Origin of the sequence: Cellulomonas cellasea (genome assembly GCF_030372105.1) — a bacterium.
Taxonomy (GTDB): Bacteria; Actinomycetota; Actinomycetes; order Actinomycetales; family Cellulomonadaceae; genus Cellulomonas_A; species Cellulomonas_A cellasea_A.
Genome location: NZ_JAUDBQ010000016.1, coordinates 1 through 56223, shown reverse-complemented (window position 1 = coordinate 56223; position 56223 = coordinate 1). Strand labels below are relative to the sequence as shown.

Annotated in this window: 57 protein-coding genes and 1 pseudogene; 20 read left to right on the top strand and 38 right to left on the bottom strand. The window is 72.9% G+C overall.

Annotation, left to right across the window (positions count from 1 at the left end; genetic code table 11):
- Positions 1-104: 104 nt before the first annotated feature.
- On the top strand, positions 105-1133 hold the full coding sequence (locus QUV83_RS14645) for a hypothetical protein (protein ID WP_289565597.1): 1029 nt from the start codon (positions 105-107) through the stop codon (positions 1131-1133).
- Positions 1134-1142: 9 nt separating this feature from the next.
- Here the strand turns inward: QUV83_RS14645 and QUV83_RS14640 are convergent, their stop codons facing one another.
- Complete coding sequence (locus QUV83_RS14640; RefSeq protein ID WP_289565595.1) at positions 1143-2348, bottom strand: Fic family protein; 1206 nt, start codon at positions 2346-2348, stop codon at positions 1143-1145.
- A 92-nt stretch (positions 2349-2440) separates the two neighbouring features.
- Between QUV83_RS14640 and QUV83_RS14635 the strand changes: the two genes are divergently transcribed.
- Positions 2441-3394 carry an alpha/beta fold hydrolase gene (locus QUV83_RS14635; RefSeq protein WP_289565593.1) on the top strand — a complete coding sequence of 318 codons (954 nt, stop codon included), beginning with the start codon at positions 2441-2443 and terminating at the stop codon, positions 3392-3394.
- A 158-nt stretch (positions 3395-3552) separates the two neighbouring features.
- Here QUV83_RS14635 and QUV83_RS14630 read toward each other — a convergent pair whose 3' ends face one another.
- Positions 3553-3858, bottom strand: a complete 306-nt coding sequence (locus QUV83_RS14630; protein ID WP_289565591.1) for a helix-turn-helix transcriptional regulator — start codon at positions 3856-3858, stop codon at positions 3553-3555.
- A gap of 72 nt (positions 3859-3930) precedes the next feature.
- Between QUV83_RS14630 and map the strand changes: the two genes are divergently transcribed.
- Complete coding sequence (gene map / locus QUV83_RS14625; RefSeq protein WP_289565589.1) at positions 3931-4713, top strand: type I methionyl aminopeptidase; 783 nt, start codon at positions 3931-3933, stop codon at positions 4711-4713.
- A gap of 16 nt (positions 4714-4729) precedes the next feature.
- Here the strand turns inward: map and QUV83_RS14620 are convergent.
- From QUV83_RS14620 to QUV83_RS14580, 9 genes and pseudogenes are all read right to left on the bottom strand, one after another.
- Positions 4730-5085, bottom strand: a pseudogene (locus tag QUV83_RS14620) (HIT family protein).
- A gap of 65 nt (positions 5086-5150) precedes the next feature.
- Positions 5151-5621: a GNAT family N-acetyltransferase gene (locus tag QUV83_RS14615; protein WP_289565587.1), complete on the bottom strand. Its 471-nt coding sequence runs from the start codon at positions 5619-5621 to the stop codon at positions 5151-5153.
- A 34-nt stretch (positions 5622-5655) separates the two neighbouring features.
- Positions 5656-6513: a TrmH family RNA methyltransferase gene (locus QUV83_RS14610; protein WP_436231930.1), complete on the bottom strand. Its 858-nt coding sequence runs from the start codon at positions 6511-6513 to the stop codon at positions 5656-5658.
- A 70-nt stretch (positions 6514-6583) separates the two neighbouring features.
- Positions 6584-8584: an ABC transporter ATP-binding protein gene (locus tag QUV83_RS14605; RefSeq protein ID WP_436231929.1), complete on the bottom strand. Its 2001-nt coding sequence runs from the start codon at positions 8582-8584 to the stop codon at positions 6584-6586.
- Positions 8581-10320 carry an ABC transporter ATP-binding protein gene (locus QUV83_RS14600; RefSeq protein WP_289565584.1) on the bottom strand — a complete coding sequence of 580 codons (1740 nt, stop codon included), beginning with the start codon at positions 10318-10320 and terminating at the stop codon, positions 8581-8583. Before QUV83_RS14600 ends, QUV83_RS14605 begins: the two co-directional genes overlap by 4 nt.
- On the bottom strand, positions 10320-10997 hold the full coding sequence (locus tag QUV83_RS14595) for a TetR/AcrR family transcriptional regulator (protein ID WP_289565582.1): 678 nt from the start codon (positions 10995-10997) through the stop codon (positions 10320-10322). Before QUV83_RS14595 ends, QUV83_RS14600 begins: the two co-directional genes overlap by 1 nt.
- Positions 10998-11054: 57 nt before the next feature.
- Positions 11055-12302: an SPFH domain-containing protein gene (locus tag QUV83_RS14590; protein WP_289565580.1), complete on the bottom strand. Its 1248-nt coding sequence runs from the start codon at positions 12300-12302 to the stop codon at positions 11055-11057.
- A gap of 55 nt (positions 12303-12357) precedes the next feature.
- Positions 12358-12810: an NfeD family protein gene (locus QUV83_RS14585; protein ID WP_289565578.1), complete on the bottom strand. Its 453-nt coding sequence runs from the start codon at positions 12808-12810 to the stop codon at positions 12358-12360.
- Positions 12811-12850: 40 nt separating this feature from the next.
- Positions 12851-13522, bottom strand: coding sequence for a TetR/AcrR family transcriptional regulator (locus QUV83_RS14580; RefSeq protein WP_289565576.1), 672 nt, complete (start codon positions 13520-13522; stop codon positions 12851-12853).
- A 98-nt stretch (positions 13523-13620) separates the two neighbouring features.
- Here QUV83_RS14580 and QUV83_RS14575 point away from each other — a divergent pair, with 98 nt between their 5' ends.
- A complete protein-coding gene (locus QUV83_RS14575; RefSeq protein ID WP_289565574.1) occupies positions 13621-14475 on the top strand; it encodes an alpha/beta hydrolase in 855 nt (284 codons plus the stop codon).
- Positions 14476-14515: 40 nt separating this feature from the next.
- Here the strand turns inward: QUV83_RS14575 and QUV83_RS14570 are convergent, their stop codons facing one another.
- Positions 14516-15301 carry an ABC transporter ATP-binding protein gene (locus QUV83_RS14570; protein ID WP_289565572.1) on the bottom strand — a complete coding sequence of 262 codons (786 nt, stop codon included), beginning with the start codon at positions 15299-15301 and terminating at the stop codon, positions 14516-14518.
- A gap of 64 nt (positions 15302-15365) precedes the next feature.
- On the opposite strand from QUV83_RS14570, the gene QUV83_RS14565 reads away from it, so the two are divergent.
- Positions 15366-16154, top strand: a complete 789-nt coding sequence (locus QUV83_RS14565; RefSeq protein WP_289565569.1) for a hypothetical protein — start codon at positions 15366-15368, stop codon at positions 16152-16154.
- Between the two features lie 15 nt (positions 16155-16169).
- Here QUV83_RS14565 and glgA read toward each other — a convergent pair whose 3' ends face one another.
- Positions 16170-17417, bottom strand: coding sequence for a glycogen synthase (glgA, locus tag QUV83_RS14560; RefSeq protein WP_289565567.1), 1248 nt, complete (start codon positions 17415-17417; stop codon positions 16170-16172).
- A 111-nt stretch (positions 17418-17528) separates the two neighbouring features.
- Here glgA and QUV83_RS14555 point away from each other — a divergent pair, with 111 nt between their 5' ends.
- Both QUV83_RS14555 and serB read left to right on the top strand, forming a co-directional pair.
- Positions 17529-18770, top strand: coding sequence for a glucose-1-phosphate adenylyltransferase (locus QUV83_RS14555; RefSeq protein ID WP_289565565.1), 1242 nt, complete (start codon positions 17529-17531; stop codon positions 18768-18770).
- 43 nt (positions 18771-18813) lie between these two features.
- Positions 18814-19497, top strand: coding sequence for a phosphoserine phosphatase SerB (serB, locus tag QUV83_RS14550; protein WP_436231928.1), 684 nt, complete (start codon positions 18814-18816; stop codon positions 19495-19497).
- Between the two features lie 7 nt (positions 19498-19504).
- On the opposite strand, the gene QUV83_RS14545 is transcribed toward serB, so the two are convergent.
- Genes QUV83_RS14545 through fabG form a run of 3 tightly spaced genes read right to left on the bottom strand, consistent with a single transcriptional unit; the run spans position 19505 to position 21584 of the window.
- Positions 19505-20023: a SixA phosphatase family protein gene (locus QUV83_RS14545; protein ID WP_289565563.1), complete on the bottom strand. Its 519-nt coding sequence runs from the start codon at positions 20021-20023 to the stop codon at positions 19505-19507.
- 3 nt (positions 20024-20026) lie between these two features.
- Positions 20027-20794 carry an enoyl-ACP reductase FabI gene (fabI, locus tag QUV83_RS14540; protein ID WP_289565561.1) on the bottom strand — a complete coding sequence of 256 codons (768 nt, stop codon included), beginning with the start codon at positions 20792-20794 and terminating at the stop codon, positions 20027-20029.
- A gap of 58 nt (positions 20795-20852) precedes the next feature.
- Positions 20853-21584, bottom strand: coding sequence for a 3-oxoacyl-ACP reductase FabG (gene fabG / locus QUV83_RS14535; protein WP_289565560.1), 732 nt, complete (start codon positions 21582-21584; stop codon positions 20853-20855).
- Positions 21585-21725: 141 nt separating this feature from the next.
- Here fabG and QUV83_RS14530 point away from each other — a divergent pair, with 141 nt between their 5' ends.
- Genes QUV83_RS14530 through QUV83_RS14520 form a run of 3 tightly spaced genes read left to right on the top strand, consistent with a single transcriptional unit; the run spans position 21726 to position 23175 of the window.
- Positions 21726-22061 carry a DUF3099 domain-containing protein gene (locus tag QUV83_RS14530; RefSeq protein ID WP_289565558.1) on the top strand — a complete coding sequence of 112 codons (336 nt, stop codon included), beginning with the start codon at positions 21726-21728 and terminating at the stop codon, positions 22059-22061.
- Positions 22058-22300, top strand: coding sequence for a hypothetical protein (locus QUV83_RS14525; protein WP_289565556.1), 243 nt, complete (start codon positions 22058-22060; stop codon positions 22298-22300). Before QUV83_RS14530 ends, QUV83_RS14525 begins: the two co-directional genes overlap by 4 nt.
- Before the next feature lie 8 nt (positions 22301-22308).
- The gene (locus QUV83_RS14520; RefSeq protein WP_289565555.1) at positions 22309-23175 is read left to right on the top strand and encodes an SURF1 family cytochrome oxidase biogenesis protein; all 867 of its coding nucleotides are present in this window, start codon (positions 22309-22311) and stop codon (positions 23173-23175) included.
- Between the two features lie 42 nt (positions 23176-23217).
- Here the strand turns inward: QUV83_RS14520 and abc-f are convergent, their stop codons facing one another.
- Positions 23218-24816, bottom strand: coding sequence for a ribosomal protection-like ABC-F family protein (gene abc-f, locus QUV83_RS14515; RefSeq protein WP_289565553.1), 1599 nt, complete (start codon positions 24814-24816; stop codon positions 23218-23220).
- Between the two features lie 168 nt (positions 24817-24984).
- On the opposite strand from abc-f, the gene QUV83_RS14510 reads away from it, so the two are divergent.
- From QUV83_RS14510 to QUV83_RS14490, 5 genes are all read left to right on the top strand, one after another.
- On the top strand, positions 24985-25632 hold the full coding sequence (locus QUV83_RS14510; protein WP_289565551.1) for a biotin transporter BioY: 648 nt from the start codon (positions 24985-24987) through the stop codon (positions 25630-25632).
- A 17-nt stretch (positions 25633-25649) separates the two neighbouring features.
- Positions 25650-26375, top strand: coding sequence for an energy-coupling factor ABC transporter ATP-binding protein (locus QUV83_RS14505; RefSeq protein WP_289565549.1), 726 nt, complete (start codon positions 25650-25652; stop codon positions 26373-26375).
- A complete protein-coding gene (locus tag QUV83_RS14500; protein ID WP_289565547.1) occupies positions 26372-27010 on the top strand; it encodes an energy-coupling factor transporter transmembrane component T family protein in 639 nt (212 codons plus the stop codon). The genes QUV83_RS14505 and QUV83_RS14500 overlap by 4 nt, the downstream gene beginning before the upstream one ends.
- 50 nt (positions 27011-27060) lie before the next feature.
- Entirely contained in the window at positions 27061-27936 is an 876-nt protein-coding gene (ypfJ, locus tag QUV83_RS14495) for a KPN_02809 family neutral zinc metallopeptidase (RefSeq protein ID WP_289565546.1), read from the top strand.
- 175 nt (positions 27937-28111) lie between these two features.
- Positions 28112-28408 carry a hypothetical protein gene (locus QUV83_RS14490; protein ID WP_289565544.1) on the top strand — a complete coding sequence of 99 codons (297 nt, stop codon included), beginning with the start codon at positions 28112-28114 and terminating at the stop codon, positions 28406-28408.
- A gap of 125 nt (positions 28409-28533) precedes the next feature.
- Here QUV83_RS14490 and QUV83_RS14485 read toward each other — a convergent pair whose 3' ends face one another.
- From QUV83_RS14485 to QUV83_RS14450, 8 genes are read right to left on the bottom strand one after another with little or no spacing between them, the layout of a single operon-like run.
- Complete coding sequence (locus tag QUV83_RS14485; RefSeq protein ID WP_289565542.1) at positions 28534-28866, bottom strand: metal-sulfur cluster assembly factor; 333 nt, start codon at positions 28864-28866, stop codon at positions 28534-28536.
- Positions 28863-29351: a Fe-S cluster assembly sulfur transfer protein SufU gene (gene sufU / locus QUV83_RS14480; RefSeq protein WP_289565540.1), complete on the bottom strand. Its 489-nt coding sequence runs from the start codon at positions 29349-29351 to the stop codon at positions 28863-28865. The genes QUV83_RS14485 and sufU overlap by 4 nt, the downstream gene beginning before the upstream one ends.
- A gap of 10 nt (positions 29352-29361) precedes the next feature.
- On the bottom strand, positions 29362-30684 hold the full coding sequence (locus QUV83_RS14475; RefSeq protein ID WP_289565539.1) for a cysteine desulfurase: 1323 nt from the start codon (positions 30682-30684) through the stop codon (positions 29362-29364).
- Between the two features lie 45 nt (positions 30685-30729).
- Positions 30730-31497 (bottom strand): Fe-S cluster assembly ATPase SufC, encoded by a 768-nt coding sequence (sufC, locus tag QUV83_RS14470; RefSeq protein ID WP_289565538.1) that lies wholly within the window; start codon positions 31495-31497, stop codon positions 30730-30732.
- Between the two features lie 20 nt (positions 31498-31517).
- Positions 31518-31850: a non-heme iron oxygenase ferredoxin subunit gene (locus tag QUV83_RS14465; RefSeq protein WP_289565536.1), complete on the bottom strand. Its 333-nt coding sequence runs from the start codon at positions 31848-31850 to the stop codon at positions 31518-31520.
- Positions 31847-33136 carry a Fe-S cluster assembly protein SufD gene (gene sufD / locus QUV83_RS14460; protein ID WP_289565535.1) on the bottom strand — a complete coding sequence of 430 codons (1290 nt, stop codon included), beginning with the start codon at positions 33134-33136 and terminating at the stop codon, positions 31847-31849. Before sufD ends, QUV83_RS14465 begins: the two co-directional genes overlap by 4 nt.
- On the bottom strand, positions 33136-34578 hold the full coding sequence (sufB, locus tag QUV83_RS14455) for a Fe-S cluster assembly protein SufB (protein WP_289565533.1): 1443 nt from the start codon (positions 34576-34578) through the stop codon (positions 33136-33138). The genes sufD and sufB overlap by 1 nt, the downstream gene beginning before the upstream one ends.
- A 1-nt stretch (position 34579) precedes the next feature.
- On the bottom strand, positions 34580-35338 hold the full coding sequence (locus QUV83_RS14450; protein ID WP_289565531.1) for a helix-turn-helix transcriptional regulator: 759 nt from the start codon (positions 35336-35338) through the stop codon (positions 34580-34582).
- A gap of 166 nt (positions 35339-35504) precedes the next feature.
- On the opposite strand from QUV83_RS14450, the gene QUV83_RS14445 reads away from it, so the two are divergent.
- The 5 genes from QUV83_RS14445 (at position 35505) to QUV83_RS14425 (ending at position 40166) form a co-directional block, all read left to right on the top strand.
- Positions 35505-36464: an ABC transporter ATP-binding protein gene (locus tag QUV83_RS14445; RefSeq protein WP_289565529.1), complete on the top strand. Its 960-nt coding sequence runs from the start codon at positions 35505-35507 to the stop codon at positions 36462-36464.
- Positions 36461-37237 (top strand): ABC transporter permease, encoded by a 777-nt coding sequence (locus tag QUV83_RS14440; RefSeq protein ID WP_289565528.1) that lies wholly within the window; start codon positions 36461-36463, stop codon positions 37235-37237. The genes QUV83_RS14445 and QUV83_RS14440 overlap by 4 nt, the downstream gene beginning before the upstream one ends.
- Before the next feature lie 113 nt (positions 37238-37350).
- Entirely contained in the window at positions 37351-38325 is a 975-nt protein-coding gene (locus tag QUV83_RS14435) for an ATP-binding cassette domain-containing protein (RefSeq protein ID WP_289565526.1), read from the top strand.
- A complete protein-coding gene (locus tag QUV83_RS14430) occupies positions 38322-39125 on the top strand; it encodes an ABC transporter permease (RefSeq protein ID WP_289565524.1) in 804 nt (267 codons plus the stop codon). Before QUV83_RS14435 ends, QUV83_RS14430 begins: the two co-directional genes overlap by 4 nt.
- Before the next feature lie 63 nt (positions 39126-39188).
- Positions 39189-40166, top strand: a complete 978-nt coding sequence (locus tag QUV83_RS14425) for a COX15/CtaA family protein (RefSeq protein WP_289565522.1) — start codon at positions 39189-39191, stop codon at positions 40164-40166.
- Between the two features lie 100 nt (positions 40167-40266).
- Here QUV83_RS14425 and QUV83_RS14420 read toward each other — a convergent pair whose 3' ends face one another.
- From QUV83_RS14420 to QUV83_RS14360, 13 genes are all read right to left on the bottom strand, one after another.
- Positions 40267-40923, bottom strand: coding sequence for an NUDIX domain-containing protein (locus QUV83_RS14420; protein ID WP_436231927.1), 657 nt, complete (start codon positions 40921-40923; stop codon positions 40267-40269).
- 1 nt (position 40924) lies between these two features.
- Positions 40925-42610, bottom strand: coding sequence for a CTP synthase (locus QUV83_RS14415; protein WP_289565520.1), 1686 nt, complete (start codon positions 42608-42610; stop codon positions 40925-40927).
- A 103-nt stretch (positions 42611-42713) separates the two neighbouring features.
- Positions 42714-43844: a glycosyltransferase family 4 protein gene (locus QUV83_RS14410; protein ID WP_289565518.1), complete on the bottom strand. Its 1131-nt coding sequence runs from the start codon at positions 43842-43844 to the stop codon at positions 42714-42716.
- Complete coding sequence (gene murJ, locus QUV83_RS14405; RefSeq protein WP_289565516.1) at positions 43841-45499, bottom strand: murein biosynthesis integral membrane protein MurJ; 1659 nt, start codon at positions 45497-45499, stop codon at positions 43841-43843. Before murJ ends, QUV83_RS14410 begins: the two co-directional genes overlap by 4 nt.
- Positions 45496-46392 carry a hypothetical protein gene (locus tag QUV83_RS14400; RefSeq protein ID WP_289565515.1) on the bottom strand — a complete coding sequence of 299 codons (897 nt, stop codon included), beginning with the start codon at positions 46390-46392 and terminating at the stop codon, positions 45496-45498. Before QUV83_RS14400 ends, murJ begins: the two co-directional genes overlap by 4 nt.
- Positions 46389-47420, bottom strand: a complete 1032-nt coding sequence (locus QUV83_RS14395) for a copper transporter (RefSeq protein WP_289565514.1) — start codon at positions 47418-47420, stop codon at positions 46389-46391. Before QUV83_RS14395 ends, QUV83_RS14400 begins: the two co-directional genes overlap by 4 nt.
- Positions 47421-47472: 52 nt before the next feature.
- Positions 47473-48660 carry a putative cytokinetic ring protein SteA gene (gene steA, locus QUV83_RS14390; protein ID WP_289565512.1) on the bottom strand — a complete coding sequence of 396 codons (1188 nt, stop codon included), beginning with the start codon at positions 48658-48660 and terminating at the stop codon, positions 47473-47475.
- A gap of 6 nt (positions 48661-48666) precedes the next feature.
- Positions 48667-50409, bottom strand: coding sequence for a DNA repair protein RecN (recN, locus tag QUV83_RS14385; protein ID WP_289565511.1), 1743 nt, complete (start codon positions 50407-50409; stop codon positions 48667-48669).
- 3 nt (positions 50410-50412) lie between these two features.
- Positions 50413-51306 (bottom strand): NAD kinase, encoded by an 894-nt coding sequence (locus tag QUV83_RS14380; protein WP_289565510.1) that lies wholly within the window; start codon positions 51304-51306, stop codon positions 50413-50415.
- On the bottom strand, positions 51303-52133 hold the full coding sequence (locus QUV83_RS14375) for a TlyA family RNA methyltransferase (RefSeq protein WP_289565508.1): 831 nt from the start codon (positions 52131-52133) through the stop codon (positions 51303-51305). Before QUV83_RS14375 ends, QUV83_RS14380 begins: the two co-directional genes overlap by 4 nt.
- Before the next feature lie 7 nt (positions 52134-52140).
- Positions 52141-52479 (bottom strand): hypothetical protein, encoded by a 339-nt coding sequence (locus tag QUV83_RS14370; RefSeq protein ID WP_289565506.1) that lies wholly within the window; start codon positions 52477-52479, stop codon positions 52141-52143.
- Between the two features lies 1 nt (position 52480).
- Positions 52481-53545: an HAD-IIA family hydrolase gene (locus tag QUV83_RS14365; RefSeq protein ID WP_289565505.1), complete on the bottom strand. Its 1065-nt coding sequence runs from the start codon at positions 53543-53545 to the stop codon at positions 52481-52483.
- Positions 53542-54393: a hypothetical protein gene (locus tag QUV83_RS14360; RefSeq protein ID WP_289565503.1), complete on the bottom strand. Its 852-nt coding sequence runs from the start codon at positions 54391-54393 to the stop codon at positions 53542-53544. Before QUV83_RS14360 ends, QUV83_RS14365 begins: the two co-directional genes overlap by 4 nt.
- Between the last annotated feature and the right edge of the window lie 1830 nt (positions 54394-56223).

The window sequence follows — 56223 nt, the reverse complement described above, 5'->3', positions numbered from 1 at the left end:
CGGCGAAACGCCTGCTGCGTGCGCCCCGCGAGCGGGTCCGTGCCACGATGCAAGGGCGACGGCGCGACGCGTCGGACGCGGCATCGCCGACGACGGAGGCAGTCATGACCGCTCTGCTCCTGGTGCATGGGCGTGGCCAGCAGATGCCCTTGGGCATGGGCCGGTCGCCGGAGGACGTCGCGCGGCACGTCGCCGCCCTGACCCGCCTGTGGCTGGCCGGGCTCGCGAAGGGCGCGGTCCTCGCAGCCGAGGGGCCGCCGACGTTGGAGGCCGTCCACCTCCCCTTCTACGGGAACGACCTCGCAGCCCGCGTGGCCGATCTCGACGCCGCGGGCGGCCCGCCGCCGGACCTCGCGAGCGGCCAGGACGTGGACGCGCTGATCCAGCACATGTTGATCGACGCCGCCGAGGGCGCCGGGTACCGCGCCGAGGACCGGCTGCCGCAGACCGGCGCGGACGGGCGCGCGGCCGTGGCCGAGATCCAGGAGATCCGGCGCACGGAGCAGCTCGTCCACCCGGAGGTCGAGTGGTCCGACTTCCTGCGGCTGCAGGTCGCCCGCTCGGCGCTCCAGTTCCTCGCCGTGAAGACCGGGCTGGCCGCGTGGGTCATCGAGCAGTTCTACCGGGACGTGGCCTACTACCTGACCGATGTGGGGCTGCGCACCCTGGTGCAGGGCGTGGTGCACAGGTCGGTGGCGTCGGCGGTCGACGACGGGCACACCGACCTGGTCGTGATCGGCCACAGCCTGGGCAGCGTGGTCGCCTACGACGCCTGCCAGAGCCTGCCGCCCGGGGTCGTGATCCGGCTGCTCGCCACCACAGGGTCGCCGCTGGGCCTGCGCGTGGTGCGCCGCCACCTGAGCGGGCCGGGCGCCGGCACCGAGCACCGCCCCGTGCCCGAGGCCATCCAACCGTGGGAGCCCGCCGCGCCTGGCTGGGTCAACGCCTACGACGTCCGTGACGTCATCGCCCTGGTCCACCCGCTGGGGCCGCTCTTCACCGGTGGCGAGGCGATCCGGGACGAGCGGACGAACAACCCGTCCTCCCCACATGCCGTCGAGGACTACTTGGCCGACCCGGAGGTCGCCGGCCCCATCGTCCGCGCGCTCACCGGCGCCAGCCGCCCCTCGTGACGCGAGGCGCTATCCGTTCGCCCGACGACCAGCCCGCCGCGCGAAGGCGTCCATCGCGTCCGTGACCGCGGTGATCTGCCAGATGCGGTCACGCTTCGCGGTGCTCGCCAGGGCCACGACACCCGCCTCTGCCAGGAGGTCCAGAGCGTTGCGGGCAGTGCGTGTGGTGACGCCGAGCTCGCGGGCCACTCGTTCGGCGTTGACCACCGGTTGGCGCATCAGCAGGTCGATCAGCGGCCAGGCGGCGGAGTCGGCTCGGGCCACGAGGCTTGCGCGGGCCGTCTCACGGATCGCGGCCATCTCGGAGGCGAGTTGCCGCCCGTTCGACACGGCGGCGAACGCGGCGCGCGCCGTCTCGGCGACGATCGCGTCGTGGTGGCCCTCCCGGTAGGCGGTGAGCGCCTGGAAGTACCGGGCCGTGTCACGCAGCAGCCCCGAGGAGACCGGCACGGTGGAGTGCCGAGTCAAGCCACGCCCGCGCAGCAGGGTGTGCATGATCGCGCGGCCGGTGCGGCCGTTGCCGTCGAGGAACGGGTGGATCGTCTCGAACTGCGCATGGACGAGTGCCGCGTGGGCGAGCACCGGGATGTCGTCCCGGGCGGAGAAATCGACGAGGTCGTCGATAAGCGCTGACACGCGATCAGCGTGCGGCGGGACGAACTCGGCGCCGTGCGGGCTCGCGTCCGAGCCCCCCACCCACACCTGCTCGCTCCGCAGCCCGCCGACGATCTCGGGGTCGGAGTGCTCGAGCAGCCTCTGGTGCGTCTCGATGATCGAGCGCCGCGTGATGCCGGTCCCCACGTCCAGGGCGCGCTGCATCGCGCGGACATTGGCAACGACGAGCTCGGCGTTCTGCCGCGACCCCAGGTCTAACTCGGCGATGGCCAGGTTGCGGGCGTTGGACGTCAGCCGCTCGATCTGGGAGCTGGACGCCGACTCGCTGCGCAGCAGGATGGCGGGCATGGGGACGGGCATGGCCGCCATCTCGGCGTCGAACCGCACCACTTCGGCGCTCGCCGAGGCCACGATCGCGGCCGTCTCGGGCTCCAGCCGCACCTCGAGGGGCGCGATGAACGCCGGAACGCTCGCGTCGTAGGGCCGAGCGATCCGGATGCGCTCCCAGACGTCGAGACGCCCGGGGTCGATGCGCGAGGTCCACTCGCGACGCTCGACTCCGAGTGGCGGCCACCCAGGGGTGACGAGCTCTCGACTCATAAGCTTCCCCATCTCGCGCTCTTACGGAAGGCTAGCACCGCATCCTTCCGCAAGGGCGTCGCCAACGGAAAGCTGGAGCACGCTGAGAGGACTTGGCCGACGGACGCAGCGGGCCCATCGTCCACGCGCTCACTGGCGGACGCCGCCACACCGGAGACGAGGCGACATCCGCGAAAGACGATCAGATTCGAGCGGTCGTGCGCACCGCCAACGTGAAAGGCTGCGGCGTGCGCGTCGATGACCTTCGATTGCCCTTCGCCGTCTCCACTCTCGGAGAAGCCCTCGGAGAGCCGGCGATCGTCCTGCCCGGCGGCCCCTGCCGCGGCCCTGAGTACTTGGGCGAGTTCGCCGGCCTGGGAAGCGATCACGCACTGGCAGTCCTCCACCCCCGAGGAACGCCAAGGAGCGGGGGCATCTCGCGCGGATGGTGGACCGACGCAGCGGACGTCATCACGCTGGCCGATGCACTCGGCCTCGACACCATTGACCTGGTGGCTCACTCTGCCGGAACTCGGCTCGCCCTAGCCGCCGCAGCGCAGTTCCCCGACCGAGTGCGATCCATGGCGCTCGTCACACCACCGGCGACTTGGTTGACCGGCACACCCTCCGATATCGAGTCGATCGCCGCCGAACACGCCGAGCGCGAAGCACTCGATGCTCTCATCGCGATGTCGACCGACGAGCCCAGCACAGAATCCGACTTCCGAGAGTCCTTCCGCCGGCAGGCTCCGGCCAGCTACGCACACTGGACCCCTACGGAACAGGCGCATGCGGACGTCGGGGCCGTCAGCCTGGCAGCGGCCTCCGCGTGGTTCACCGACATCCCCGACGACGCCGTCGAACGCATCCGCACGATGCGCTCGCCTCGAAGCCTCGTCATCGGCGGCGACCAAGACCTCCTCACCGGCGTGCAGCCGGTCAGGGACTACGCAGCGCTTCTCAGCGCTGACCTGGCCTTGATCGCAGACTGCGGCCACTACCCGTGGATTGAGCAACCGGCGCCCTTCCGGCACTACCTCACCACGTGGCTCAGCACTCGGCCCTGACCGAAGCGCGCCACCTCGGCGCTCGCCACCATCGCGGGCGTCGACTGCTGTTCGTCGGGGCATCTCGCGTCCTATCGAAGGCAGGCACGACATCCCTCCGCATTTCCAGAGAGGACGTTGATCGACTTCTACCCAGCACCCTTGAGGGGAGACGTCCCCTAGTCGCGACGACTAGCCAGTCGCGCGAAGGCGGCGGCAGTCGCCGGCTCGACCCCTGGCACCGGCTGGTTGATCTCGGCCCACACGTCGTCGAGGGAGAGGCCGAGGACAGCAGCGATTGCCGCGATGGTCGGGAAGGCGGGCGTCGCGACGCGGCCCGACTCGATCTTCCGCAGGGTCTCTGGCGACACCCTCGCGTCGAGGGCGACCTCGAGCATCGAGCGCTGGCCCCGGGCGCGACGCAGCAGGGCTCCTAGGCGCTGTCCGCGCTCGACCTCGGCGGGAGTGAGGGGCAGTCTGACCATGTGGCCGATACTAATACCGGGATACTATGGCCGGTATAGTTATTGGCTTCTGTCGTCGAGAGGGCTCCCCCCATGATCGAGATCCTGAACTCCACCGAGCTGGCCCGAGCCAGGCAGACGGGCGCCCTCGTCGGCGGCATCTTGCAGTCGCTCAGGAGCCGCGCCACAGTCGGCACGAACCTGCTCGACATCGACCGCTGGACCCAGCAGATGATCCTCCAGGCCGGCGCGCAGTCCTGCTACGTCGACTACGAGCCCTCCTTCGGGCGCGGGCCCTTCGGCCACTACATCTGCACCTCCGTCAACGACGCTGTGCTCCACGGGCTGCCCCACGACTACGCGCTGGCCGACGGCGACCTGCTGACCCTCGACCTGGCCGTGTCCCTCGACGGGATCGCGGCCGACTCCGCCATCAGCTTCGTCGTGGGCGCGTCACAGCCCCCGGACAGCCTCGCGATGATCCGCGCCACCGAGAACGCGCTGGCCGCCGGGATCGCCGCCGCCCGGCCGGGCGCCCGCATCGGCGACCTCTCCCACGCAATCGGCACGGTCCTCAGCGAGGCCGGCTACCCCATCAACACCGAGTTCGGCGGGCACGGCATCGGATCGACGATGCACCAGGACCCGCACATCACGAACACCGGACGCCCCGGACGCGGGTACACGCTGCGCCCCGGGCTGCTGCTCGCCCTCGAGCCCTGGGTCATGGCAGACACCGCAGAACTCGTCACCGACGCCGACGGGTGGACGCTCCGCAGCGCCACAGGCTGCCGCACCGCCCACAGCGAGCACACCATCGCCATCACCGACAACGGCGCCGAGATCCTCACCCTGCCGACGCAGACGCCCGTGTGAGGACTCGCGGCCTGCGTTATCTGGTCTCGGACGGAGGAGCGACATCCTCGTTGGTTGACGCGATGGCGGCTTTGATCGCTTGCGCGTCGCTGTCACGCAGCGACTTCTCGCGTTCGTGAGTCTCGACCTTGAAAGGCTCCCCCAGGCCGTCTCCTGGGTAGCGAGGGATCACGTGCAAGTGGAAATGGAAGACCGTCTGGAAGGCGGCTTCGCCGTCGCCATGTCGTGGCCAACCGACCACACGTGAGCGCTCGTGACGCCATCAAGGTCTTCGAGGCCGACGGCGTGCCTCCGTGGCGCCACGAGTAGGTGCCCGTGCGTGACGGGGTTCAGGTCCATCCACACGGCAACGGTCTCGTCCTCAAACACCATGCTGGCTTCCGCATGGCCCGCCACGATGGCGCAGAAGACGCACTCCTTGGCCACCAGCTCCTCGGTCATGGGCGGTGATGTCCGATGCGTGCCGGCTCGTCGAGGTAGCGCCGGAATCCCTGCGCCAGCGGCCGGTACTCGGACGCGGCGTAGAAGTCGTGCGCTTCCTCGCTGTCCGCCGCCAAGAGTTGGATCTTGTAGCAACGGGTCGACTCAGCGAGCGACAGCGCCGCGTCCATCAACAGCCGCCCGATCCCACGCCGACGGTGCTGCCGCGCGACGATGACGTTCTCCACGAACATGATGGACCGCCCACCACGGGTGAGGTTCGGCAGGACCACGCAGTCGATGCTGCCTGCCAGTGCGTCGCCGACGACGGCGACCAGGATCGTCCGGCCCCGCTGGCTGCGGACCGCCGCCCACACCTCCTGCGCGCGAGCGTCAGGCAATGCCGAGTCGTCAGGGTTCAGCTCGCCATAGAGCCCCAGCAGGCCCTGCAGGTCCGCGTCGTCGGCGGGCCGGATGATGGCCGTCACGTCCGCGAGCCTAGGCCGCTCGAGGTCTGCCGTGTCAGGACGTGGCGCGAGTGGCCCAGAACGCGACCGCCGCCGCCGCGGCCACGTTGAGCGAGTCAACTCCCCCCGCCATCGGGATGCGCACCGTCAGGTCGGCCGCCGCGACCGTCGTCGCCTTCAGCCCGTGCCCCTCGGCGCCGAGGATCAGCGCGAGCCGCTCCGGCAGGTCGCGCTCGAGCGCGTCGAGGCTGATCGAGTCGTCGGAGAGCGCGAGGGCCGCCGTGACGAAACCGGCGTCGCGCAGGGTCTCCATCCCGGCGGGCCACTCGTCGATGCGGGTCCACGGCACCTGGAACACCGTGCCCATCGACACGCGCACCGAGCGCCGGTAGAGCGGGTCGGCGCAGCGCGGCGTGACCAGCACCGCGTCGACGCCCAGCGCCGCCGCCGAGCGGAACGCGGCGCCGACGTTGGTGTGGTCCACGATGTCCTCGAGCACGGCCACCCGTCGAGCCCCGTTGCCGCCGCGCGCCCCGCGCAGCACGTCCTCCACGGACGGCAGCACCGGCCGGTGCATCGCCGCGAGCGCCCCGCGGTGGACGTGGAAGCCGGTGATGGCCTCGAGCACGTCGGGCTCGGCGACGTAGACGGGCACGCGCGTGCCGTCGTCGGGCAGGCTCGCGAGCATCTCCTCCAGGTCGGGCAGCCAGCGTGGTGACACCAGCACCGACCGTGGCCGGTGCCCGGCGTCGATCGCGCGGCGCAGCACCGTGGAGCTCTCCGCGATGTACAGGCCCTTCGCGGGCTCGTGCTTGGAGCGCAGCGCGACGTCGGTCAGCGAGACGTAGTCGGCGAGGCGCTCGTCGGCGGGGTCGGTGAGGGGGATGATCTCGGGCGCTGGCACGTCGTCCATCATCCCGCGCCCGGCGCCCCGGCCCGGACCACCGTCCGGACCGGGGCGCGTCGAACGCCCGTCGAGCGCCCTAGTCGAGCGCCGTGGCCGCCTCCGCGAACTGCGACGCGTACAGCCGCGCATAGGCGCCGTCGGCCGCGAGCAGCTCCTCATGGGTGCCCTGCTCGACGATCGACCCGTGCTCCATGACGAGGATGACGTCCGCGTCGCGGATCGTGGACAGCCGGTGCGCGATGACGAAGGACGTCCGCCCGGCGCGCAGCGCGTTCATCGCCTGCTGCACGAGCACCTCGGTGCGGGTGTCCACCGAGGACGTCGCCTCGTCGAGCACCAGGATCGCGGGGTCGGCGACGAACGCGCGGGCGATCGTGAGCAGCTGCTTCTCCCCCGCGCTGACGTTCGACCCCTCGTCGTCGATCACCGTGTCGTAGCCCTCGGCGAGGGTCCGCACGAAGTGGTCGACGTGCGTGGTCCGCGCCGCCTCGATGAGGTGCTCGCGGGTGATCTCGTCGGCGGCGTAGGCGATGTTCTCGGCGATGGAGCCGCTGATCAGCCACGTGTCCTGCAGCACCATGCCGATCTGCGAGCGCAGGTCGTCCCTGGTCATGGCGGCGGTGTCCACGCCGTCGAGGGTGATGCGCCCGGAGTCGACCTCGTAGAACCGCATGAGCAGGTTCACCAGCGTGGTCTTGCCGGCGCCGGTGGGTCCGACGATGGCGACTGTCTGCCCGGGCTCGGCCACGAAGGACAGGTGCTCGATGAGCGGGTTCTCCGGGTCGTAGCTGAACGACACGTCCTCGAAGGCCACGCGGCCCAGCACCGGGGTGGGCACAGGCGCCGCGGGGTCCGGGTCGGGGCTCTGCTCCTCGGCGTCCAGCAGGTCGAAGACCCGCTCGGCGGACGCGACGCCGGACTGGAGGAGGTTCATCATCGACGCGATCTGCGTGAGCGGCTGGGTGAACTGGCGCGAGTACTGGATGAACGCCTGCACGTCGCCCAGCGACATGGTCCCCGACGCGACCCGCAGGCCGCCGATCACCGCGATGATCACGTAGTTGAGGTTCGACAGGAAGCCCAGCGCCGGCTGGATGATCCCCGAGATGAACTGGGCGCGGAACGACGCGTCGTACAGCTTGCCGTTCTCGTCGTGGAACGTGGAGATCGCCTCGCGCTGGTGGCCGAACACCTTGACCAGCGCGTGGCCGGTGTACATCTCCTCGATGTGCGAGTTCAGCGTCCCGGTGCGCTGCCACTGCGCGACGAACTGCGGCTGGGACCGCTTGGCGATGGCGGCGGTCACCACCACGGACAGCGGCACGGTCACCAGGGCCACGAGGGCCAGCAGCGGCGAGATCCAGAACATCATCGCGAGCACGCCGATGACGGTGAGCACTGAGGTGATCACCTGCGACAGGGTCTGCTGCAGCGTCTGGGCGATGTTGTCGATGTCGTTGGTGACACGGCTGAGCACCTCGCCGCGGGGCTGCTTGTCGAAGTACGAGAGCGGCAGCCGCTGGAGCTTGCCCTCGACGGACTTGCGCATCCGGAAGACGGTGCGCTGCACGATGCCCGCGGTGAGCCGGCCCTGCAGCCACCCGAACACGAACGACCCGACGTAGATGGCCAGGACGAGCAGCAGCACGTCGCGCAGGCGTGTGAAGTCGACGCCCTGCCCCGGCACCACGTCCGCGCCCGACAACAGGTCCGCGAAGCTGTCCTCGCCCCTGGCGCGCAGCCCGGCGATGGCCTCGCTCTTGCTGATCCCCTCGGGGAGCTGGCGGCCGATGACGCCCTCGAAGATGATGTTCGTCGCCTGGCCGAGGATCTTCGGCCCGGTGACGACGAGCGCCACCGACACGATCGCGAGCGCCACGGTGAGGGTCATCTTCAGCCGCTCGGGCCGCAGGTAGCCGAGCAGCCTGCCGCCGGAGCCGCGGAAGTCCATCGACTTCTCTGTGGGCATGCCGAGCCCGCCCATCGGGCCGTGGCCCCCGCCGTGCGGAGGACGGCGCCCACCCGTCGCGGGCTTCTCCCCGACCGGCGTTGCGCCGGGTCGCTGGTTCGCGCTCACGCGGCGGCCTCCTCTTCGCTGATCTGCGAGAAGACGATCTCGCGGTAGGTCTCGGACGTCTCGAGCAGGCTCTCGTGGGTGCCGCGGGCCACGATGGCCCCGCCCTCGAGGACGACGATCTCGTCGGCGTGCCGGATGGTCGCGACGCGTTGGGCCACGATCAGCACGGTGGACCCGCGGGTCTCGGGGACCAGAGCGGCGCGCAGCGCGGCGTCGGTGGCGAAGTCGAGCGCGGAGAACGAGTCGTCGAACAGGTAGATCTGGGGCCGTCGCACGATCGCCCGGGCGATGGCCAGGCGCTGGCGCTGGCCCCCGGAGAAGTTGGAGCCGCCCTGCGCGACGGGCGCGTCGAGGCCGCCCGGCGTCGCCTCGACGAAGTCGCGGGCCTGCGCCACCTCCAGCGCGTGCCACACCTCCTCGTCGGTGGCGTCCGGCTTGCCGTACCGGATGTTCGTGGCGATGGTGCCGGTGAACAGGTAGGGCTTCTGCGGCACCAGCCCGATGGCCGACCACAGGTCGTCCGGGTCGAGCTCGCGCACGTCCACGCCGCCCACCAGCACCGAGCCGCCGGTGGCGTCGAACAGGCGGGGCACCAGGCCCAACAGCGTCGTCTTGCCGGCGCCCGTCGAGCCGATGATCGCCGTGGTCTGGCCGGGCTGGGCGTCGAGGTCGATGCCGTGCAGCACGGGGTGCTCGGCGCCCGGGTAGCGGAACTCCACGCCGCGCATCTGCAGGCGTCCGCGCTCGGCGGGGTCCAGGGGCACCGGACGGGCGGGCGGCTGCACGGAGGTCTGCGCCTTCATCACCTCGCCGACGCGCTCCGCGGAGACCACGGCCCGCGGGACCATGATGAACATCATCGTGGACATCATCACGGACATGAGGATGTAGGCGATGTAGCTGAGGTACGCGACGAGCGACCCGACCTGCATCTGCCCGGAGTCGATGCGGCCCGCGCCGAACCACAGCACCGCCACGCTCGTCGCGTTCATGATCAGCATGACGAGCGGGAACATCAGCGCCATGATCTTGCCGACCCGCAGCGAGGTGTCGAACAGCGCGCTGTTGGCGTCCTCGAAGCGGCGGGACTCCTGGCGCTCGCGCACGAACGCGCGGATCACCCGGATGCCGGTGATCTGCTCGCGCAGCACCCGGTTGATGGTGTCGATGCGCTTCTGCATGACGCGGAACTGCGGGACCATCCGCGCCACGACGAACCCGATCACGACGCCCAGCACGGGCACCGCCACGAGCAGCACGGCGGACAGCCCGACGTCCTCCTGCAGGGCCATGATCACGCCGCCGACCAGCATGATCGGCGCCATCACCATGACGGTGAACGTCAGCAGCACCACCATCTGGATCTGCTGCACGTCGTTGGTGGTGCGGGTGATGAGCGTGGGGGCGCCGAACTGGCCGACCTCACGCGCGGAGAACGTCTGCACATGCGTGAACAGGCCCTCGCGGACGTCACGGCCGAACGCCATGGCGGTGCGGGCGCCGAAGTACACAGCCGCGATGGCGCACACGACCTGGAGCAGGCTGACGGCGAGCATGATGCCGCCCTCGCGCATGATGTAGCCGGTGTCCCCGCGTGCGATGCCGTCGTCGATGATGTGCGCGTTGAGGCTGGGCAGGTACAAGGTCGCGATGGTCTGCACGAGCTGCAGCGTCATCGCCGCGGCGACCGACCGGCGGTACGGCCTGAGGTACTCCTTCAGGAGTTGCGTGAGCATCAGCCCTCCTCCCCGTGGTTGGCGGATGTGCGGCCGTCGGACGCGTGGTGGGCGAGGCCGTCCAGGGCGACTGCGACGAGGTCCTCGGCGGACAGGTTCAGCCCGCTCCCCCAGGCTCCGGGGCGCCGCGTCGACAGCACGAGCCCCATGAGGATGCGCGCGCTGTCCAGGGGCGCCAGGCGCAGCTCGGCGGCATGCGCCGCGAGGAGCTCGGCGACGGCGTCGACCACGGGCTCCACGGACGCGTGGTGGCGGTGGGCGCGATGCCCCTGCGGCTTGACCCCGTGGCCGGGGTCAGGGCGGTGCTCGCCGTCGGGCGCGTGGTGGGCCACGAAGAGCAGGTCGACGACTTGGCCGGCGCGGTCCTGCATGAGCCGCACCGCCTCGGTGAGGGCGGGCCGCAGGGCCTGCGACGTGGGGATCGCCTCGATCTGCGCGACCAGGTCCACCGGGTCCAGGGCCCGCTCGACGGCGGCGCGCACGAGGGTCTCCTTGTCGGGGAAGACGCGGAACAGCGTCCCCTCGGCGACGCCGGCGGCGGTGGCGAGCTCGCGCGTGGTCACGCCGCCGCCGCGCTCGCGCAGCAGCGGGACGACGGCCTCGAGGATCGCGGCGCGCCGGTCGTCGGGCGCCATCGCGGGGGCCCGACGGGAGCGTGGGTGGGCGTCAAAGGGCATGGGGTCCATCGTAAGTGAGTGAGAACTCACTCACAAGTTGATTTCATACGCCCTCGGTCAGGGGCGCCCCGCGGCGGGGCCCGATCCCGGCTCGTCGGAGTCTGGCGGGACGATGGGGTCGACGTCCTCTGGCGGCTCGCTCGGCACGATCGGCGCGCCGCGCTCAGGCTCCGGTGGCGGCGGGACGTCCTCGCGCTGCGGGACCACGGGCCGCTGCCCCAGCTCCGCGCCGGGGTCGAACGGCAGCCCGCTGAGCGTGCCCGCGCTCGTCGCGTCCTCGGTGGCGGCCTGCGAGTCCCGCCGGGCCTCCGCGAGCGCCTCGGCGGGATCCTTGAGCGCCACCGAGGGCAGCCCCGACCCGAGGGGCGAGGGCTCGGGCTCGCGAGGGGCGCCCCCGGGCGGCGGGGCTCCCATGCCGGCGAAGCCCTGCACGAACTGCCCGAGCGCCCCGGTCAGCTCCGAGGGGATCACCCACACCTTGTTGGCCGGGCTGGCGGCCACCTTCGGCAGGGTCTGCAGGTACTGGTAGGCCAGCAGCTTCGGGTCGGCGTCGCCGCGGTGCACCGCGTCGAAGACCTGCAGGATCGCCCGCGCCTCGCCCTCGGCGTTGAGGATCGCGGCCTGCGCCGAGCCCTCCGCCCGCAGGATCGCCGCCTGCTTCTCGCCCTCGGCCGTGAGGATCTGGCTCTGCTTGACGCCCTCGGCCGTGAGGATTGCCGCACGTCGGTCGCGCTCGGCGCGCATCTGCTGCTCCATCGACCCTTGCACCGAGGCGGGCGGGTCGATGGCCTTGAGCTCGACCCGGTTGACGCGGATGCCCCAGCGCCCCGTGGCCTCGTCCAGCACCCCGCGCAGCTGGCCGTTGATCTGGTCGCGGCTCGTGAGGGTCTGCTCGAGGTCCATCGACCCGATCACGTTGCGGAGCGTGGTGACGGTGAGCTGCTCGATGCCGGTGATGTAGTTGGCGATCTCGTACACCGCTGACTTCGGGTCGGTCACCTGGAAGTAGATGACCGTGTCGATGCTCACCACGAGGTTGTCCGAGGTGATCACCGGCTGCGGCGGGAAGGAGACGACCTGCTCGCGCAGGTCGACGGCGGCGCGCACCCGGTCCACGAACGGGATGAGCAGGTGCAGCCCCGCGTCGAGGGTGCGCGAGTACCGGCCCAGCCGCTCGACCACCACCGCGACGGCCTGCGGCACGATCCGCACCGCCCGCGCGAGGGCCACCACCACGAAGATGACGACCAACGCCAGCACGATCAGCCCGAGCACCTGCCCGGGGTCGAGGTTCTCGTCGAACACGATGCGTCCTCCTCGTCAGGCCGCGCGGCGCGCCAAGCGGCCCGTCGCGCCTCGCTCACCCGTGCGGGGCGTCCTGCTGCGCGACCACCACGGCAGTCGCGCCCTCGATCCGGCTGACCCGCACCTCGGCGCCCGCCGGGAAGACGGCGCCCTCCTGGCCGGCGCGCGCCGACCAGACCTCGCCCGCGAGCTTCACCCGGCCTCCGGCCTCCGTGGTGGGGGTGACCACCACGGCGGTGCGCCCGACGAGCGCGGCCGCGTTCGTCTCCACCAGCGTCGTCCGGGCCCGCAGGTGCCGCAACAGCCAGGGCCGCAGCGCGAAGAGCAGCACGACGGCCGTCCCCGCGGCCACGACGATCTGCACGGGGACCGAGGCGCCGAGCGCGTTCGCCACCGCCCCGGCGATGGCCCCGCCGGCCAGCATCAGGAAGATCAGGTCGAGGGAGATCATCTCGGCGATGCCGAGCAGCAGGGCGCCGCCCACCCACCACAGCCATCCGGCGTTCATCGGGGCCTCCCTGCTCGTCCCGGGGCCGTCAGCCCTCGGGCTACCGCTGTGCCGCGCCCTCCCGTGCGAGCCACGGGTGCCGCTCGGGCCGGGCGGCGACCCGGCTGAGCCGGTCCTCCACCGCGGCGAGGGCCCGGCCGTACACCGAGTCGTCCCCGTGCAGCAACGAGAGCGTGTTGGCCATCTCGAGCATCGAGGTGAGCTCGAACTCGAGCTGGTCGACGTCTGTCCCCTCGACGATATCCCCGGCGTCCAGCGCCCTGGCGGCGATGCCCCGGACGTGACGCGACCAGGCGGCGTAGGAGTCGACCACTGCGGCGTGCACCGGGCCGGTGCGGGAGTCGAACTCGGCGGTCACCGCGGAGAAGAAGCACCCGCCGTCGAAGACCCTGCTGCGGGAGTAGTCGAGCCACAACGCGCACAGCGTGCGCAGCCGGTCCAGCCCGTCGGGCACCTCGCGCGCGGGGCCCACGACGTGGTCGACGAACACCGCGCGCGCGGCCTCGACGGTGGCGAGCTGCAGTGCCTGCTTGGAGCCGAAGAGCGTGAAGATCCCGCTCTTGCTGACGCCGACGTCGTTCGCCAGCCGTCCGAGCGAGAGCTCGGCCAGGCCGTCCACCGAGGCGATCTGCACCGCGCGGGCGAGCACTGCGGCACGGGTGCGGTTGCCCCGCTCGACCCGTCCGTCAAGGCGCTCTGCGCTGTCGGTCATGCGGGGACGCTATCCGGCGGCCGGGACCTGTGCAATGCTCTGAACGCACGTCCGTGCGTATTGTCGCGTGACGCTTGACACCGCCGAGGAGAACGACCATGGACCTGCGTGTCACCGCGCGCCACGCCCTGCGAGTGACCCACCGCCTGGCCCCGCCCCTCGCCAGCGCCGGGGCCGCGGCCCTGTTCCTCAGCCCCGTGCCCCGTGCGCGGGTCTGGTCCATCGAGCGCGAGGCCCTGGCCAGCGCCGACGTCCGCGACGTGGCGGTGCGGGGCGCCACGGGGCGGGGCGCCACCGTGCGCGCCTACCACTGGGGCGACGGCGCCCGCCCCGTGCTCCTGGTGCACGGCTGGCAGGCCCGCGCCTCCCGATGGGCGCCCCTCGCGGCCGCGCTCGCCGCGCGGGGCCTGTCCCCCATCGCCTTCGACGCCCCCGGCCACGGCGACTCGCCCGGCCGCACCACCGACGTGCCCCAGGTCGCCGCCGTGATCGATCAGATCGTCCAGGACACCGGCCCGCTGACCGCCCTCGTCGCGCACTCCTTCGGGGCGCTCGGCGCCACGCTGGCCCTACGCCAGGGCGTGCCCGCGGAGCGCTTCGCCGCCCTGGCCCCCGTGAGCGACCCGGAGCACCTGCTCCAGACCTTCTCGCGGCAGCTCGACCTGCACCCGCGGCTCACCTCGGCCGTCCGCAGCCGGGTCGAGCGCCACCTGCGCAAGGAGGACCACACCTGGCGCAGCCTCACGGTGGACCGGGGCCCGCACGACCCTCAGATCCCCGTGCTCGTGGTCCACGACGACGAGGACCCTGTGGTGCCGATCGCGCACGGCCAGCGCATGCTCGCCGCCCACGCGGACGCCGGCGAGCTGCTCGTGACCCGAGGCCTCGACCACCAGCGCATGCTCACCGCGCCCGAGGTCGTCCAGGCCGTCGCCGACTTCGCGGCCGCCTGACGCGAGGCTCAGGCCCGGCGAGGCTCAGGACGGGCGAGGCTCAGGACGCGGCGCGGGCCGCCCAGCGGTCGCCGTGGCGGTCCACCACCAGCTCGAGGCCGAACGCCGAGGAGAGGTTCTCCGCGGTGAGCGTCTCCTCCATCGGGCCCGCCGAGTGCACCTTGCCATCGCGCAGCAGCAGCAGGTGCGTGAAGCCCGGCGGGATCTCCTCGACGTGGTGCGTGACCAGCACCATCACCGGCGAGCGGCGGTCGCGCGCGAGCTCGGCCAGCGCGGAGACCAGTTCCTCGCGGCCGCCCAGGTCCAGTCCGGCGGCGGGCTCGTCGAGCAGCAGCAGCTCCGGGTCGGTCATCAGCGATCGGGCGATCTGGGCGCGCTTGCGCTCCCCCTCGCTGAGCGTCCCGAACCGGCGGCTGGCCAGGTGGTCCACCCCGAACGCCGCCATCAGGTCCTGGGCGCGCCCCTCGTCGAGGGACTCGTAGGCCTCGCGCCACCGCCCGGTCACGCCGTACGCGGCGGTGAGGACGACGTCGCGCACCAGCTCGCCCGCGGGGATGCGGTCCGCGAGCGCGGCGCTGGACAGCCCGATGCGCGGGCGCAGCTCGAAGACGTCGACCCGCCCGAGGCGGGAGCCCAGCAGGTCCGCCGTGCCCGACGACGGGTGCATCCGCCCCGCGGCAATCTGCAGCAGCGTCGTCTTGCCGGCGCCGTTGCGCCCGAGCACCACCCAGCGCTCGCCGTCGCGCACCGTCCACGACACCCCGTCGAGGATCGTCGTGGTCCCACGGCGGATGGACACGTCCTGCAGGTCGAGCACGTCACTCATGGGCACAAACCCTAGTCGGGCGCGGTTCGGTCGGGGGACGCGCCGCGCGTCGTAGGTTGGTGCGATGGATCACTCCGCACTGGCCCTGCCGCGATCGGTCGTCCTCGCGCTCTGGCTGCAGGAGGTGGGCGCGGGCGCCGCGCCCGTCCGCCGGCTCCTCGAGGCGGTGGAGGGCGACGACGAGCCGCATGCCGTGCGGACCGCCGACGACGCCGCCGAGCTCGGCGGGACGCTGTCCGAGCTGGTCGCCGCCTGGGCGTCGGGCCCGCGGGCCGTCGCGGCAGTGCTTCCCGCCCCCGGCGACCCCACAGGCGTGCCGGCCGTGGTGTCCAGCGCCGCGACGCATGCCGGCGAGTGCGTGCTGGTGCACACCGACCAGGGCGCGTGGGCGGCGGTGCCGGAGGTCGAGGCGTTCGGGTCGGTGTACGAGCAGGGCCACCTGGTGACGTGGGACGTCCAGCGGGTGCCGGACTGGCGCACGACCTTCCACGGGCAGGTCGGCTCGCTCTCGGACTCGGAGTCCGAGCTGCGCCGGGCCCTCACGCAGGCGACCGAGGCCCTGGCCTCGCTCGACGTCGCCCGATGGCGCCCCGACGCGGCGGACGCGATCGCCGCGCTGCGCACTGGCGTCGACCCGGGCTGGGCGCTGCCCAGCAGCATCGACGGGCGACGCGTGCGGGTGCTCGGCAGCGCCGCGCGGCTGCGGGCCATCGTGGAGCTCGCCACCGCTGACGACGGCGGCGCGGTGAACCTGTGGCAGGCGGACCAGCGGTCCACAGCCCTGCGCGAGGTGGACCGAGCGGCCCGCCGCGCGATGTCGGCGGCCACCCAGCAGCAGCCCACGCACCCCTAACCTGCGGCGGGCGGCTCAGCCCGGCAGCACCGAGCGGTAGACCTCGAGCGTGCTCTCGGCCACCGCCTCCCAGGAGAAGTGCTCCTCCACGCGCCGGCGCGCCGCGACGCCCATCTCGGCGGCGCGCGCCGGGTCGCCCACCATGTTCACGAGCGCCGCGGCGAGGTCGGCGACGAACTTCTGGGGGTCGACGGGCGTGCCGGTGCCGTCCTGCAGCTGCTCGATCGGCACCAGCACCCCGGTCACGCCGTCGTCGACCACCTCGGGGATGCCACCCGTGGCACTGCCCACCACGGGCAGGCCGACAGCCATGGCCTCCAGGTTGACGATGCCGAGGGGCTCGTACACCGACGGGCATGCGAAGACCGTGCCGCTGGCGAGCACGGCGATCAAGTCGGGGCGCGGCAGCATCTGCTCGATCCACACCACGCCGTCGCGGCGCGTGCGCAGGTCCGCCACCAGGCCGCTGACCTCCGCGGCGATCTCCGGGGTGTCCGGGGCCCCCGCGCACAGCACGAGCTGGACCTCGGGCGGCAGCGCCTCGGCGGCGCGCAGCAGGTACGGCAGGCCCTTCTGCCGGGTGATCCGGCCGACGAACACCACAGACGGCCGCTCGGGGTCGATGCCGAGCCCCCGCACCACCTCGTCGGCCCGGGCCAGCTCGGCGGCGTCGGTGGGCCGCTGCCAGCCGTCCAGGTCGATGCCGTTGTGCACCACGTGCACCCGCGCGGGGTCCACCTGCGGGTAGCTGCGCAGGATGTCCTGGCGCATCCCGGCGCTGACGGCGATGACCGCGTCGGCGGACTCGAACGCGGTGCGCTCGGCCCAGCTCGACAACGCGTACCCGCCGCCGAGCTGCTCGGCCTTCCAGGGCCGCAGCGGCTCGAGGGAGTGCGCGGTCACCACATGCGGGATGCCGTACTGCAGCGCGGCGAGGCGGCCGGCGAGGTTCGCGTACCAGGTGTGGGAGTGGACCAGCTCGGCGGGCCCGTCGACGTCGTGCTCGGCGACCCGGTCGCCGGGGCGGCCCACGGCGTCGGCGATCCGCAGGTCGACGCCGAACGTGGCCAGTGCCGGGTTCGCGTCGGCCAGCTCCGCGGGGACCGCGTGCCCCACGACGCCCGGCTCATGCCGCCCGCCGTCGAAGCACTGCACGCGCACGTCGATGCTGCGCCGCAAGACCGCCGCCAACTCCGCGACGTGCACCCCTGCGCCGCCGTACACATGCGGCGGGTACTCACGCGTCAACAGGTCGATCCGCACGTCTGTCCCTCCCCGTGGGCAGTGGATCCGCCCAGCCGTTTAGCGCGACACGCTAGCGCCTCAATCGCCGCCGCCTCGCCCCGGACGGGTCGGTGGCCCTAGGGTCATGCCATGGCAGCGCCGCGCGTCCTTGCGATCGTCCTTGCAGGTGGAGAGGGCAAGAGACTCATGCCCTTGACGGCAGCCCGGGCCAAGCCCGCGGTGCCGTTCGGTGGGATCTACCGCCTCGTCGACTTCGCCTTGTCGAACCTCGTGAACTCCCACTACCTGCACATCATCGTGCTCACGCAGTACAAGTCCCACAGCCTCGACCGGCACGTCACCAAGACGTGGCGCATGTCGTCGCTGCTCGGCAACTACGTGGCGCCGGTGCCCGCGCAGCAGCGGGTGGGCAAGCACTGGTACCTGGGCAGCGCCGACGCGATCTACCAGTGCCTGAACATCATCGACGACGAGCGGCCCGACATCGTCGTGGTCGTGGGCGCGGACCACGTGTACCGCATGGACTTCTCCCAGATGGTCGACCAGCACATCGCCTCGGGCGCCGAGCTGACCGTCGCGGGCATCCGCCAGCCCATCGAGATGTCCGACCAGTTCGGCGTCATCGAGACGTCCGCGGACGACCCGACCCGCATCACCGCGTTCCGTGAGAAGCCCGTCGACCCGCAGGGCCTGGCGGACTCCCCGAACGAGATCCTCGCGTCGATGGGCAACTACGTCGTCAACGCCGACGCCCTGGTGCGCGCGGTGACTGCCGACGCCGAGAACCCCACCTCGCGCCACGACATGGGCGGCGACCTCGTCCCCGCGTTCGTGGAGCGCGGCACCGCCGCGGTGTACGACTTCATCCGCAACGACGTGCCCGGCTCCACGCCGCGCGACCGCGACTACTGGCGCGACGTCGGGACGCTCGACTCGTACTACGACGCGAACCAGGACCTCATCTCCATCGAGCCCGTGTTCAACCTCTACAACTACGAGTGGCCGCTGCACACCGGCTACACCGGCCTGCCGCCCGCCAAGTTCGTGCACGCGGGCGCCGGCCGCCTCGGCCACGCCGCCGATTCGATCGTCTCCCCCGGCGTGCTGGTCTCCGGCGCGACGGTCTCCGGCTCGGTGCTGTCCCCCGGCGTGTACCTGCACTCGTGGGCCCAGGTCACCGACTCCGTGCTGATGGACGGCGTGACCGTCGACAGGTACGCGCAGGTGCACCGCGCCATCCTCGACAAGAACGTGGTGGTGCCCGAGCGGGCACGGGTGGGACTGGACCGCGAGCACGACCTCGCGCGCGGCTTCACCGTCACCGAGACGGGCATCACCGTGGTCCCGAAGGGCACAGTCATCAAGGCGTGAGCACCGCAGGTGGGCTCGGAGCCCCGCGCACTACCCTGCCCAGGTGAGCACGCTGCCTGACGCCCTGAGCACCCCCGCGACCTCCGCCGCCCCCCGACTCGTGGTGATGGACGTCGACTCGACGCTCATCACGGCGGAGGTGATCGAGCTCCTCGCGGCGCGGGCGGGCTCGCTCGACGCGGTGGCGGACATCACCGACCGGGCGATGCGCGGGGAGATCGACTTCGCGGCCTCCCTGCACCAGCGGGTCGCCACCCTGGCCGGACTGAGCACCTCGGTGTTCGGCGACGTGCTGGCGGAGGTCGAGCTCACCCCCGGCGCCGTCGAGCTCGTCGCCGAGCTCGACGCGCGCGGCTGGCCGGTGGCGCTCGTCTCCGGCGGCTTCGTCGAGGTGGTGGAGCCGCTGGCGGCGAGCCTGGGCATCACCCGGTTCCGCGCGAACGGCCTCGAGGCCCACGACGGGGTGCTCACCGGCCAGGTGCGCGGCCCCGTGATCGACCGGGCCGCGAAGGCGATCGCGCTGCGCGAGTTCGCCGCCGAGGCGGGCATCCCCTTGGAGCAGACCATCGCGATCGGCGACGGGGCCAACGACCTGGACATGCTGGACCAGGCCGGGTTCGGCATCGCGTTCAACGCGAAGCCGCTGGTGTGCGGCCAGGCCGACGCCGTGGTGCGCGGCCGTCTCGACGACGTGCTGGCCCTCGCGCCGTTCACCCTGGCCGGCTGAGGCCCGATCAGCCGGGGGCGACCATCCGCACCAGGCGGGCGCCGTCCGGCTCCAGCTCCGACCATCGGGCGTCCGTCTCGAGCACCGTGTAGGTGGCGGTGGGCACGCCCAGGCGCACCCGGTCGAGCACCGCCTCGTCGGAGCCTGGCCCGGCGAGCGTGGCGGCGGCCTGCGACATCACCGGCTCATGCCCCACGACCAGCAGGGTCGCCACGTCGTCGCCCACCGCGCGCACGATCTCCAGCACACGGCGCGTGTCGGCGAGGTAGAGGTCCTCGTTGAGGTCGACGGACCCCGGCTCGCCGGGGAGCGTGGCGCGCGCCAGGTCCCAGGTCTGCCGGGTGCGGACGGCGGCCGAGCACACGACATGGTCGGGCAGGAGCCCGTCGCGTCCCAGGCTCGCCCCGACGCCGGCCGCCTGCGCGCGCCCCTTGAGCGCGAGCGGCCGCAGCCAGTCCTCGAGCTGGCCGTGCTCCGCCTTGGCATGACGGAGCAGCACGAGACGTCGGGGCGCGGTGGAGGTCACCCCCTAGAGTCCCATCGCGTGGACGCCGCCGTCGACGTGGACGATCTCGCCCGTCGTCGCCGGGAACCAGTCGGAGAGCAGCGCGGCGACGGCACGCGCCGTGGGCTCGGGGTCGGTGACGTCCCAGCCGAGGGGCGCGCGGTCGGGCCAGCCGCCCTCCATGGCCTCGAAGCCGGGGATCGACTTGGCGGCCGTGGTGCGGATCGGGCCAGCGGACACGAGGTTCACGCGGACGCCCTCGGGGCCCAGGTCACGGGCGAGGTAGCGGGCGGTGGACTCGAAGGCGGCCTTCGCGACGCCCATCCAGTCGTACACGGGCCACGCGTAGCGCGCGTCGAACGTGAGGCCGACGATCGACGAGCCGCTGCCCAGCAGGGGCTGCGCCGCCACGGCGAGCGACTTGAGCGAGTACGCGGAGACCCGCAGCGCGGTGGCCACGTCGTCCCACTCGCCGGCGAGGAAGTTGCCGCCCATCACCGACTGCGGCGCGAAGCCGATCGAGTGGACCACGCCGTCGAGCCCGTCGACGTGCTCGCGCACGCGGTCCGCGAGCGCGGCCAGGTCATCCTCGTCGGTGACGTCGAGCTGCACCACCGGCGCGGGCTGCGGCAGCCGCCGCGCGATGGCCTGCGTGAGCCGGAACTGCCGGCCGAAGGAGGTCAGGACCACCTGCGCGCCCTGCTCCTGGGCGAGGCGCGCGACGTGGAACGCGATCGAGCCGTCGGTGAGGACGCCGGTGACGAGGAGCTTCTTGCCGTCGAGCAGACCCATGGGTGCTGTTCCGTTCCGCTAGTCGTGAAGTGCTGGAGGGGTCGAGCGGTGGCGGGGGTCAGTGCCCCATGCCGAGGCCGCCGTCGACGGGGATGACCGCGCCGGAGATGTACCCGGCGTCGGGCGAGGCGAGGAACTGCACGACCCCGGCGACCTCGTCGGGCTGGGCGAACCGGCCCATCGGGATCGCGGCGCGGTACGCCTCCTGCCGCTCGGCCGGGAGCTCGGCCGTCATGGTGGTGTCGATGAAGCCGGGGGCGACCACGTTCGCGGTGATGCCCCGCCCGCCGAGCTCGCGGGTGATCGAGCGCGCCATGCCCACCAGCCCGGCCTTGGACGCGGCGTAGTTGACCTGGCCGGCGCCGCCGTAGAGGCCGACCACCGACGAGATGAGCACGATGCGCCCCCGGCGCAGGCGGATCATGCCCTTGGAGGCGCGGCGCACGCAGCGGAAGGCGCCCGTGAGGTTGACGTCCAGGACGCCCTCGAAGTCCTCGTCGGTCATCCGCAGCAGGAGCTGGTCGCGCGTCACCCCGGCGTTGGCGACGAGCACCTCGACGGGGCCGTGCGCGGCCTCCACCTCCGTGAAGGCGGCGTCGACGGCCGCGGTGTCGCGCATGTCGCCGACGGCGCCGAGCACGCCGTCGGGCAGGTCGCCGCCGCGGTAGATCGTCGCGACCTTGTCGCCGTTCGCCACGAACCGCTCCGCGATCGCGCGACCGATGCCGCGGTTCGCGCCGGTCACCAGGACGCTGCGAGGTGTGGGTGGGTTCACTGTGGTCTCAGGCACGGCAACCGACGTTAGCCGACATGTGCCCCGGCCAGGGGCGACGCGGTCGCACATGTTGCCGTCGAGGCGTTGTCCGGTCCGCACAACGCCAGCGCCGAGGCGGCGGGTCCGACGCCCCCTGCGCGGACTTAGGATCGGATGATGAGCAAGAAGCGGGAGGACGACGAGGAGGTCCACCGGATCACCTCGGCGCCCGAGGCGCTCGCCGCGGACCAGGCCCGCCGCGCCAAGCGGTACCTGGCCCAGATGGGCGTGCGCGTCGTCTGCTTCATCGCGGCAGTGCTGACATGGCACCGGATCCCCATCGCGTTCTCGATCCTCATGATCGTCGCGGCGGTCGTCCTGCCATACATCGCGGTGCTGTTCGCGAACGCCGGCCGGGCACGCCGCGAGCCCGACGACCCGCTCATGGACCCACGCACCCTCGGACCAGGCCACCGGCCCGGCGCCGACCAGCTCGGAGGCAACCACCGATGAACCTGCTGTCCCCCACCCCCGACGCGGTCGACGAGCTCGTGTGCTCCGCGCGCGGCTGCCGGTCCGAGGCGGCCTGGGGCCTGCTGTGGAACAACCCGAAGCTGCACACCCCCGAGCGCCGCAAGGTGTGGCTGGCCTGCGACGACCACCGCGAGCACCTCGAGCAGTACCTGGGCACGCGGTCCTTCCTGCGCGACGTCGTCCCCGTCTCCGAGCTGCCGGCCGCCGACGTCTCATGAGGGCACCCGTGCGCCGCGCGGTCGGGATCGTCCTGCTGGGCGTCGTGATCGCCGTCGGCTGCACGTTCGCCGGCCGGTGGCAGTGGAACAGGCATGTGGCCCGCGACGCCCAGATCCAGGTGGTCGAGGCCAACTACGACGCCGAGCCCGTGCCGCTGTCCGACGTGCTCGACTCCCCCGCCACGGCGCTGACCGCCGACCAGGAATGGCGCCCCGTGGCTGTCACCGGGCACTACGCGCCGGAGGCCACCGTCCTGCTGCGCAACCGCCCCGTGGACGGGCAGCCCGGCTACCACGTGCTGGTGCCGCTGGTGCTGGAGGAGGGCGGCGAGCCCGGCTCCGTGCTGCTCGTCGACCGCGGGTACATCGCCTGGGGGGATGACGCGTCCTCCGCCGTGGACGTTCCCGCGCCGCCCTCGGGCAGCGTGACGGTCACGGCCCGGCTGCGCGTCGACGAGCCGGCGCTCGGCCGCACGGCCCCTGCCGGGCAGGTGCAGTCGATCACCGTCGACGAGGTGCTCACCGCGGGCGGGGCGGCAGGGCTCGCGTCGTCGGCGTACCGGGGCTACGGCTCGATGATCGCCGAGCAGCCGGCCGGCGAGCCCCTGGGCGGGCTCGCCGAGCCGAGCACCGACCCCGGCTCGCACCTGTCCTACGCGTTCCAGTGGTGGGTGTTCGCGCTCGGGTCGTTGGTGGGCTTCTCGATGCTGGCCCGCCGGGACCTGCGGGAGGACGGCCAGCGGGCTGACGACGGCGGGCCCGGGGCGCGCGCCGAGGCGCCTGCCCGTGAGCCGCGCCGCCGCCGGGGGCCGAGCGCCGAGGACGAGGAGGACGCCCTGGTCGACGCGCGCCTCGACCGGGGCCGGATCGGCTGAGCACGCCGACGGGCGCCCGCGGGTGTCACGCGGGCGCCGCCGTCACGCGAGCGAGATGAGGTCCAGGTAGTCCGGGCCCCACAGGTCCTCGACGCCGTCGGGCAGCAGCACGATGCGCTCCGGGTTGAGCGCCTCCACGGCGCCCTCGTCGTGGCTGACCAGCACCACAGCCCCGGTGTAGGAGCGCAGCGCCGCGAGGATCTCCTGGCGGCTCGCGGGGTCCAGGTTGTTGGTGGGCTCGTCGAGCAGCAGCACGTTCGCCGCAGAGACCACCAGGGCCGCGAGCGCCAGCCGCGTCTTCTCCCCGCCCGACAGCACCCGGGCGGGCTTGTCGGCGTCGTCCCCGGAGAACAGGAACGAGCCGAGCACCGAGCGCACCTGCGTGTCGGTGAGGTCCGGCGCGGCCGAGCGCAGGTTCTCCAGCACGGTGCGGTCCAGGTCGAGGGTCTCGTGCTCCTGGGCGTAGTAGCCGAGCTTGAGGCCGTGGCCCGCGCGCACCTCGCCGGTGTCGGGCTTGTCGATGCCCGCGAGCATGCGCAGCAGCGTCGTCTTGCCGGCGCCGTTGAGCCCGAGCACCACGACGCGGCTGCCCTTGTCGATCGCCAGGTCGACGTCGGTGAAGACCTCCTGCGAGCCGTAGGACTTCGACAGCCCGGAGGCGGTGAGCGGGGTCTTCCCGCACGGCGCCGGGTCGGGGAACCGCAGCTTGGCGACCTTGTCGGACGCGCGGACCTCCTCCAGGCCCGAGAGCATCCGCTCGGCGCGCCGCATCATGTTCTGCGCGGCGACGGCCTTGGTGGCCTTGGCGCGCATCTTCTCGGCCTGGGCGAGCAGCACCGTGGCCTTCTTCTCGGTGTTGGCGCGCTCGCGCTTGCGGCGCTTCTCATCCGTCTCGCGCTGCTTGAGGTACGCGTCCCAGCCCAGGTTGTACTGGTCCAGCTCGCCGCGGTTCGCGTCCAGGTGGAACACCTTGTTGACGGTGGCGCGCAGCAGCTCGGTGTCGTGGCTGATGACCACGAAGCCGCCGGGGTAGGACTTGAGGTAGTCCCGCAGCCACAGGATCGAGTCGGCGTCGAGGTGGTTGGTGGGCTCGTCGAGCAGCAGCGTCTCCACACCCGAGAACAGGATGCGCGCCAGCTCCACGCGGCGGCGCTGGCCGCCGGAGAGGGTGCCGATCGTCTGGCCCAGCACCCGGTCGTCGAGGCCGAGGTTCGCCGCGATGCGGTGCGCCTCGCTCTCGGCCGCGTACCCGCCGCCCGCCTGGAAGCGCGCGTCGAGCTTGGCGTAGCGCTCCATCGCCGCGTCCCGCGTCTCGTCGTCCGCGCTGGCCATGGCGCCCTCGGTCTCGCGCATGGACCTGACGATCTCGTCGAGGCCGCGCGCGGACAGGACCCGGTCCAGTGCCAGGACGTCCAGGTCGCCGGTGCGCGGGTCCTGCGGGAGGTAGCCGACCTCTCCGGTGCGCGTGATCTGCCCGCCGGTGGGCAGGCTCTCCCCCGCGAGCGTCTTGGTCAGCGTCGTCTTGCCGGCGCCGTTGCGCCCCACAAGGCCGATCCGGTCACCTGCCGCGATGCGGAAGGTGGCCTCCTCGAGCAGCACACGGGCGCCGACGCGCAGCTCAACGGAGTGGGCAGTGATCACGGATGTCCTTCCAACGCCGGCTGAGCCGACTGGGGTTTCCTCTGAACGCCCGTCATCTTCATTGGACGCGGGCACAAACGCCACCAAGTTTACGACCGGCTAGCGTTGTCAACGGCCCGAGGCCCCTGTCCGGCACCAGAACCCCTGCTCCCCCATCTCAGGAGAGACATGTCCCACATCCCCGGCGAGCCCCTCGTCAGCGCCAGTTCCACGGACTCCGTCCCCGCCACCGCCCCCCTTCCCCTGGCCCGCACGTCGGCGGCCACCGACATCGCGCTGGTGGCGACGTTCGCGGCGCTGCTCGCCGTGTGCGCGATCCTGCCGCCCATCGCCGTCGCGGGCCTGGCCGTGCCGATCACCCTGCAGACCTTCGGCGTCATGCTCGCGGGCCTGGTGCTCGGGTCGCGCCGCGGGAGCCTCGCGGTGCTGCTCTACCTGTCGGTCGGCTTCGCGGGCCTGCCCGTGTTCGCCGGCGGCTCCGGCGGCGTCGGCGTGCTCGGCACAGCCTCGGCCGGCTACCTGCTCGCATTCCCGTTCGCCGCGTTCCTCGCCGGCTTCCTCGCCCAGCGCGCGGCGTCGGTGCGGCCCGCGCTGCGCTACCCGGCGCTGTTCGGCTCGGCGATGACCGCCAGCCTGCTGCTGATCCACCCGATCGGCATCACCGTCATGGGCTGGCGCCTCGGCATGTCGGCGACTGAGGCGATCGCCGCTGGGGCCACCTTCCTGCCGGGCGACGTCATCAAGAACCTGCTCGCGGCGCTCGTCGCGACGGCCGTGTTCCGGGCCTTCCCGGACCTGCTGCGCCGCTCGCGCTGACCCCGAGGCCTTCCCGCATGATCGAGTTCGACGCCGCCACCGTCACCGTGTACGCCGCGCGTGACGGTGGCGGCACGACCGACGAGGTCCGCACCCTGCTCCACCCGGTGACGTGCCGGCTCACCGAGCGGCGCGTCGCGGTGATCGGCGCGAACGGCTCGGGCAAGTCCACGCTGGCGCGACTCGTGAACGGCCTCGCCCTGCCCTCGGCGGGCAGCGTGCGCGTCGAAGGGCTGGACACCGTGCGGCAGGGCCCCGCGGTGCGCCGCCGGGTCGGGTTCGTGTTCTCCGACCCCGACGCGCAGCTCGTGATGCCGACGGCCGTCGAGGACGTCGCGCTGTCGCTGCGCCGGCTCGACGTCCCCGCGTCCGAGCGCGCCGCCCGCGCACAAGAGATCCTCGCCCGGTTCGGGCTGGGCGGCCGCGCCGAGGTGCCCGTGCATGCCCTCTCCGGCGGTCAGAAGCAGCTCCTCGCGCTCGCCGGCGTGCTCGCGACCGAGCCGTCGGTGCTGGTCTGCGACGAGCCGACCACGCGGCTCGACCTGCGCTGGCAGCGTGTCGTCGACGACCTGATCGACGGGCTCGAGCAGCAGGTGCTCCTCGTGACGCACGACCTGGAGGCCGCCGCGCGCGCGGACCGGGTGCTCGTGGTCGACGCGGGCGCCGTGGTGCACGACGGCGACCCGGAAACCGGCGTCGCCTGTTACCGCGAGCTCATGGCCGCGGCCCCGGTCCCGTGGTGAGGGGCTCACGCGGGCCCAGGCGCCGGGCGTGGGCCGGGCCCCTCGGGCTCTACCACCCCGGCACGAGCCCACTGCACCGCGCCCGCCCCGGCACGAAGCTCGCCGGGCTGATGATGCTCAGCGTCCTCGTCGTGGCCCTGCGAGGCGTCCCCGCGACCCTGGCGCTGACCGCCGTGGCCCTGGTCCTCGTGGCTGTCGGCCGGGTGCCGCTGCGCGCCACGGCCCGCGGCGCCGCTCCCGTGCTCGTGACCGCCGCCCTGGTGCTCGCCTATCAGACCTGGGCGCGCGGCTGGCAGGTCGGCCTGGAGATCGCGCTCGACCTCGTGACGATCGTGCTGGCCGCGAGCGTGCTCACCGCCACCACCCGCGCCGACCACATGCTCGACACGCTGGCCCGGGCAGCGCGACCCCTGCGGCACGTCGGCCTGCCTCCCGAGACGTTCGCGCTCGCCGTGAGCCTCATGCTGCGCGCCATCCCCGCGCTCCTCGAGACGTTCGGCGAGGTCCGCGACGCCGCCCGGGCCCGCGGGCTCGAGCGCGACCCCCGCGCGTTGCTCGCCCCGGCCGCGGTGCGCACCGTCGCCCGCGCCCGGGCCACCGGCGACGCCCTGGCCGCCCGCGGCATCGGTGAGTGACCTGGACGCTTGACCATGCGGCCGCGACGGCGCCCCGCTACGTTCTGCGGATGACGTTCAGCGAGGGTGGCAGCTTCGAGGGTGGCCGAGTCCGCACGAGCCGCGGTGGCCGCGGCGCGGCGATCGGCGGCGGGATCGGGGGCCTCGGCCTGCTGGTGGTCCTCGTCGTCTCGCTCCTGACCGGCGCCGACCCCAGCCAGCTCCTCGGGGCGAGCGGCGGCGCGGGGGCGGGCGTCGAGCAGGGCGTGGTCGGCGATTGCACCGCGGAGCAGGCCAACAGCGACCCGCAATGCCGCCTGTCCGCCACCATCCAGGCCCTGGACGCCTACTGGGCGACAGCGCTGCCGTCCGGGCTCGCCGAGCCGGGCGTCGAGTCGTTCACCGGGGGCACGTCCACCGGCTGCGGCCAGGCGTCCTCCGCCACCGGTCCGTTCTACTGCCCGTCCGATCAGTCGATCTACCTGGACCTGTCGTTCTACGACGTGCTGCAGAGCCAGTACGGGGCCGCTGGCGGCCCGCTCGCCGAGATGTACGTGACAGCGCACGAGTACGGCCACCACGTGCAGAACCTCACCGGGGTGATGGATCGCGCCAACCGCCAGGGCGGCGGGGCGGAGTCCGACTCGGTGCGCGTCGAGCTGCAGGCCGACTGCTACGCGGGCCTGTGGGCGGGGCACGCGGCGAGCACCGTCGACCCGGACACGGGCGTGGCGTTCCTCGAGCCGATCACCCCCGACCAGCTCGCCCAGGCACTGTCCGCGGCCGCGGCCGTCGGCGACGACCACCTGCAGGCGCAGTCCTCGGGCGGCGTCAACCCCGACACCTGGACCCACGGGTCCAGCGAGCAGCGCCAGCGCTGGTTCACCACCGGCTACGAGCGGGGCGAGTTGGCGGCCTGCGACACGTTCGCCGCCGCGCAGCTCTGACCGGCCCGCACATGGCGGCGCCGCGCCAAACGACCCGATCCAGCGCGACCGTCAACGGCGGCTTGAGCCGCCGTTCGGCCATCGCGCCGGCCGTTGAAAGTGACGCGGGAGTGGATCCGGCAGCCGAGTGAAGAACTGTCCCGGCGTGAGGCCACTGCTGGTCTACCTTCGTGTCATGGCACGCCAGATCTCGCCTTACGCCCGTCGGTGTATGCGGCTGCGGGCGCTGCTGGAACCCTGGGCGCTAGAGGAGCGGCGCAACCACGACAGCCTCGCCCTGTTCACTGGCATCGTCCGCGACCATGCCAAATCGTTGCACGTCCATGGACTATCCCCTCGCGACTGGTCGGTCATCGTGGCCACCGTGACCGAGCGCGCCTGGGCTGCCGAGGTAGACCCTCCCGACGAAGACCTCGACCCCGAGGCAGAAGCGTTCATGGCTGACCTGCGCCGGGAGATTCACGGCCAGTAGTCGCGCTGTTCCCATCGGGGCGGCGTTGGTCTCGCTGGCGGCCCTATGAACGAATGAACGTCACGATCAGCCGACCAACAAAGCCCTGGCCAGCTCGCTGACCAGGGCTTTGAGGTTGGTCGAACTCAAATGTTGAAGCCGAGGGCCCGCATCTGCTCGCGGCCGTCAGGCGTGATCTTCTCCGGGCCCCACGGCGGCATCCACACCCAGTTGATGCGGAAGCCGTCGACGATGCCGTCGAGCGACTGCCCCGCCTGCTCCTCGATCACGTCGGTCAGCGGGCACGCCGCCGAGGTGAGCGTCATGTCGACGACTGCGTGGTTCTGCTGGTCGATCGTGACCCCGTACACGAGGCCGAGGTCGACGACGTTGATGCCCAGCTCGGGGTCGATGACGTCGCGGAGGGCCTCCTCGACGTCGGCGGCCGTCGTCGGCTGGGCCGGGTTCGTGGCGGTCATGCGTCCTCCTGAGATGTGGTGGCGCCCGTCTTGATGAGGGCGTCCTGCAGCGCGGCCCAGCCGAGCAGCGCGCACTTGATCCGTGCGGGGTACTTGGCGACGCCGGTGAACGCCGTCGCGTCGCCCAGCGCGTCCTCGGCTTCCTCGTCCAGCCCCGCGCCGCGCGCGTGCATCAGCGCGCGGAACGTCCCGGCGAGGTCGTCGACCTGCCCGAGGCCCGCGCCCGTGACCAGGTCGTGCAGCACTGAGATGGAGGCCTGCGAGATGCTGCAGCCCTGCCCCTCCCAGCTGATGCGGCTCACCCGCGCCTCGGGGGCGCTGGTGTCGAGCTCCACCCGCAGCGTCACCTCGTCGCCGCAGGTCGGGTTCACCTGGTGCGACTCCCCCACGGTCGCCACTGGCTCCTGCAGCCCCTTGCCGTGCGGCGTCCGCGCGTGGTCGAGGATGACCTGCTGGTACAGCTGCTCCATCGAGCCCGTGCTCATGAGTCCCCTCCTAGCCGACCGGGACGGCCGGTGTGTCCGTCAGTCCGAAGAACGCCCGGACCCCCGCCAACGCTTCCCGGAAGACCTCGATCTCCTCGAGCGTGGTGTACACAGCGGTGCTGGCGCGTGTGCTCGCCGTGGCGCCGAGCCGACGGTGCAGGGGCTGCGCGCAGTGGTGGCCCACCCGCACGGCCACCCCGGCGTCGTCGAGCACCTGGCCCACGTCGTGCGCGTGCACGCCGTCGACCACGAAGGAGACGTTAGCGAGCCGATCCGTCGCGTCCGTGGGCCCGAGGACCCGGACGCCGGGCACGGAGGCGACAGCATCGAGCAGCGCACGGGTGAGGACTGCCTCGTGCTCGGCGACTGCCTCCATGCCGAGCTCGGCCAGGTAGCTCGCGGCCGCGCCCATGCCGACGGCCTGGGAGACCATCTGGGTGCCGGCCTCGAACCGCTGCGGCGGCGGCGCGTACGTGGTGCGCTCCATGGTCACGACCTCGACCATCGAGCCGCCGGTGGTGACCGGCGGCATCGCCTCGAGCAGCTCCCGGCGGCCGTACAACGCGCCGACGCCGGTGGGCCCCAGCATCTTGTGGCCGGAGAACGCCGCGAAGTCGACGCCGAGCGCCGCCAGGTCGACGGGCAGGTGCGGGACGGACTGGCACGCGTCGAGCACTGTCAGCGCGCCGACCTCGCGGGCCCGGGCCACGAACGGGGCCACCGGGGTGATGGCCCCGGTGACGTTCGAGGCGTGCGTGAACGCCAGCACCCGGGTGCGCTCGGTGACGACCGTCTCCAGGTCCTCGAGCCGCAGGCGCCCGTCGTCGTGCACGCCGATCCAGCGCAACGTGGCGCCGGTCCGCTCGGCGAGCTCCTGCCATGGCACGAGGTTGGCGTGGTGCTCCGCCTCGGTGACCACGATCTCGTCACCGGCGCGCAGCGCGAGCCCACGCGCCTCGGCGCCGCCCCGGCCCAGCGACGCGTTGGACATCGCGTAGGCCACCAGGTTGATCGCCGACGTCGCGTTCGACGTCCACACCAGCTCGCCCGGCGAGACCCCCACGAACGACGCGACCTGGTCCCGGGCGGACTCGAACGCGTCAGTGGCCTCCTCGGCGAGCTGGTGCGCGCCCCGGTGCACGGCCGCGTTGCGCTGGACGTAGAAGTCCTGCTCCGCGTCGAGCACCACCTCGGGCTTCTGCGAGGTCGCCCCGGAGTCCAGGTACACCAACGGTCGCCCGTCGCGCACCGTGCGGGTGAGCAGCGGGAAGTCGGCGCGCACCGCCGCGAGCTCGGCCGGGCCGAGCGTCGGGGTGTCCTGGGTGGCGTTCACAGCAGTTCCGTCCTCGTGTGGGTCAGTCGGGAGCGTCGGGACGCGTCAGGCGCTGATGCTCCCGCTGGGCAGGAAGCGGTCGTAGCCCTCGTTCTCCAGGCGCTCGGCCAGCTCGGGCCCGCCCTCCTCGGCGACGCGGCCGTCGACGAAGACGTGGACGAAGTCCGGCGTGATGTAGCGCAGGATGCGCGTGTAGTGCGTGATGAGCAGGATGCCCACGTCGCCGCCCGAGCGCACCCGGTTGACGCCCTCGGAGACGACGCGCAGCGCGTCGACGTCCAGGCCGGAGTCGGTCTCGTCGAGGATCGCGAACTTCGGCTTGAGGAGCTCCATCTGGAGGATCTCGTGGCGCTTCTTCTCACCGCCGGAGAAGCCCTCGTTGACGGAGCGCTCGGCGAACGTCGAGTCCATGCGCAGCGCGTCCATGGCGCCACGGACCTCCTTGACCCAGGTCCGCACCGGCGGCGCCTGGCCGTCGATGGCGGTCTTGGCGGTCCGCAGGAAGTTCGCGACGCTCACGCCGGGGACCTCGACGGGGTACTGCATCGCCAGGAACATCCCGGCCCGGGCACGCTCGTCGACGCTCAGCGAGAGCAGGTCCTCGCCGTCGAGCGTCACAGTGCCCGAGGTGATCTGGTACTTGGGGTGGCCGGCCAGCGAGTACGCCAGCGTCGACTTGCCCGAGCCGTTGGGGCCCATGATCGCGTGGGTCTCGCCGCTGGCGATCGTCAGGTCGACGCCGCGCAGGATCGGCTTGGGGCCTTCCTTGGTCTCGACGCTGACGTGCAGGTCGCGGATCTCAAGCGTGGACATACTCAGGTTCTCCTCGAAAGTCACAGGGGCGCGTCGACATCGACGAGCACACGCTCGCCGTCGACGGTCAGGGGGTAGACGGGGACGGGGCGCACGGCAGGCGGGCTGAGCGGCTTGCCGGTGCGCAGGTCGAACCGCGAGCCGTGCAGCCAGCACTCGACGGTGCAGCCCTCCACCTCGCCGTCGGACAGCGACACGGCCCCGTGGGAGCAGATGTCGCTGATGGCGTGCAGCTGGCCGTCCTCGTCGCGCACGACGGCGACCTCGACGCGGCCGGCCGCCCCCTCGAGCTCGACGCGCAGGGCGCCGGCCACGGGGACGTCGGCCGTCAGACAGGCCAGCTGGGCGCTCATGCGCGCTCCGTCTGGGCGGCCGCCTCCGCGCCCTCGACGTGGGGCTCGGCAGCGGTCTCCAACGAGCTCATCGACGCGTTCAGCTCGTTCTCGATCGAGGCGATCAGGCGCTCCTCGACCTCCTCGACGCCGATCTGCTGGATGAGCTCGGCGAAGAACCCGCGCACCACGAGCCGGCGCGCGTCCAGCTCCGGGATGCCGCGGGCACGCAGGTAGAAGAGCTGCTCGTCGTCGAAGCGGCCGGTGGCACTGGCGTGCCCGGCGCCCTCGATGAGGCCCGTCTCGATCTCGAGGTTCGGCACCGAGTCGGCGCGGGCGCCGTCGGAGAGCACGAGGTTGCGGTTGAGCTCGTAGGTGTCGGTGCCCTCGGCCTCGGCGCGGATCAGCACGTCGCCGACCCACACCGCGTGGGCGCCCTGGCCCTGCAGCGCGCCCTTGTAGGTGACGCGCGAGCGGCAGCTCGGCACGGCGTGGTCGACGAAGAGCCGGTGCTCCTGGTGCTGGCCGGCGTCCGCGAAGTACACGCCGAGCATCTCGACGGAGCCGTTCTCGCCGACGAACTCGGCGTCCGGCGTCACGCGCACGACGTCGCCGCCGAGCGTCACCACGATGTGCTTGACCGTCGCGTCGCGGCCCAGGCGCAGCCGGTGCGAGGCGGTGTGCACGGTGCCCGGCGCCCAGTCCTGCACCGAGACGAGCGTGAGGTGCGCGCCGTCCTCGACGACGACCTCGACGGTCTCGGTGAGCAGTGCCTGCCCGACGTGGTCGAGCACGACGACTGCCTCGCTGAGCTCCTGCGCGTGCACCAGCAGGTGCGCGCCGGTGGGCTCGAGCGGGTCCTGCCCCTCGACGCCCTCCACCCGGATCGAGGTGGCGCTCGTGGCGACGGCCTGCTTCGGGATCGTCACGACCGTCGCCCGCGGGAACGAGGCCCAGGCGGCGACGGCGGCGCGGTCGCCGGGGCGGCCGGCCGATCCGAGGCGGGGGTCGTCACGGTCGACGATCTCCACGGTGACCTCGGGCGCCTCCACGACTGTGGTGAGCACGCCGTGGCCCGGGAGCACGCCGTCGGTGTCGGCGCCGAACAGCGGGGCGATCCGGTCGACGGGAGCGAAGCGCCACTCTTCCTCGCGCCCGGTGGGCACGGGGAAGTCGGCGACGTCGAATGACGTGAGCCGCTCGGCGCGCGAGCCCTGCGGCACGACGCCGTGGCTGTGCGCGCCGTCGGCGGTGGCCCGGCTGTGGTCAGTCGACAGCCCGGCGGTGTCCTGTGTGGTGGTCGACATCAGCCGACGGCCCCTTCCATCTGCAGCTCGATCAGGCGGTTCAGCTCGAGGGCGTACTCCATGGGCAGCTCGCGCGCGATCGGCTCGACGAAGCCGCGCACGATCATGGCCATGGCCTCGGTCTCGGTCATCCCGCGGGACATCAGGTAGAACAGCTGGTCCTCGCTCACCCGCGAGACAGTCGCCTCGTGGCCCATCGACACGTCGTCCTCACGGACGTCGACGTACGGGTAGGTGTCGGAGCGGGAGATCTGGTCGACGAGCAGCGCGTCGCACAGCACGTTCGAGGCGGAGTGCTCGGCGCCCTCGAGCACCTGCACGAGGCCGCGGTAGGACGTGCGCCCACCGCCGCGCGCCACCGACTTGGAGACGATCGAGGACGACGTGTGCGGCGCGGCGTGCACCATCTTCGCGCCCGCGTCCTGGTGCTGGCCCTCGCCGGCGAACGCGATCGACAGCGTCTCGCCGCGGGCGTGCTCGCCCATCAGGTAGATCGCCGGGTACTTCATGGTGACCTTGGAGCCGATGTTGCCGTCGACCCACTCCATCGTCGCGCCCTCGGCCGCGGTCGCCCGCTTGGTCACGAGGTTGTACACGTTGTTCGACCAGTTCTGGATGGTCGTGTACCGCACGCGGGCGTTCTTCTTGACGATGATCTCGACGACCGCCGAGTGCAGCGAGTCGGACGAGTACACCGGGGCGGTGCAGCCCTCGACGTAGTGCACGTACGAGCCCTCGTCCGCGATGATCAGCGTCCGCTCGAACTGGCCCATGTTCTCCGTGTTGATCCGGAAGTAGGCCTGCAGCGGGATCTCGACGTGCACGCCCGGCGGCACATAGACGAACGAGCCGCCCGACCACACAGCGGTGTTGAGCGAGGCGAACTTGTTGTCGCCCGGGGGGATCACCGAGCCGAAGTACTGCTGGAAGATCTCCGGGTGCTCGCGCAGGGCCGTGTCGGTGTCGAGGAAGATGACGCCCTGCTCCTCGAGCTCCTCCTGGATCTGGTGGTAGACGACCTCGGACTCGTACTGCGCGGCGACGCCCGCGACGAGGCGCTGCTTCTCGGCCTCGGGGATGCCCAGCCGGTCGTACGTGTCCTTGATCTCGTCGGGCAGCTCTTCCCAGGTGGTGGCCTGCTTCTCGGTCGAGCGCACGAAGTACTTGATGTTGTCGAAGTCGATGCCCGTGAGGTCGGAGCCCCACCACGGCATGGGCTTCTTCTCGAACAGGCGCAGCGACTTCAGACGCGTCTTCAGCATCCACTCGGGCTCGTTCTTGAGCGCCGAGATGTTGCGCACGACGGCCTCGGAGAGCCCTCGCTGGGCGATGGCGCCCGCGTCGTCCTTGTCGTGCCACCCGTAGGTGTAGTTCCCGATCGAGGCGATCGCCTCGTCCTGGGTCAACGGGGTGCCAGCAGCACTCTCAGTGGGTGCGCTCATGTCATCGTCCTTCCGCGGGGGCAGGGTTCGTCATCGTCGGAATGTTCGTGGTGCAGACGTGGCCGCCCCCGGCCAACGTCGCGAGGCGTTGCACGTGGACACCCAGCATCCGCGAGAAGGCCTGGGCCTCGGCCTCGCAGAGCTGGGGAAACTCTTGGGCGACCTGCTGCACCGGGCAATGGCCCTGGCAGAGCTGGATCGCGGCTGTGCCGGGCACCGGCCGCGCGGTGGCGGCGTACCCGTCGTCGGCCAGGGCGTCGGCCAGGGCGCGGACACGGGCGACGGGGTCGTCCCCCGCGGCCTCGACTGCTGCGCCGTGGCGGTCCTCGAGCTCGCGCACGCGCCGCTCGGCGAACTCTTCCACCGCGTCCGGCCCGACGACCTCGGCGAGGAAGCGCAGGGCCTCCGTGGCGATGCCCGAGTAGGCGTGGGGCTGGGCTGCCTGGCCCTGGTTGGTCACGACGTACCTGCGGGCGGGGCGGCCACGCCGGGCGGGCATGCCGCCCTGCGCCTCGTGCACGGTGATCTGGCCGTTGCCCTCGAGCACGGCCAGATGGCGGCGGATGGCCGCCGTCGTCAGGTCGAGCTCGGCGGCCAGCTCCGCGGCCGAGATCGGGCCGTCGGCGGTCACGATCTTCAGCACCCGCTCACGGGTGCCCGCCTCGTGGTCCGCGACCTCGTCCTCCGCCGGGCGCCACACCGAGACGGCGCGTGCGCGCGCAGAAGCCCGCACGGACGCGTGGGTCCGTGACACAGGCATGACGGCACTCATCCGCACCTCCGTTCGATGGGCTACTGCCAGACGTCGGCGCTGGCCTTGATATTGCCAACATCCTTGTTGCCAATATCGTTCCTCGCAAGCAAGGTGAGCCTCACCACGTCGCGACAGCCCTGCCCAGGACGCGCCTGCGCCTAGACTCGTCGCCGTGTCAGCACCCCCCGCCGTCGAGATCCGCGGGCTCGTCAAACGGCATGGCGGCCGCGCTGTCGTGGACGGGCTCGACCTCACCGCCGAAGCCGGCCAGGTCACGGCGGTCCTCGGCCCCAACGGCGCCGGCAAGACCACCACGATCGAGTGCTGCGAGGGCCTGCGCGTCCCCGACGGCGGATCCGTGCGGGTGCTCGGCCTCGACCCCCAGACGGGCGGACGCGAGCTGCGCGCCCAGGTGGGCGTGATGCTGCAGGATTCTGGCCTGCCGACGGCCGTCCGCGCCCTGGACATGCTGCGGCACGTCGCCACCATGTACGCGGTCCCCCGGGACGTCGCCGAGCTCGCGGAGCGGCTGGGCCTCGGCGACTTCGCCGGGACCACGATCCGGCGGCTGTCCGGTGGCCAGCGCCAGCGGCTCGCCCTCGCGATCGCCCTGGTCGGCCGCCCGGCGCTCGTGTTCCTCGACGAGCCCAGCGCGGGCATGGACCCGCAGTCCCGGCACGCGGTGTGGGAGCTCGTGCGCGAGCTGCGGGACGACGGCGTGGCCGTGGTGCTCACGACCCACCTGATGGACGAGGCGGAGTCGCTGGCCGACCACGTGGTCGTCGTCGACCACGGCCGGGTCATCGCCGAGGGCGGCGTGCGCGACCTGGTCGCCGCGACGGCCGATCGGACCTTGAGGTTCGAGGCTCCCCCCGGGCTCGACCTCTCGTCGCTCGCCGCGGCCCTCGCCGCCGCGACGCTCGCCGTCGGAGCGCCAACGCCCGGCCACGACCCGGTCGTGAGGGAGTCGACGCCCGGCGAGTACGCGCTCAGCGGCCCGGTCACACCCGACGTCCTCGCGGCGCTCACCGCCTGGTCGGCCGCCCGTGGAGTGCTCCTGACCAGCCTCAGCGTGGGCCGCCGCACCCTCGAGGACGTCTTCCTCGACCTCACCGGACGGAACCTCAGATGACTACCGTCACCGACGTGCGCCGCGCGTCCGCGCCCGCGAGCCCCGCACGCCGCGTGCTGTCCCAGACGGCCTTCGAGACGCAGGCGATCCTGCGCAACGCCGAGCAGCTCATGGTGACCCTCGCGCTGCCCGCACTCATCCTCATCGGGCTCACGCGCAGCGACCTGGTCGAGCTGTCGACCGGCGGCGCCGCACGGATCGACTTCGTGGCCCCCGGGGTGATCGCGCTCGCCGTGATGAGCACGTCCTTCACGTCGCAGGCCATCGCCACGGCGTTCGACCGCCGCAACGGCGTGCTGCGGCTGCTCGCGACGACACCGCTCGGGCGCGGCGGCCTGCTCGCGGGGAAGATCCTCGCGGTGTTCGCCGTCGAGCTCGTGCAGATCGTGGTGCTCGGGGCCCTCGCCGTGGCCCTCGGCTGGCGGCCCGACCCCGCCGGCATCCCCCTCGCCTTGCTCACCATCGTGTTGGGCACCGCCGCGTTCACCTCCCTCGCGCTGCTCATCGCCGGGACCCTGCGCTCCGAGGCGGTGCTGGCGGTGGCGAACCTGCTGCTCGTGCTGCTGGCCGTCGGCGGCGGCGTGCTGGTCCCCGCGGAGCAATTGCCCGGGCCGCTGGCCGGCCTCGCGCTCTTCCTGCCCTCGGGCGCCCTCGGAGAGGGCCTGCGCCAAGCGCTGCTGGCCGGCAGCGTGCCCGGCTGGACGGCCCCCGTCCTGGTCGCCTGGGCGGGGGCCCTCGGCTGGGGCGCGGCACGGCTGTTCCGCTGGCACTGACCGCTCCATCGGGGTCAACGCCGCAGCCGGCCTGACCCCCGGGCGACGCCCCGCACACCCTGGACATCGCTCCCAAAACGCGCATGTCGGACGATGCGCCTAGCATCGCCCGCATGGGCGATTCGATCATCGCGCGCGGACTGGTCAAGAAGTACGGGGATGTCGTCGCCCTCGACGGCGTCGATCTGACCGTGCCCACGGGCACGGTGCTCGGGCTGCTCGGCCCGAACGGCGCCGGGAAGACGACAGTGGTGCGCATCCTCACCACGTTGCTGCGGCCCACCGCCGGGAGCGCCACCGTCGCGGGGGCCGACGTCCTCGCCGAGCCGGCGCGCGTGCGCCGCCACATCGGCCTGTCCGGCCAGTACGCCGCCGTCGACGAGTACCTCACGGGCTTCGAGAACCTCGTCATGATCGGCCGGCTCTACCACCTCGGGCGGCGCGCGTCGCGAGTGCGCGCCCGCGAGCTGCTGGAGAACTTCTCGCTCGCCGAGTCGGGCGACCGGCCCACACGCACCTACTCCGGCGGGATGCGGCGCCGCCTCGACCTGGCCGGGGCGCTCGTGGCCGACCCGCCCGTGATCTTCCTGGACGAGCCCACCACCGGGCTCGACCCGCGTGGGCGCACCGAGATGTGGAACGTCATCCAGACCCTCGTCGCCAAGGGCACGACGCTGCTGCTCACCACGCAGTACTTGGAGGAGGCAGACCTGCTCGCCGACGAGATCGTGGTGATCGACCACGGCAAGATCATCGCGCAGGGCACCTCCGACGACCTGAAGCGCGAGGTCGGCGGGGAGCGGCTCGAGCTCACGCTGTCCGATGGCAGCCAGCTCCCCGAGGCCGAGAGGCTCCTCACCCCGCTGGGCCTCGGCCCCCCGACGCTCGACGTCGGCCGGCGCACGCTGCTGATGCCGGTGGCCGGTGGCGCCACGACCCTCGCGGAGACGCTGCGGGTCCTGGACGGGACGTCGATCGCGCTGGACGACATCGGCCTGCGCCGCCCGACGCTCGACGACGTGTTCCTCTCGCTGACCGGCCGCACCACGCATGACGAGGACGACGAGTCGGAAGGACGGCAGTCATGAGGGTGCCCCATGTCGTCGCCGACGCGTCGGTCGTGGCGACGCGCAACATCATCAAGATCAAGCGCGTCCCCGACCTGCTGGTCTTCACCACGCTGTCGCCCATCATGTTCGTCCTGCTGTTCGCCTACGTCTTCGGCGGGGCGATCGAGGGCGGGAGCGGCGACGAGTACCGGCAGTTCCTCATCGCCGGGATCTTCGCCCAGACGGTCATCTTCGGCTCGACGATCACCGGCGCCGGGCTGGCCGAGGACGTCAAGAAGGGCATCATCGACCGCTTCCGGTCGCTGCCGATGTCCCCGTCTGCGGTCCTCACGGGCCGCACATTCTCCGACGTGATCAACAACGTGCTCGTGCTCATCGTCATGTCGCTCACCGGGCTGGTCGTCGGCTGGCGGATCACCAGCTCGTTCTGGGACGCCGTGGCCGGGTACCTGCTGCTCATCGTGTTCGCGTACGCGGTCTCGTGGATCTTCGCGTGGGTCGGCATGCTCGTCCCCAGCCCGGAGGTGGTGAACAACGCCTCGTTCATCATCATCTTCCCGCTGACGTTCGTCGCGAACACCTTCGTCCCCCTCGACACGCTGCCCGCCCCGTTGCAGGCCTTCGCGGAGTGGAACCCGGTGTCCGCCGTCACCCAGGCGGCGCGCGAGCTCTTCGGGAACATCCCCGCCGGCACGCCGGAGCCCACCGGCTGGGCGCTGCAGCACCCCGTCGCCTACACCTTGATGTGGTGCGTGGTGATCCTCGCGGTCTTCGTCCCGCTCGCCAACGCGCAGTACCGCGTCTCCACCAGCCGCTGAGCCCGGCGCACGTCACACCGGCCAGGCTCTGAACCAGAGGCGCCCGCACGTACGCTGGTCCGCGTGAGCGCAGCCCTCGTCGCCCCTGACCTCCCCGCCGCACGGCGTGACGTGTGGCGCCACCGCGCGATCGTCGCGAACCTCGTCGCGCAGATCGGCATCGTCGTCACCGGCGGCGCCGTGCGGCTGACCGCCTCCGGGCTCGGCTGCTCCACGTGGCCGATGTGCGAGCCGGGCGCGTTCACCCCCGTGCGGCACGCGGCCGCGACGGGCCACTCGTTCATCGAGTTCGGCAACCGCACGCTCACCGGCGTGCTCGGCGTGATCGCCCTCGCGGTGGCCTACCTGGTGTGGACGAACCGCAGCCGTGGCGATGCCTACCGCAAGCTCGGGCTCGCCCCGCTGATCGGGGTCGCACTGCAGGCGCTGGTGGGCGGTGTGACGGTGCTCCTGGACCTGCACCCCGCGGTGGTCGCCGTGCACATGCTCATCTCCCTGGCGCTGATCAGCGTCTCGACGCTGCTGCTGCGCCGTGAGCGCGAGGGCGACGGCCCCGCCCACACCGTGGTGGGCCCCGCGATGGTGCGCGCCGGGTGGCTGCTCGCCGGTGTCGCGGTGGTGCTGCTGAGCCTCGGCGTGATCGTCACCGGCGCGGGCCCGCACGGCGGGGATGACGACGTCGCCTACCGGTTCGCCGTCGACCCGGCGCTCATGTCACGGCTCCACGCCCTCGCGGTGTGGGTCTTCTGCGGTGTGCTCGCCGTGATGCTCGTCGCGCTGTGGCGCACGGGCGCCCCCGCCGCGGTCCGCCGCTCCGGGATCCTCCTGGTGGCGGTCACGCTGGCCCAGGGGCTCGTCGGGTACGTGCAGTACTTCACCGGGCTGCCGGCACTGCTCGTCGGCGTGCACATGCTGGGCGCCGGGCTGCTCGCCGCCGCCCTCACCTGGTTCCTGGTGAGCCTCCGGACCCGCGCGCAGGCCACGCTCCCGGACACGGCGGGAGACGACGCTGGTCGGGTCGGCTCCCCCGCCGTCGCCTGACCCGCACCCGCCTCGGCGCCCCGTCAGAGCGCACGCACGACGAAGGCCGGCCCCCCAGGGGGCCGGCCTTCGTCGTTGCTGATCTCATGCCGCCGCGGGCTCAGCCCACCACGGCCACCTCGTCGGCAGCGCGCAACGTGGACCAGCCACGGTCGCGCGCGGCGGACGCGGCGAGGATCCCGAGCACCGCCGTCGGGCTGTGCAGGCGGCCGCCCAGCACCGCCTCGACAGCCTCGTCCAACGGCACCCACACAGGCACCATGTCGGCCTCCTCGTCCTCGCGGGCGAAGCGCTCGTCGTCCGGCACCGGCGACAGGTCGCGGGCTAGGAAGATGACGATCCGCTCGTCGGAGCCGCCCGGCGAGGAGAAGTAGTCCACGAGCACCTGCCAGGAGCCGGCGCGCAGGTCCGCCTCCTCGCCGAGCTCACGTGCCGCGGCGTCCACCAGCGGCTCCCCCGCGACGTCCAACAAGCCCGCCGGCGGCTCCCACAGCTCGGTGCGCACCGGGTGCCGGTACTGCGAGAGCAGCAGCACCCGGTCGTCCTCGTCGAGGGCGATGACCGCGACCGCGCCGGGGTGCGCCACATACTCGCGCAGCACCTGCGAGGAGCCGAGGTCCACCACGTCGCCCACGACGTCCCACACCTTGCCGGCGTGGATCTGCGTGTGCTCGGTGACGGGCCGGGGCGCCCGCAGGTCGGTCAGGCCCTGCGTCGCTGCGACGCGCTCGACGTCGCCGGCGTGGGACTCGCCCACGTCAGTCCTCGTCCGTGCCGCGACGCTCGAGCGCCGCGCCGATCAGGCCGGCGAACAGCGGGTGCGCACGGTTCGGGCGCGACTTGAACTCGGGGTGCGCCTGCGTCGAGACGTAGTACGGGTGCACCTCGCGCGGCAGCTCGACGAACTCGACCAGCGAGTCGTCCGGGGACGCGCCCGAGACCACCAGGCCAGCGCCCTCCAGCTTGTCGCGGTAGGCGTTGTTCACCTCGTAGCGGTGACGGTGGCGCTCGGAGACCTCGGTGGTCCCGTAGGCCTGCGCCACGACGGAGCCCGGCTTCAGCACGGCGGGGTACGCGCCGAGGCGCATCGTGCCGCCCAGGTCGCCAGCGCCGTCCACGATCGCCAGCTGCTCGGCCATCGTCGCCACCACCGGGTCGGCGGGGTTCGTGTCGAACTCGGAGGACGACGCCCCCGGGAGCCCGAGCACGTTGCGGGCGTACTCGATGACCATGCACTGCAGGCCCAGGCAGATGCCGAGCGTCGGCACCTGCTGCTCACGGGCCCAGCGCAGGGCGCCGAGCTTGCCCTCGATGCCGCGCACCCCGAAACCGCCGGGGACCAGCACCGCGTCGACGCCCTCGAGCGCCAGGGCCGCGTCCTCCGGGGTCTGGCAGTCGTCGGAGGTGACCCAGCGGATGACCACGCGCGTGTCGTGGTGGAACCCGCCGGCGCGCAGCGCCTCGGTGACCGACAGGTACGCGTCGGGCAGGTCGATGTACTTGCCGACGAGCGCGACCTCGACCTGGTGGGCCGGGGCGTGCACACGCTGCAGCAGCGCGTCCCAGCTGCCCCAGTCGACGTCGCGGAACGGCAGGCCGAGCCGCTGCACCACGTAGGCGTCCAGGCCCTCGGAGTGCAGCACCTTTGGGATGTCGTAGATGCTCGGCGCGTCCTTGCACGTGACGACTGCCTCGACGTCGACGTCGCAGAACAGGGCGATCTTGCGCTTCGTGGACTCGGGGATGTCCCGGTCCGAACGGCACACGATCGCGTCGGGCTGGATGCCGATCGAGCGCAGCGCCGCCACGGAGTGCTGGGTGGGCTTGGTCTTGAGCTCGCCGCTCGGGCCGATGTACGGCACCAGCGAGACGTGCACGAAGAAGACGTTGTCGCGTCCGAGGTCGTGCCGCACCTGGCGTGCCGCCTCGAGGAACGGCTGCGACTCGATGTCGCCGACGGTGCCGCCGATCTCGGTGATGATCACGTCCGGCGGCGTCCCGACGGCGGGGTGCGCCTGGGACCGCATACGGGCCTTGATCTCGTCCGTGATGTGCGGGATCACCTGCACGGTGTCGCCGAGATACTCCCCGCGCCGCTCCTTGGCGATCACCTGCGAGTAGACCTGGCCGGTCGTCACGTTCGCGGAGCCGACGAGGTCGACGTCCAGGAAGCGCTCGTAGTGGCCGACGTCCAGGTCCGTCTCGGCGCCGTCTTCGGTGACGAAGACCTCGCCATGCTGGAACGGGTTCATGGTGCCCGGGTCGACGTTCAGGTACGGGTCGAGCTTCTGCATCGTGACCCGCATGCCCCGGGAGCGCAACAGGCGCCCGAGGCTGCTGGCCGTCAAGCCCTTGCCGAGTGAGGAGGCGACGCCTCCAGTGACGAAGATGTGCCGGGTCGTGTTGTCCGACCGCCCGGAGAGTCGATCTGCGCGCTCTGCCACGGGCTTCCACTCTACCGGACACTTCCGCGCCGTCGACCCTCGCACAGGGTGAGTCACAGCACTCTCGCGCGGCCTGAGCCGTCGAGCGCGCCGCGCCGCGGGCTCACTCGCCCGACGCCGCCCGGCCGCTGTAGACCGCTCGGAGCTGCGCCACCACGTCGGCGACGCGGGGCAGGGTCGCCGCCTGCGCCCGCGAGGACGCGGCGAGCGCCTCCCGGCGCGACGGGTCGGCGAGGACCTCTGACAGTGCCCGAGCGAACGCATCCGCATCGCCCACCGGGACCAGCACGGCGGCGTCCCCGGTGACCTCCCGAGTGCCCCCGGCGTCGGTGGCCACCAGCGGGCAGCCGAGCTGGAGCGCCTCCTGCACGGCGATGGGCTGCCCCTCCCACACAGCGGTGCTGGCCACCACGTCGGCGGCCGCCATCAGGTCGGCCACGTCCTCGCGGCGCCCGAGGAGCCGCACAGGAAGCCCTTCGGCGTCGATGCGCGCCTGCAGCTCGCCCCGCAACGGGCCATCCCCGGCGAGGGCCCAGAGCACGCCATGCCCGGACCTGCCGTGGAGCAGCGCCGCGGCGTCCGCGAGCAGCCCGAGGCCCTTCTGCGGCGCCAGGCGCGCGACGCTCACGACGAGCGTGCCGTGCTCCGCCAGGCCGAGCTCGCCGCGCACGGCGGCGCGGTCCCGGGACGGTTGGGGCAATGGCGGGGCCGGGACCAGCGCCCGACTCGCCTGCCGCGCACCGCGGGCCTTGGCCAGGACGACCAGGTCGCCCGACACCCCCAGCACCACATCGGCGCCCCGCGCCACGATCCGCTCGAGCACCGCGGAGACCGTGCGGATCGCGCGCCCGCCGACGGGCAGGTTGTGCAGGGTGACGACCATGCGGGGACGCGCTCGCGATGGGAGGGTTCGGACGGCTAGCACCGCGAGCGCGCCCGCGCGCAGCCCATGGGCGTGCACCACGTCCGCGCCGGCGGACAACGCGCGCAGCCTGAGCACCGCCTGGATGTCGGAAAGTCGCGGGCGGTCGGCGATCGGCGTCGTGTGGAAGACGGCCGCGCCATCGGACGGCGCCACGACGGCAGCGAGCTCGGCCGGACCCGCGACGTGCACCGTGTCCGCGGCCTCGCCCGGCTCGCCCGGCTCGCCCAGTGAGCCCAGTGCGCTCGTCACCTGCGCGACGTGGCGCGCCACCCCGCCCGCGCTCGATCCCAGCACCTGCAAGACCCTCACAGCGTCTCCTCCTCGTCGGCTCGCGGCGCCAGCGGCCGCGCTCCGCGGTCCAGGCCCAGGACGCCGCGCAGCGTCCCCCGGTCGAAGGCCACCACAGCGGCGACGACCACCAGCACCGCGAGCGCGCCGCCCCCGGCCCCGGCGCCCACGGCTGGCGCCCAGCCGTGGCCGAAGATCGCGAGCGCCTCGACTGTCGTCCACCGGCCCGCCACGGCGCCGACGAGCACCCCGGCCGCGAGGACCGCCAGCGTGCGTGGGAAGCCATGCAGCACACCTGTGCCGCCGGCCCGCCGCAGCGCCGCCAGCAGCGCCACGCCGGCCACCGTCATGCCGATCGTGTTCGCCACCCCGAGGGCGGTGAGCATGCGGGCGTCGTCGCCCGTGGGGACCCAGAGCCAGGCGAGGAGCCCGGCGGAGACGGCGACGGCGGACCAGCCCCAGGCCGCGGCGACGACCGCGGCCCGCCCGCGCTCCAAGGCGTACAGGGCCCGCGAGACGTGGAACAGCAGCGCGAAGCCCAGCAGGCCCGGCGCCATCCAAGTCAGCGCGGGTCCCATCGCCAGCACCAAGCCGGACTCCTCGGGCTGCGCGATCGAGATGAACAGCTCGGCGACGGCCGGGGCGGCGGCGATCAGCGCGGCCACCCCGACACCCGCCGCGACGACCACGGCGCGGGTGGTCAACGCCGCCATCTCGGCGAATCCCTCGCGGGCCGGCCGGGCGGCACGGTCGGCGAGCCGCGGGAACGTGCTCGTCGCCAGCGGGACCGCCAGCACGGCGTACGGGAGCAGGTAGACGGCCTGGGCGTACAGGAAGACGGTCCAGGCCCGCCCGCCGGCCAGCAGCAGCATCACCACGACGGAGGCCTGCTGGGCGACCAGGGCGCCGATCCCCGCGAACGCGAGGCTGCGCACCCTCGCGGCCACTCCGGGCGGGAAGCTCAACGTGGGCCGGAAGCGCACGCCCGAGCGCAGCACCGGGATGAGCAGCGGCAGGCTCATCGCCGCGACCCCCGCCGTGGTGCCCCATGCCAGCCAGTCCAAGGCGCCAGGCGGCAGCGCCGACGCGTCGTTGCGCTGCTGGTCCGCGAGCTGCCCGTAGACGGCGTACGCGACGATCACCACGGCCGTGGACAGCGCCGGGGCGAGGGCCGGCCAGAAGAACCGGCGCTGCGCCTGCAGCAGGCCGGACAACACGACGCCGAGGCCGTAGAGCGGGATCTGCACCGCGAAGACCAGGATGAAGTAGCGGATCAGCTCGGGCTCGACGGGGCCCTCGCTGATCCCCGCGAACAGCCGCGCGAGCGGATCGGCGGCGAGGGCGAGCAGGATCGCCAGCGGCACGAGCACCAGCAGCGTCCAGCCCAACAGGGCGGAGGAGATGCGGTTGACCTCGGCCCGGTCGCCGCGCCGCAGGGGCCCGGTGATCACGGGGATCAGCGCGCCCGCGAGGGCGCCGCCCGCGGCGACCTCGAACAGCACGTTCGGCAGCGTGTTCGCGGTGTTGTACGCCCCGCCGATCAGGCCGGAGCCCACGGCGCCGGCCTGCACGAACCACCGCCCGAAGCCGAGGAGCCGGCTGAGCACGGTGATCGCGGCGATCATCGCCGCCGCGCTGGCGAGGCCGCCCAGGGCCCGCCTCGTCGACGCGCTCACGCGCGGGGGCTCTCGTCTCCGGCAGGCGCCGCGGGGCGCCTGCCCCAGGCGTCGAGCTCGCGGAGCACGGGAGTGCGCGCGATGACCTGCGTGAAGCTGACCCGCTCGCTCGCCACCGTCAGGGCGACGGCGCCGGCGAGCAACGCCAAGCGCGCCTTTCGGGGTGCGTCGAGCACCACAGCGGCCCCGAGCATCGCGCCGAGCGCGTTCGCTCCGCCGTCTCCGAGCATGTCGCGCTCGGCGAGGTCCGCCTCGAGCCCGGCGGAGGCGACCCCGACGACGGCTGCCGCGGCGCCGGCGCCCGCTCCCCCGGCGACGGCCATGGGCGCGGCCGCGAGGGCGACCGCTTTGAGGGCGCGGCCCGGGCGCAGGTCCAGCAAGTTGACCAGGTTCGCCGTCGCGGCGATCAGGGCGCCGGAGGCCGCCACGTCGGCGGCCCACCCGATGGCTGGGCGTCGCGCGCCGTCAGCCCCCCGCAGCGGGGTCGCCACCGCGGCGGCCACCACAGCGCCCGCCCCGATGCCCAGCACCTTGAGCGCGCCGGTGGTGAGGTGGCCGGAGCGCAGCGCCCCCAGGTGTCCGCGCAAGCCCTTCGCGCGCCGGTCCTGGTCCTCCGCGAGGTCGTCGACCAACCCGAATGCGGCGCCGGCCGCCGTCGCGATCCCCGAAGCGACTGCGCCACGGGTCGACGAGGCCCCGACCACACCGCCCGCGAGCAGCCCGGCGGCGGCGGCGGGGCCGGCCAGCAGGCTGACGGGCTCGCCGCGGTGGTTCATCCGAGTCCAGCGGCGCGACCCGCCGGGCGGGTCCTCGTCGAGGGCCCCGCGCACCGCGAGGGTCGCGCCCGAGGCGGTCAGCGCCGCGGCGAGCCGTTGCCCCATCCCCACGCTCATCCGGCCGCGCCGTCGGGCGCAGTGAGGTCGTCCGGCTGCGGCTCAGGCACGGGCGTGCGGTCCACCGGGGCGAGCGTGACCTTCGTCGGCACGGTGGTCTCGCCCTCGGCGAACCCGTAATGGCCGTTCACACCGCCGATCCGCGCGTTGAGCGCGAGCGGCACCGAGACCTGCCCGGGAACCTCGTCCACGCCCGAGACTGTCGTGATCTTCTCCGCGAGCGTGTCGTCGGCGAGCACCAGGCTCGTCAGGCTCGTCGTGGACGTCCCGGCGTCGGCCAGGACCGCTCCCTCGGATCCGTCCTGCGCGGCAGTGAGCACGGCGAGCTGCGCCGACGCCACCGCGGAGGCTTCCGCGTCGTCGACGGCGTCCTCGTCGTCCGTGCCCTGCGGCGTGAGGACGACGATGGCGTCAGCCGGGGCGGTGACGGAGTCGGCGCCGGTGAGCAGCGGCTTCTCGTCCACGCTCAGCAGCTCGAGGATCACGGAGGCGGGCTCCGAGAACTCGTTCGGGGCCTGCGGGTTGGCGCCGGTGAGCGCCTGGACGAGCGCGGTGGCCAGCTCGGCGTCGGTGCCGGCGTCGTCAGCGGGCACCGGGTCGAGGTACTCCACCAGCGTCCCGACCAGCGCCTGCCGGAAGCTGCGCATCCCGGGGTCGGTCCACGTCTCGGTGAGGGTGACCACGCCGCTGATCTCGGCGCCGGCCGCGGTCAGCTGGGCCTCGAGGCCGTCGACCTCGTCCTCGGTGACCTCGCCCAAGGCGATGACCGCGACCCGGCGCTCGGCCAGGGCCCCGGACAGGAGCTGGGGCGCCGCGGCCTCGATGTACGTCGTGGAGTTCTGCAAGTCGGCATTGGCCACGTCGGCCTCGGCGCGCAGGGTCTCCTTCTCCGCGCGGAGCGCCTGGACCTGACCGGTGAGGGTGTCGCCGATGGTCTCCTTGAGCGGCCCGGCGCCGAGCGCGATCCCGACGGCGAGCGCCAGGAACACCGAGATGAGCGAGACGATGTGGTAACGGAAGTCGATCACGATGTGGTCTCTCGGTCAGGTGCGGGCGTGGGCCGGATCATCTGCGACGCCGTCATGACGTCGAGCTGAAGATCGAGCGGAACCACGAGAAGAAATCGTCGAACCGGGCGCCGGTGAGGCCCAGCAGCGTCTGCCCCGCCTCCGTGGAGGCGAGCGCGACGCCGAGCGCGAGCAGCCCGGCCAGGACGAGCAGCAGGAGCTGCACGTTGGAGATGCGCTGACGGTACAGCCGCGAGACGCCCTTGGCGTCGACCAGCTTGCTGCCGACCCGCAGGCGGGTGAGGAACGTCGAGGCCATGCCCGAGCGCCCCTTGTCGAGGAACTCCACGAGCGTGGCATGGGTGCCGACCGCGACGATCAGCTCCGCGCCCTTGTCGTCGGCGAGGAGCATCGCGACGTCCTCGCTGGTGCCCGTCGCCGGGAACACGACGTGCGGGACGCCGAGCTGCTCGACTCGGGCCAGGCCCGGGGCCCGGCCGTCGCGGTAGGCGTGCACCACGACCTCCGCGCCGCAGCGCAGCGCCCGGTCGGAGACGGAGTCCATGTCGCCGACGATGAGGTCGGGCGTCCACCCCGCCTCGAGGATCGCGTCCGCGCCGCCGTCCACCCCGATGAGCACCGGGCGGTACTCGCGGATGTAGGGCCGCAGCGTGACCAGGTCCTCCTTGTAGTGGTAGCCGCGCACGACGATGAGCACCTGTCGGCCGTCGATCACCGTCGACACGTCGGGCACGCCGACGCCGTCGAGCAGCAGGTCCCGCTCGCGGCGCAGGTAGTCCATCGTGTTGGCCGCGAACGACTCGAGCTGCACCGACAGTCCGGCGCGCGCCTCGGCCATCGCGGCCTCGACCGTCTCGGCCGTCTGCACGACGCCCTCGGCCACCAGTGTCGCGCCGTCGTGCACCGCGCCGTCGACCACGCGCAGCACATGGCCGTCGGGGATGGTCATGACGTCTGGGCCGAGGTCGTCGATCAGCGGGATGCCGGCCTGGACCAGGATCTCCGGGCCCAGGTTCGGGTACCTGCCCGACGTGGACAGCGACGCGTTGAGGACGGCGGCCGGCTGGCAGGCGACGAGCGCCTCGGCCGAGACCCGGTCGATGTCCAGGTGGTCGATGACCGCGACGTCACCCGGGCGGAGCCGCTTGGTCAGCGCCTTCGTCCGAGGGTCGACACGGGCGGGCCCGACGATTCCGGGCTCGTCGGGCAGGGGGGCGCGCTTGCGCAGCGAGACTCTCATCGGGGCTCATCGTCCCATGCCGGAGAGGCTGAGAAGCTCGGCTGCGTGGGTCCGTGCGGCGTCCGAGTCCTCCTGGCCGGAGAGCATCCGCGCGAGCTCGCGCACGCGCTCCTCGTCGGTGACGTTCCGCACGTCGGACTCCGTCACCACGTCGACCCCGTCGCCTGTGGACTTCGTCACCACGAGGTGCTGGTCGGCGAACGCCGCCACCTGTGCGAGGTGGGTCACCACGAGCACCTGCCCTCCGCGGGCGAGGGCGGCGAGGCGCCGGCCCACCTCGACTGCGGCCTTGCCCCCGACTCCGGCGTCGACCTCGTCGAAGACGAACGTGGCGGGCCGGTGCGCGCCGGATCCGGGCGATGTGGCCAGCGCCACCTCGATCGCGAGCATCACGCGCGACAGCTCGCCGCCCGATGCCCCCTTGCCGAGCGGCCGGGCCGGAGCGCCGGCGTGCGGGACGAGGAGCATCTCGACGACGTCGACGCCGTGCGGTCCGGGCTCGTCGGCCGGCTCGACCTGGACGTGGAGCCGGGCGCCGCTCATGGCCAGTCCCGCCAGCTCGGCGGTGACGGCCTCCGCGAGGGACGCGGCAGCCCGCCGCCGCCCGGCGCTGATGGACTCCCCGAGGGACTCCAGCGTCGCGGTCAGCTCGGCCTGGCGCTCCGTGAGGGCGATCAGGTGCTCATCCCCGCCGTCCAGGTCGAGCAGGCGACGGCTGGCGGTGTCCGCCCAGTCGAGCACCTCGGCGATGTCGGCGCCGTAGCTGCGGGTCAGCGACGCCAGCTCGGACCGACGGCGCTGGGCGTGGTCGAGCCGTGCTGGATCGGCCTGCAGGCCGTCGAGGTAGGAGGCGAGCTCGGCTGCCGCGTCGGTCAGGAGGAACCCGGCCTCGGCCACGCGGGTCGCGAGGGCCGCCAGCGTCGCGTCGTGCTCCCCGGCCTGCTCGAGCGACCGGCGCGCATGCTCGATCAACGTCACCACGGCCTGCTCCTCGCCCAGCGCGACGCCGTCGTCACCGACCAGCACCGCATGGGCCCCGCTCGCCGCGGACCGCAGGTCCTCGGCGTGCGCGAGCCGCTCGATCTCCGCCGTCAGCGCGACATCCTCGCCGGGCTGCGGAGAGACGCGCTCCACCTCGCCGAGGCCCAGTCGCAGCAGCTCGGCCTCACGGGCGCGGTCGTGCTTGCGCTCGGTCAGCTCGCGCAGCTCGGCGACGACGGCTTGGCGTTGGGCCCAACTCTCGCGGTAGGCGGTGAGCAGGTCCTGGTGCTCCGGTCCGGCGTACGCGTCCAGGGCTTGGCGCTGGCGCGCGGGCGAGCGGAGCCGGGCCTGGTCCGCCTGGCCGTGCACCGTCACGAGCTCGTCGGCGATCTCCGCCAGCACTGCCTGCGGCACCGAGCGTCCGCCCAGGAACGCCCGGGACCGTCCAGGCGAGTCGGGCGTGGACGCGCCGACCGTCCGCACGAGCACCAGCGAGCCGTCGTCGTCCAACTCTCCACCGGCTTCGAGCGCGCGGGCCAGCACCGGCGAGCCCGCTGGCAGCAGCACCCGGCCCTCCACGGCCGCCGAGGATCCGCCGATGCGCACTGTCGCGGGGTCGGCCTTGCCACCCAGCAGCAGGTTGAGCCCGGTGAGCACCATCGTCTTGCCGGCGCCCGTCTCGCCCGTGAGCACGGTGAGGCCCGGCCGCAGTGGGACGTGCGCCCGGCCGATCACGCCCAGGTCCTGGATCCGGATCTCCTCGAGCACGGCTCAGCCCTCCCGTCCGATGGATGTCCCGTACGGCCGGAGCGCCTCTGCTCCCCCGCGCCAGCCCTCCACAGGAAGACCGAATTTGCTGACCAGCCGGTCGGTGAACGGCGCATGCGTCAACCGGGCCAGGCGGACCGGTATCGGGCTCGCCGCCACCTCTACCCGCGAGCCGACGGGCACCTCGATGCGGCGCCTCCCGTCACAGCTGAGGATGGCGCTGGCCGGAGACCGGCTCATCAACTCGACGGCCAGAACGCTCGACGGGCCCACCACGAGCGGCCGAGAGAACAGCGCATGCGCCGACAGCGGCACCAAGATCATCCCGGCCACATCCGGCCACACCACGGGCCCACCGGCGGAGAACGCGTGCGCCGTCGAGCCCGTCGACGTCGCCATCACCACCCCGTCGCAGCCGAAGGAGGACAGCGGGCGGCCGTCCACCTCGACGACCACCTCGATCATCCGCGCCGGGTCGCTCTTCTCGAGCGCGGCCTCGTTCAACGCCCACCCGGTGGCCGGCTCCTCGTCGCCCGGCAGGTGGACCGTCACGTCGAGCGTGCCCCGCTCCTCCACCTCGTAGTCGCCGTCCGCGAGCCGGCGCACCGCCTCGGCGATGTTCTCCCGCTCGCTCTCCGCCAAGAAGCCGACATGGCCGAGGTTGACCCCCAGCAGCGGAATGCCAGTCCCCCGGGTCAGCTCCGCCGCCCGCAGGATCGTGCCGTCCCCACCGAGCACGATCGCCATCTCCAGGTCGCCCAACGGCGCCAGGTCGCCATCGTCGACGGCCAGCACCGGGGTCATCCCCACCGCCTCCAGCGCCCGCAGCGTCTCCTGCGTGGCGGCGACCGCCTCCTCGCGTCCGCTGTGGGTCACGACCAGTGCACGACGTGTCACGCCTCACCACCTCCGGTCGCAGGGGCGCGGACCGCGCGCTCCACCTGCTCGACGAGCTCCACGTCCGAGGAGGGGGTCCCCGCACGGCGCAACCACAAGAAGTACTCGACGTTCCCGCTCGGCCCTGGCAGTGGGCTGCGCACCACGCCCGCGACGTCCAGCCCGATCCGCACCGCCTCGCGCGCGACCCCGAGCACGGCCTCGACCCGCAGCGCCGGTGAGCGCACGACACCGCCGGAGCCCAGTCGCTCTCGGCCGACCTCGAACTGCGGCTTCACCATGACGACGAGGTCCGCGTCGGGCCGGGCCACCGCCACGAGCGCGGGCAGGACCAGCGTCAGGGAGATGAACGAGAGGTCGGCGACCACCAGCTCGGGCGCGGGCTCCACGTCGCCGGCGGCGAGATGGCGCACGTTCACGCCCTCGCGCACCTCGACCCTGGGGTCCTCGCGCAGTTCCGGCACGAGTTGATCGTGCCCAACGTCGACGGCCACCACTCGCGCGGCGCCGCGGCGCAACAGCACGTCGGTGAACCCGCCCGTGCTGGCGCCCGCGTCCAGGCACTGCCTGCCCTCGACCCGCAGGCCGGAGCCCGACCAGGCGTCGAGGGCGCCCAGGAGCTTGTGCGCGGCCCGGGACGCGAACGCCGGCTCCGCGCCCTCCGCGCCCTCGACCTCGACCCGCTGTCCGTCGTGGACGGCGGTCGCGCTACGGCGGGCCACCGCGCCGTCGACGAGCACACGGCCCGCGGCGATCAGCTCGGCCGCGTGGCGACGCGAACGAGCCGCCCCGCGCCGCACGAGCTCGCTGTCCAGACGGGAGCTCATCTGATCCTCAGCCCTCGGTGTCCGCGAGACGCGCCTGCAGCGCGGCGTGGATGCCCTCGAAGACGGTGACGTGCCCCGGCAGGGGCAGCTCGGACAAGCCGACGAGTCCCGACAGGGCCTCGTCCACCTGCGCGTCGCCGAAGTCGCCCACACCCGTGGCATCGGCATCGCGCGACGCCCCGGGGTCACTGGGCTTCCCGGGCGGGCGGGGCACGCCGACCACCTGGGACGCGCGCTCGATGCGCGCCTCGTCCACGTCACTCACCGCTGTCCACTCCCCGCCGTCGGATCCCATCGTGGGCTCGTGGCGGCGCCCCAGCCGGGGCGCCGCCACGCGCACGGCCACGCTACCGGGCGACTGCCTCGGAGCTGATGTCATGCACATCCAGGTCGGGAACCGATTCCGCGTCGAGCGGCTCCCCGGCGTCGACCGCCGACCACGCCGCCGCACAGGCCGCGCGCACCAGGTCCACGCCGTCCTCGATGGACGCCGCGCCGGCGCCCGCCTCACGGTGCAGCTCGAGCCGCCCGTCCCGCACCCGCGCGGCGGCGGACCGGCAAGCCCACCAGCCCTCGGCGCCCGGGGTGGGCTCAGGATGCGGAACCAGCAACGAGCGAAGGTCGGCGCCGATGAACGTCGGCCGCTCGCCCGGCGCGGCGAGCACATCGTCGCGTGCCGTGCTCACACCGGTCAGCACATGCAGCCCCGGGTACTCGGCGGCGCGCGCGCCGCCCAGGTCGGTGTCCAGCCGGTCGCCGATGACGAGCGGCGCCCGCGCACCCGCCCGCTCGACCGCGAGCTGGTACATCGTGGGCGCCGGCTTGCCGGCGCTGGACGGCTCCACCCCCGTCGCCGAGCGGACGGCGCCCACCAACGCGCCGTTCCCGGGGGCGAACCCGCGAGCGGTGGGCAGGCTCAGGTCGAGGTTGCTCGCCACATGCCACGCGCCCCGCTGGACGGCGTACGCCGCCTCGGCGAGCTGCGCCCACCCCAGCTCGGGGGCGAAGCCCTGCGCCACCGCGTCGGGCTCGTCGTCAGCGGACGTCACGACGGTGTAGCCCGCCGCGCGCACCGCTGTGACGAGTCCGGCGCCGCCCACCACGAGCACCTTGGCGCCCCGCGGCAGCCGGGTGGTCAGGACGACGGCGGCCGCCTGGGCAGCCGTCATCACCTCCTCCGGCGTCGCGGGAATGCTCAAGCCCGTGAGCTGGCTGGCCACCGACTCGGGCTCGCGAGAGGCGTTGTTCGTGACGAACACCAGCCGCTGACCGAGCGCTCGCGCGCCTGCCAGGCCCTCCGCCGCGCCGTCGATCGGCTCATGGCCGCGGTACGCCACACCGTCGAGGTCGACCAACGCGAGGTCGTACCGCGACGCGAGCGGGACGTCGCATCCCAGCAGCCCGCCCCTCACAGCTGGTCCTCCGCCCGTGCCTCATCCGCCTCGTCGACAGCAGCCGGCGCGTCGACGCCCTCCTCGTCGGCCCCTGCGTGCTCGACGACGTCGGCGCTCTCGGACTCGATGGTCTCGACCTCGTCGCTCTCGACCTCGGTCTCGACCTCGGTCTCGACCTCGTCGTCCAGGTCGTAGACGACCACGTCGTCCTCGTCGTCGCCGACGAGCTGCCCGGATGCCTCGGCGAGCTGCTGCTCCGTGTACGGCGCCAGCTCGGCCTCAGCCTCGGCGGTCTTGCCTGCTGCCTCCAGTGCCGTGGCACGGGCCTGGGCGACCCGCACAGCGAGCACCCCGGTCGCGCCGCGGACCTCGGGCGTCGCGAGCGCGGCGACTGCCGCGTCAGGCTCTCCGAGCTCGAGCCGGGCGCCACTGGCGACGATCGCCAGCTCCACCCGTGCGGCGGGCTCCAGGCCCTCCGCCTCAGGGCTGGACGCGAGGGCGAGGGCGCGCTCCGGGCGACCCAGGCCCCGCTCGCAGTCGGCCATGATCGCCAAGTGCTCGGAGGACCCGTTCAGCCGGCGCACCGTGCGGAGCTCGCGCAGCGCCTCGGCGAACCGGCCCGTCCGATACGCGGCGAGACCCGCGGCCTCGCGGACCACGTCGACTCGACCGGCACGCCGCACCGCCGCCTGAGCGTGCTCGTACGACAACTCGGGCTGCTCGTCGAGCAGCCGCCCGGCCATCACCAGGTGCAACCCGACGCTCTCGGCGTTCTCCTTGCTCAACGTCCGCAACCGCGCGCGGACCGAACGGTCCAGGTCGGAGAACTGGATGTCCTCAGGCAGCTCCGGCGCGTTGTCGCGCACGCTCTGCGGCGGGCGGGTTGGCCGTGCGTCGTCGCGGTCTCGCGCCGGGCGCTCCGCCCATTGCGAGCGACCCGCGTGCGGGCCGCTGCCCTGCCGCGCGTCACCACGCGCCTCACGGGCGGGCCGACGGTCGTCAGTGCGGGGCCGCTCGTCACGCGAGGCCGGACGCGACTCGCCACGCCCGGCGAACCGGTCGTCACGCGCGGGCCGACGGTCGTCGGCACGGGGGCGCTCACTGAATCGAGGGGGACGCGACTCATCGCGCGCCGGACGCGCATCGCGCGGAGCCGAGTCGTCACGCGACGGACGGAAGCCCTCACGAGCCGGACGGAAGTCGTCGCGCGGAGACCGGGGGTCCCGGGCAGGGCGCGAGTCGTCACGCGCGGGACGGAAGTCGTCACGCGGAGGACGGCGCTCGTCGGAGCCCGGTCGGTAGGAGCCGCCGGAGCGCTGCCCTTCGAACCGCGGACCCGAGCCAGCCGGGCGGAACCCGCCGGGGCCACCCCGCTCAGGGCGCCCCGTGCGCTCGCCGGATCGACGGTCGTCACGCGCGGGATACCTGTCGTCCCGGGGCGGACGGCGGTCGTCTGAACGCTGGGGACGACCTGCGTCACCACTCCACCCAGATCCCTCACGCGCGGGACGCGCGTCGCGGGACGGGTACCGATCGTCCCGCTGGGGCGCGCGCGAGTCGCGGGCCGGGCGCGAGTCACGGCCGCCGAAGCGGTCGTCACGCGGAGCCCACGAGTCCCGGGACGGACGGGTGTCGCGCGACGGGTGGCGCTCGTCCGAGCGCGGCGGACGGCGGTCGTCCGAGCCGGCGCGGTAGGACCCGCCGGGCCGCTGGCCCTCGGATCGAGGCGACGCGCTCGACGGGCGGAAGCCGCCGGCGCCACGGTCAGTGCGCCCGGCACGGTCGTCGGGGCGACGTTCGCCGCGGCCGCCGCTGCGGTCGTCGCGCGCAGGACGGCGGTCGCCGCGGTCGGGCCGCGAGTCGCCGGAACGCTGCCACGGGGCATCGCCCGAGGCGCGGTAGGGACGCTCCCCGCGCTGCGGACGGTCGTCCGAGCCGCGGGCGCCGCCGCCGAAGCGGTCGTCACGACCGCTGCTGGACGGGCGGGAAGAACGGTTGTCCCGGTCGAACGACGGCCGCCCCTCACCGGGACGCTCGCCGCGCTGCTGGTACGGACGGTCCTGGGCTCCGCGACGGTCGTCGCGGAACGGACGGCCGCTGCTGTCGGGCCGCTGCCCATCGCGCCGCGGCCCACCTGTGGCGGGCCGAACCGGCCGGTCATCACGCTGGAATCGCTGGCCGGAGCCGGCGTCGCGAGGGTTGGACCTCCACTCGCCCCCCAATGCGGGGCGCGAGGAGCGGGTGTCGCGACCGGCGCCCCAGCTCTCGCGAGGCGCGCTGCGGTCGTCGCGCTCGGGGCGCTGGCCGCGCGTGTCGGGTCGCGCGCCGCTGCCTGCGGCGCCACGCGAGGAGTCACTTCCCCTCGCACCGCCCCATGACGACGCGCCGCGCGCTGAGCGTGGCGGCTGACCTGCGACGCGCGGGGGTCGACCGCCTCCGGCGGGACGTCCCCGGTCACTGGCGCCGCCCGTGTTGCCTGCGTTCGTACGCGGCGTCCTGGGCGGACGTGCTCCGTCGTCACTGTTCATGTGTGTGAGTTCCCCTCATCGTGCTGCAACCACCATGGTCTCATCCCCGCCTGGCAGCTCTGTTCGATCTTGCCCCGCAGGCACGGTCGACCACGTCACCCGCCGCGTAGGCGGCCAGGCGGGCCCCGCGCTCGTGTCTCTTCTGGGCTCCTTCAGCAGGATACCCAG

Bases quoted from the DNA above. Each gene is read 5' to 3' on its own strand.
- QUV83_RS14450 (WP_289565531.1), bottom strand. From the start codon at position 35,338: ATGCCTGTGTCACGGACCCACGCGTCCGTGCGGGCTTCTGCGCGCGCA.
- QUV83_RS14375 (WP_289565508.1), bottom strand. From the start codon at position 52,133: ATGAGCTCCCGTCTGGACAGCGAGCTCGTGCGGCGCGGGGCGGCTCGT.
- QUV83_RS14525 (WP_289565556.1), top strand. From the start codon at position 22,058: ATGAACCTGCTGTCCCCCACCCCCGACGCGGTCGACGAGCTCGTGTGC.
- QUV83_RS14645 (WP_289565597.1), top strand. From the start codon at position 105: ATGACCGCTCTGCTCCTGGTGCATGGGCGTGGCCAGCAGATGCCCTTG.
- sufU (WP_289565540.1), bottom strand. From the start codon at position 29,351: ATGAGCACGGGCTCGATGGAGCAGCTGTACCAGCAGGTCATCCTCGAC.
- QUV83_RS14485 (WP_289565542.1), bottom strand. From the start codon at position 28,866: ATGACCGCCACGAACCCGGCCCAGCCGACGACGGCCGCCGACGTCGAG.
- QUV83_RS14600 (WP_289565584.1), bottom strand. From the start codon at position 10,320: ATGCTCACGCAACTCCTGAAGGAGTACCTCAGGCCGTACCGCCGGTCG.
- ypfJ (WP_289565546.1), top strand. From the start codon at position 27,061: ATGACGTTCAGCGAGGGTGGCAGCTTCGAGGGTGGCCGAGTCCGCACG.
- QUV83_RS14555 (WP_289565565.1), top strand. From the start codon at position 17,529: ATGGCAGCGCCGCGCGTCCTTGCGATCGTCCTTGCAGGTGGAGAGGGC.
- QUV83_RS14585 (WP_289565578.1), bottom strand. From the start codon at position 12,810: ATGAACGCCGGATGGCTGTGGTGGGTGGGCGGCGCCCTGCTGCTCGGC.
- QUV83_RS14595 (WP_289565582.1), bottom strand. From the start codon at position 10,997: ATGCCCTTTGACGCCCACCCACGCTCCCGTCGGGCCCCCGCGATGGCG.
- QUV83_RS14435 (WP_289565526.1), top strand. From the start codon at position 37,351: ATGGGCGATTCGATCATCGCGCGCGGACTGGTCAAGAAGTACGGGGAT.
- QUV83_RS14510 (WP_289565551.1), top strand. From the start codon at position 24,985: ATGTCCCACATCCCCGGCGAGCCCCTCGTCAGCGCCAGTTCCACGGAC.
- QUV83_RS14640 (WP_289565595.1), bottom strand. From the start codon at position 2,348: ATGAGTCGAGAGCTCGTCACCCCTGGGTGGCCGCCACTCGGAGTCGAG.
- steA (WP_289565512.1), bottom strand. From the start codon at position 48,660: ATGAGAGTCTCGCTGCGCAAGCGCGCCCCCCTGCCCGACGAGCCCGGA.
- QUV83_RS14430 (WP_289565524.1), top strand. From the start codon at position 38,322: ATGAGGGTGCCCCATGTCGTCGCCGACGCGTCGGTCGTGGCGACGCGC.
- QUV83_RS14570 (WP_289565572.1), bottom strand. From the start codon at position 15,301: ATGAGTGACGTGCTCGACCTGCAGGACGTGTCCATCCGCCGTGGGACC.
- sufD (WP_289565535.1), bottom strand. From the start codon at position 33,136: ATGTCGACCACCACACAGGACACCGCCGGGCTGTCGACTGACCACAGC.
- QUV83_RS14400 (WP_289565515.1), bottom strand. From the start codon at position 46,392: ATGAGCGTGGGGATGGGGCAACGGCTCGCCGCGGCGCTGACCGCCTCG.
- QUV83_RS14575 (WP_289565574.1), top strand. From the start codon at position 13,621: ATGGACCTGCGTGTCACCGCGCGCCACGCCCTGCGAGTGACCCACCGC.
- QUV83_RS14580 (WP_289565576.1), bottom strand. From the start codon at position 13,522: ATGACCGACAGCGCAGAGCGCCTTGACGGACGGGTCGAGCGGGGCAAC.
- QUV83_RS14440 (WP_289565528.1), top strand. From the start codon at position 36,461: ATGACTACCGTCACCGACGTGCGCCGCGCGTCCGCGCCCGCGAGCCCC.
- QUV83_RS14465 (WP_289565536.1), bottom strand. From the start codon at position 31,850: ATGAGCGCCCAGCTGGCCTGTCTGACGGCCGACGTCCCCGTGGCCGGC.
- sufC (WP_289565538.1), bottom strand. From the start codon at position 31,497: ATGTCCACGCTTGAGATCCGCGACCTGCACGTCAGCGTCGAGACCAAG.
- QUV83_RS14490 (WP_289565544.1), top strand. From the start codon at position 28,112: ATGGCACGCCAGATCTCGCCTTACGCCCGTCGGTGTATGCGGCTGCGG.
- map (WP_289565589.1), top strand. From the start codon at position 3,931: ATGATCGAGATCCTGAACTCCACCGAGCTGGCCCGAGCCAGGCAGACG.
- QUV83_RS14565 (WP_289565569.1), top strand. From the start codon at position 15,366: ATGGATCACTCCGCACTGGCCCTGCCGCGATCGGTCGTCCTCGCGCTC.
- sufB (WP_289565533.1), bottom strand. From the start codon at position 34,578: ATGAGCGCACCCACTGAGAGTGCTGCTGGCACCCCGTTGACCCAGGAC.
- fabI (WP_289565561.1), bottom strand. From the start codon at position 20,794: ATGGGTCTGCTCGACGGCAAGAAGCTCCTCGTCACCGGCGTCCTCACC.
- QUV83_RS14530 (WP_289565558.1), top strand. From the start codon at position 21,726: ATGAGCAAGAAGCGGGAGGACGACGAGGAGGTCCACCGGATCACCTCG.
- QUV83_RS14610 (WP_436231930.1), bottom strand. From the start codon at position 6,513: ATGGACGACGTGCCAGCGCCCGAGATCATCCCCCTCACCGACCCCGCC.
- QUV83_RS14630 (WP_289565591.1), bottom strand. From the start codon at position 3,858: ATGGTCAGACTGCCCCTCACTCCCGCCGAGGTCGAGCGCGGACAGCGC.
- QUV83_RS14505 (WP_289565549.1), top strand. From the start codon at position 25,650: ATGATCGAGTTCGACGCCGCCACCGTCACCGTGTACGCCGCGCGTGAC.